Source organism: Janthinobacterium sp. 61, from assembly GCF_002846335.1.
Classification (GTDB): domain Bacteria; phylum Pseudomonadota; class Gammaproteobacteria; order Burkholderiales; family Burkholderiaceae_D; genus Janthinobacterium.
Window position 1 is genome coordinate 281024 of sequence record NZ_PJMQ01000001.1, and the last position, 56849, is coordinate 337872.

Annotated in this window: 52 protein-coding genes and 2 tRNA genes (2 of these 54 running past the window's edge); 35 read left to right on the top strand and 19 right to left on the bottom strand. The window is 61.0% G+C overall.

Features of this window, described 5'->3' with window-relative positions:
- The 4 genes from CLU92_RS01335 to CLU92_RS01350 form a co-directional block, all read left to right on the top strand.
- A protein-coding gene (locus CLU92_RS01335; protein ID WP_101480410.1) for a TetR/AcrR family transcriptional regulator crosses the window boundary here: on the top strand, window positions 1-376 show its 3' portion. The gene continues 296 nt to the left of window position 1, outside the view; 376 of the gene's 672 nt are visible here — the last part of the coding sequence; its start codon lies beyond the left edge, outside the window; its stop codon occupies window positions 374-376.
- A 41-nt stretch (window positions 377-417) separates the two neighbouring features.
- Window positions 418-1191: a hypothetical protein gene (locus CLU92_RS01340; RefSeq protein WP_101480411.1), complete on the top strand. Its 774-nt coding sequence runs from the start codon at window positions 418-420 to the stop codon at window positions 1189-1191.
- A gap of 11 nt (window positions 1192-1202) precedes the next feature.
- Window positions 1203-1748: a TIGR00730 family Rossman fold protein gene (locus CLU92_RS01345; protein ID WP_166674897.1), complete on the top strand. Its 546-nt coding sequence runs from the start codon at window positions 1203-1205 to the stop codon at window positions 1746-1748.
- Between the two features lie 310 nt (window positions 1749-2058).
- Window positions 2059-2652 (top strand): PEP-CTERM sorting domain-containing protein, encoded by a 594-nt coding sequence (locus CLU92_RS01350; protein ID WP_101480413.1) that lies wholly within the window; start codon window positions 2059-2061, stop codon window positions 2650-2652.
- 87 nt (window positions 2653-2739) lie between these two features.
- Here CLU92_RS01350 and CLU92_RS01355 read toward each other — a convergent pair whose 3' ends face one another.
- From CLU92_RS01355 to CLU92_RS01365, 3 genes are all read right to left on the bottom strand, one after another.
- The gene (locus CLU92_RS01355; protein WP_096234633.1) at window positions 2740-3252 is read right to left on the bottom strand and encodes a YgjP-like metallopeptidase domain-containing protein; all 513 of its coding nucleotides are present in this window, start codon (window positions 3250-3252) and stop codon (window positions 2740-2742) included.
- Window positions 3253-3390: 138 nt separating this feature from the next.
- Entirely contained in the window at window positions 3391-3792 is a 402-nt protein-coding gene (locus CLU92_RS01360) for a KGG domain-containing protein (protein ID WP_101480414.1), read from the bottom strand.
- Window positions 3793-3839: 47 nt separating this feature from the next.
- Window positions 3840-4331 carry a phasin family protein gene (locus CLU92_RS01365; protein ID WP_101480415.1) on the bottom strand — a complete coding sequence of 164 codons (492 nt, stop codon included), beginning with the start codon at window positions 4329-4331 and terminating at the stop codon, window positions 3840-3842.
- Between CLU92_RS01365 and CLU92_RS01370 the strand changes: the two genes are divergently transcribed.
- From CLU92_RS01370 to CLU92_RS01380, 3 genes are all read left to right on the top strand, one after another.
- Window positions 4330-4512: a hypothetical protein gene (locus CLU92_RS01370; protein ID WP_101480416.1), complete on the top strand. Its 183-nt coding sequence runs from the start codon at window positions 4330-4332 to the stop codon at window positions 4510-4512. The two genes, CLU92_RS01365 and CLU92_RS01370, sit on opposite strands and share 2 nt — an antisense overlap.
- A gap of 164 nt (window positions 4513-4676) precedes the next feature.
- Window positions 4677-5546, top strand: a complete 870-nt coding sequence (gene purU, locus CLU92_RS01375; protein WP_101480417.1) for a formyltetrahydrofolate deformylase — start codon at window positions 4677-4679, stop codon at window positions 5544-5546.
- A 50-nt stretch (window positions 5547-5596) separates the two neighbouring features.
- Complete coding sequence (locus CLU92_RS01380; RefSeq protein WP_034758748.1) at window positions 5597-6139, top strand: YaeQ family protein; 543 nt, start codon at window positions 5597-5599, stop codon at window positions 6137-6139.
- A 60-nt stretch (window positions 6140-6199) separates the two neighbouring features.
- On the opposite strand, the gene CLU92_RS01385 is transcribed toward CLU92_RS01380, so the two are convergent.
- Complete coding sequence (locus CLU92_RS01385; RefSeq protein WP_101480418.1) at window positions 6200-6988, bottom strand: head GIN domain-containing protein; 789 nt, start codon at window positions 6986-6988, stop codon at window positions 6200-6202.
- 188 nt (window positions 6989-7176) lie between these two features.
- Between CLU92_RS01385 and CLU92_RS01390 the strand changes: the two genes are divergently transcribed.
- Entirely contained in the window at window positions 7177-7812 is a 636-nt protein-coding gene (locus CLU92_RS01390; RefSeq protein WP_046682538.1) for an SAM-dependent methyltransferase, read from the top strand.
- A 53-nt stretch (window positions 7813-7865) separates the two neighbouring features.
- On the opposite strand, the gene CLU92_RS01395 is transcribed toward CLU92_RS01390, so the two are convergent.
- Window positions 7866-9140: a cytochrome c gene (locus CLU92_RS01395; protein ID WP_101480419.1), complete on the bottom strand. Its 1275-nt coding sequence runs from the start codon at window positions 9138-9140 to the stop codon at window positions 7866-7868.
- Window positions 9137-9865, bottom strand: a complete 729-nt coding sequence (locus CLU92_RS01400) for a c-type cytochrome (RefSeq protein WP_101480420.1) — start codon at window positions 9863-9865, stop codon at window positions 9137-9139. Before CLU92_RS01400 ends, CLU92_RS01395 begins: the two co-directional genes overlap by 4 nt.
- Window positions 9866-10015: 150 nt before the next feature.
- Here CLU92_RS01400 and CLU92_RS01405 point away from each other — a divergent pair, with 150 nt between their 5' ends.
- The gene (locus tag CLU92_RS01405) at window positions 10016-11428 is read left to right on the top strand and encodes a PLP-dependent aminotransferase family protein (RefSeq protein ID WP_101480421.1); all 1413 of its coding nucleotides are present in this window, start codon (window positions 10016-10018) and stop codon (window positions 11426-11428) included.
- A gap of 100 nt (window positions 11429-11528) precedes the next feature.
- Window positions 11529-11876, top strand: coding sequence for a DUF4870 domain-containing protein (locus CLU92_RS01410; protein WP_208327750.1), 348 nt, complete (start codon window positions 11529-11531; stop codon window positions 11874-11876).
- 21 nt (window positions 11877-11897) lie between these two features.
- On the opposite strand, the gene CLU92_RS01415 is transcribed toward CLU92_RS01410, so the two are convergent.
- From CLU92_RS01415 to CLU92_RS01425, 3 genes are read right to left on the bottom strand one after another with little or no spacing between them, the layout of a single operon-like run.
- Window positions 11898-12323: an SMI1/KNR4 family protein gene (locus CLU92_RS01415; RefSeq protein WP_101480422.1), complete on the bottom strand. Its 426-nt coding sequence runs from the start codon at window positions 12321-12323 to the stop codon at window positions 11898-11900.
- 21 nt (window positions 12324-12344) lie between these two features.
- Window positions 12345-12986 (bottom strand): 3'-5' exonuclease, encoded by a 642-nt coding sequence (locus CLU92_RS01420; protein ID WP_101480423.1) that lies wholly within the window; start codon window positions 12984-12986, stop codon window positions 12345-12347.
- Between the two features lie 9 nt (window positions 12987-12995).
- On the bottom strand, window positions 12996-13505 hold the full coding sequence (locus CLU92_RS01425; protein ID WP_070224995.1) for a ProQ/FINO family protein: 510 nt from the start codon (window positions 13503-13505) through the stop codon (window positions 12996-12998).
- A gap of 567 nt (window positions 13506-14072) precedes the next feature.
- Here CLU92_RS01425 and rpoD point away from each other — a divergent pair.
- A complete protein-coding gene (gene rpoD, locus CLU92_RS01430; RefSeq protein WP_101480424.1) occupies window positions 14073-16622 on the top strand; it encodes an RNA polymerase sigma factor RpoD in 2550 nt (849 codons plus the stop codon).
- Window positions 16623-16686: 64 nt separating this feature from the next.
- Here the strand turns inward: rpoD and CLU92_RS01435 are convergent, their stop codons facing one another.
- The 3 genes from CLU92_RS01435 to ppc form a co-directional block, all read right to left on the bottom strand.
- The gene (locus CLU92_RS01435) at window positions 16687-17826 is read right to left on the bottom strand and encodes an HAF repeat-containing protein (protein ID WP_101480425.1); all 1140 of its coding nucleotides are present in this window, start codon (window positions 17824-17826) and stop codon (window positions 16687-16689) included.
- 55 nt (window positions 17827-17881) lie between these two features.
- Window positions 17882-19693: a PAS domain S-box protein gene (locus CLU92_RS01440; protein WP_101480426.1), complete on the bottom strand. Its 1812-nt coding sequence runs from the start codon at window positions 19691-19693 to the stop codon at window positions 17882-17884.
- Window positions 19694-19853: 160 nt separating this feature from the next.
- Entirely contained in the window at window positions 19854-22703 is a 2850-nt protein-coding gene (ppc, locus tag CLU92_RS01445; protein WP_101480427.1) for a phosphoenolpyruvate carboxylase, read from the bottom strand.
- A 280-nt stretch (window positions 22704-22983) separates the two neighbouring features.
- Here ppc and hemC point away from each other — a divergent pair, with 280 nt between their 5' ends.
- Genes hemC through CLU92_RS01465 form a run of 4 tightly spaced genes read left to right on the top strand, consistent with a single transcriptional unit; the run spans window position 22984 to window position 27076 of the window.
- On the top strand, window positions 22984-23955 hold the full coding sequence (gene hemC, locus CLU92_RS01450) for a hydroxymethylbilane synthase (RefSeq protein ID WP_373918893.1): 972 nt from the start codon (window positions 22984-22986) through the stop codon (window positions 23953-23955).
- Complete coding sequence (locus tag CLU92_RS01455; RefSeq protein WP_101484438.1) at window positions 23948-24730, top strand: uroporphyrinogen-III synthase; 783 nt, start codon at window positions 23948-23950, stop codon at window positions 24728-24730. The genes hemC and CLU92_RS01455 overlap by 8 nt, the downstream gene beginning before the upstream one ends.
- A complete protein-coding gene (locus CLU92_RS01460) occupies window positions 24727-25875 on the top strand; it encodes a uroporphyrinogen-III C-methyltransferase (protein ID WP_101480428.1) in 1149 nt (382 codons plus the stop codon). Before CLU92_RS01455 ends, CLU92_RS01460 begins: the two co-directional genes overlap by 4 nt.
- Before the next feature lie 4 nt (window positions 25876-25879).
- Window positions 25880-27076 (top strand): heme biosynthesis protein HemY, encoded by a 1197-nt coding sequence (locus CLU92_RS01465; protein ID WP_101480429.1) that lies wholly within the window; start codon window positions 25880-25882, stop codon window positions 27074-27076.
- 97 nt (window positions 27077-27173) lie between these two features.
- Here CLU92_RS01465 and CLU92_RS01470 read toward each other — a convergent pair whose 3' ends face one another.
- Window positions 27174-29600, bottom strand: a complete 2427-nt coding sequence (locus CLU92_RS01470; protein ID WP_257560814.1) for a membrane-bound PQQ-dependent dehydrogenase, glucose/quinate/shikimate family — start codon at window positions 29598-29600, stop codon at window positions 27174-27176.
- 670 nt (window positions 29601-30270) lie between these two features.
- On the opposite strand from CLU92_RS01470, the gene ppa reads away from it, so the two are divergent.
- The gene (gene ppa, locus CLU92_RS01475) at window positions 30271-30813 is read left to right on the top strand and encodes an inorganic diphosphatase (protein WP_101480430.1); all 543 of its coding nucleotides are present in this window, start codon (window positions 30271-30273) and stop codon (window positions 30811-30813) included.
- Between the two features lie 59 nt (window positions 30814-30872).
- On the opposite strand, the gene CLU92_RS01480 is transcribed toward ppa, so the two are convergent.
- Entirely contained in the window at window positions 30873-32006 is a 1134-nt protein-coding gene (locus CLU92_RS01480) for a GNAT family N-acetyltransferase (protein WP_101480431.1), read from the bottom strand.
- A 102-nt stretch (window positions 32007-32108) separates the two neighbouring features.
- On the opposite strand from CLU92_RS01480, the gene CLU92_RS01485 reads away from it, so the two are divergent.
- A complete protein-coding gene (locus CLU92_RS01485; RefSeq protein WP_101480432.1) occupies window positions 32109-33725 on the top strand; it encodes an NAD+ synthase in 1617 nt (538 codons plus the stop codon).
- Window positions 33726-33766: 41 nt separating this feature from the next.
- Window positions 33767-34105, top strand: coding sequence for a P-II family nitrogen regulator (locus CLU92_RS01490; RefSeq protein WP_034758685.1), 339 nt, complete (start codon window positions 33767-33769; stop codon window positions 34103-34105).
- 166 nt (window positions 34106-34271) lie between these two features.
- On the opposite strand, the gene CLU92_RS01495 is transcribed toward CLU92_RS01490, so the two are convergent.
- From CLU92_RS01495 to trxB, 3 genes are all read right to left on the bottom strand, one after another.
- A complete protein-coding gene (locus CLU92_RS01495) occupies window positions 34272-34901 on the bottom strand; it encodes a trimeric intracellular cation channel family protein (RefSeq protein WP_034786156.1) in 630 nt (209 codons plus the stop codon).
- A 134-nt stretch (window positions 34902-35035) separates the two neighbouring features.
- Window positions 35036-35710, bottom strand: coding sequence for a Smr/MutS family protein (locus CLU92_RS01500; RefSeq protein WP_071078510.1), 675 nt, complete (start codon window positions 35708-35710; stop codon window positions 35036-35038).
- 7 nt (window positions 35711-35717) lie between these two features.
- Window positions 35718-36671, bottom strand: a complete 954-nt coding sequence (trxB, locus tag CLU92_RS01505; RefSeq protein ID WP_101480433.1) for a thioredoxin-disulfide reductase — start codon at window positions 36669-36671, stop codon at window positions 35718-35720.
- Between the two features lie 215 nt (window positions 36672-36886).
- Between trxB and CLU92_RS01510 the strand changes: the two genes are divergently transcribed.
- The 5 genes from CLU92_RS01510 to CLU92_RS01530 all read left to right on the top strand — a co-directional run bounded on the left by CLU92_RS01510 (window position 36887) and on the right by CLU92_RS01530 (window position 43025).
- Window positions 36887-39247, top strand: a complete 2361-nt coding sequence (locus tag CLU92_RS01510; RefSeq protein ID WP_101480434.1) for a DNA translocase FtsK — start codon at window positions 36887-36889, stop codon at window positions 39245-39247.
- Between the two features lie 5 nt (window positions 39248-39252).
- Entirely contained in the window at window positions 39253-39909 is a 657-nt protein-coding gene (gene lolA, locus CLU92_RS01515) for an outer membrane lipoprotein chaperone LolA (protein ID WP_101480435.1), read from the top strand.
- 72 nt (window positions 39910-39981) lie between these two features.
- Window positions 39982-41286 (top strand): replication-associated recombination protein A, encoded by a 1305-nt coding sequence (locus tag CLU92_RS01520; protein ID WP_101484440.1) that lies wholly within the window; start codon window positions 39982-39984, stop codon window positions 41284-41286.
- Between the two features lie 212 nt (window positions 41287-41498).
- On the top strand, window positions 41499-42158 hold the full coding sequence (locus CLU92_RS01525; RefSeq protein ID WP_101480436.1) for a PIN domain-containing protein: 660 nt from the start codon (window positions 41499-41501) through the stop codon (window positions 42156-42158).
- An 18-nt stretch (window positions 42159-42176) separates the two neighbouring features.
- Window positions 42177-43025: an abortive infection family protein gene (locus tag CLU92_RS01530; protein ID WP_101480437.1), complete on the top strand. Its 849-nt coding sequence runs from the start codon at window positions 42177-42179 to the stop codon at window positions 43023-43025.
- Window positions 43026-43193: 168 nt separating this feature from the next.
- On the opposite strand, the gene CLU92_RS01535 is transcribed toward CLU92_RS01530, so the two are convergent.
- A complete protein-coding gene (locus CLU92_RS01535; RefSeq protein ID WP_101480438.1) occupies window positions 43194-43937 on the bottom strand; it encodes an NAD(P)-dependent oxidoreductase in 744 nt (247 codons plus the stop codon).
- Window positions 43934-44224: a DUF2917 domain-containing protein gene (locus CLU92_RS01540; RefSeq protein ID WP_180338399.1), complete on the bottom strand. Its 291-nt coding sequence runs from the start codon at window positions 44222-44224 to the stop codon at window positions 43934-43936. The genes CLU92_RS01535 and CLU92_RS01540 overlap by 4 nt, the downstream gene beginning before the upstream one ends.
- A gap of 180 nt (window positions 44225-44404) precedes the next feature.
- Between CLU92_RS01540 and CLU92_RS01545 the strand changes: the two genes are divergently transcribed.
- From CLU92_RS01545 to xsc, 12 genes are all read left to right on the top strand, one after another.
- On the top strand, window positions 44405-45826 hold the full coding sequence (locus CLU92_RS01545) for a PLP-dependent aminotransferase family protein (RefSeq protein ID WP_101484441.1): 1422 nt from the start codon (window positions 44405-44407) through the stop codon (window positions 45824-45826).
- A 149-nt stretch (window positions 45827-45975) separates the two neighbouring features.
- Complete coding sequence (locus CLU92_RS01550; protein WP_101480440.1) at window positions 45976-46179, top strand: hypothetical protein; 204 nt, start codon at window positions 45976-45978, stop codon at window positions 46177-46179.
- A gap of 147 nt (window positions 46180-46326) precedes the next feature.
- Window positions 46327-47616 carry a serine--tRNA ligase gene (gene serS, locus CLU92_RS01555; RefSeq protein WP_101480441.1) on the top strand — a complete coding sequence of 430 codons (1290 nt, stop codon included), beginning with the start codon at window positions 46327-46329 and terminating at the stop codon, window positions 47614-47616.
- A 111-nt stretch (window positions 47617-47727) separates the two neighbouring features.
- A tRNA-Ser gene (locus tag CLU92_RS01560) sits at window positions 47728-47817 on the top strand.
- 320 nt (window positions 47818-48137) lie between these two features.
- Window positions 48138-48227: transfer RNA gene (locus CLU92_RS01565), tRNA-Ser, on the top strand.
- 224 nt (window positions 48228-48451) lie between these two features.
- Window positions 48452-49507 (top strand): histidinol-phosphate transaminase, encoded by a 1056-nt coding sequence (gene hisC / locus CLU92_RS01570; RefSeq protein WP_101480442.1) that lies wholly within the window; start codon window positions 48452-48454, stop codon window positions 49505-49507.
- A 56-nt stretch (window positions 49508-49563) separates the two neighbouring features.
- The gene (locus tag CLU92_RS01575) at window positions 49564-50433 is read left to right on the top strand and encodes an NAD(P)-dependent oxidoreductase (protein WP_101480443.1); all 870 of its coding nucleotides are present in this window, start codon (window positions 49564-49566) and stop codon (window positions 50431-50433) included.
- Window positions 50434-50636: 203 nt separating this feature from the next.
- Entirely contained in the window at window positions 50637-51701 is a 1065-nt protein-coding gene (locus tag CLU92_RS01580) for a YeiH family protein (RefSeq protein ID WP_101480444.1), read from the top strand.
- 16 nt (window positions 51702-51717) lie between these two features.
- Entirely contained in the window at window positions 51718-53067 is a 1350-nt protein-coding gene (locus CLU92_RS01585) for a D-amino acid dehydrogenase (protein WP_101480445.1), read from the top strand.
- A gap of 35 nt (window positions 53068-53102) precedes the next feature.
- Entirely contained in the window at window positions 53103-53918 is an 816-nt protein-coding gene (locus tag CLU92_RS01590; RefSeq protein WP_101480446.1) for a thiazole synthase, read from the top strand.
- 80 nt (window positions 53919-53998) lie between these two features.
- Window positions 53999-55009 carry a porin gene (locus CLU92_RS01595; protein ID WP_101480447.1) on the top strand — a complete coding sequence of 337 codons (1011 nt, stop codon included), beginning with the start codon at window positions 53999-54001 and terminating at the stop codon, window positions 55007-55009.
- Window positions 55010-55235: 226 nt separating this feature from the next.
- Window positions 55236-56849 carry the 5' portion of a sulfoacetaldehyde acetyltransferase gene (xsc, locus tag CLU92_RS01600; protein WP_101480448.1) on the top strand. The gene runs 213 nt beyond the window's last position, so the window shows 1614 of its 1827 coding nt (coding positions 1-1614); its start codon is at window positions 55236-55238; its stop codon lies off the right edge, out of view.

Below are 56849 nucleotides of genomic sequence, written 5' to 3' on the forward strand. Positions count from 1 at the left end.
CTTTTTCTATCGCGACCTCAATGATTTGCTGTCGCGCAACCGCAAGCTGGAACTGCACTTCAAGCTGATCCTGGCGCACAAGATCAAGGTGGCCACGCAGCTGTGCGAAGATTTGCGCAGCGAACAGTCCCTGGAGGCGTCGGACATGGAAGTCGCTGCCATGGCGACGAATATGGTGGTCGTTGCCACCTACTGGCTGTCGTACGAGTATGTGCGCAACCCGCGCAAGTACAGCGAGCAGCAATCGATGTCCGATGCGCTGGCGCGCGGCTGCTACCAGGTGCTGTCCCTGATCGGGCCGTATTTGCGCAATGAAACGCATTTGCTGTTTCGCAAACTGTCGGAAGAGTATGTGACCAAACTCAAGAAAGACTGACACGGTCGCTGGCGGCAAGTGCTTATTTACAGGAGAAATGTATGGCTTGGAAACAATTCCCCTATCCGGGCGAAGCATATGTCTACACGCCGCAAACCCTGGAGGCAGCCTGGGCGCGCCTGCATGCGGGCGACGTGGAACCGTTTCCCACGCACGCGGCGCTGGTGCAGGCCTGGCTGGCCTTCCACGCGGGCGACTTCGAGCGCGCCGTGAAGCTGGGCCTGGCCGTCGGCGTGCCCGGCTATGCGGTGGCGCACAAGGCGACCTGTATTTATGCCACGCACCTGGAGGTGAACGACAGCCAGAAACTCGACATGTACGAAGAAGTGGCCGAGCGCTGCGAGCGCCAGCAGAGCGAGCAGCCGGACAATCCGGCCGGCTACTACTGGCATGCCTACAGCCTGGGCCGCTACGCGCTGGGTACGTCCGTCGTCAAGGCCCTGGCGCAGGGCATGGGGGCGCGCGTGCGCAACAGCCTGGACCGCACGATGACCATGGCGCCCATGCATGCGGAAGCGCATATCGCGTTTGGGATATATCATGCGGAAATTATCGACAAGGTCGGCGCCATGATAGGCGGCCTGACCTACGGCGCCAACAAGGAAGATGGCTATCAGCACTTCAAGACGGCGCTGGCCCTGACGCCGTATTCGGCGCTGGCGCACAGCGAGTACGCGCGGGCCTTGAACATGCTCGACGGAAAGAAAAAGCTGGCGGAAGCGCTGGCCCTGTATGAAAAGGCGGCCGAGTGTGTGGCCCTGGACGCCAAGGAACGCCTCGAGGTCGAGGCGGCGATCGATGAACTGAAAGGGTAGGAAATACTGTGATCAAGGCTTTATGTGTGTACTGTGGCGCTAACGCGGGTGTCTCGCCCGACTATGCGGTGGCGGCGCGCGAACTGGCGCGCGTGCTGGTGGCGGAAAATATCTCACTGGTGTATGGCGGCGGCAAGGTCGGCCTGATGGGCGTGATCGCCGATGAAGTGCTGCGCCTCGGTGGCGAGGTGACGGGCGTGATTCCCACCCAGCTGGTTGAACGCGAAGTGGGCCACACGGGCTTGACGCGTCAGTTCATCGTGAAGGACATGCATGAACGCAAGGCGATGATGGCCAGCCTGTCCGATGCCTTCATCGCCATGCCCGGCGGCTATGGCACCCTGGAAGAGCTGTTCGAGATGCTCACGTGGGCCCAGCTGGGCTTGCATGCCAAGCCCATCGGCCTGCTCAATGTTGACCGTTTCTATGATGGCCTGATTGCTTTCGTGGAAAACGGCAGGGAACAGGGCTTCATCCGCCCGCAGCACGCGGCTTTCCTCAACGCCGATGCCGATCCTGCCGCGCTGGTGCAGCGCCTGAAGGACTGCGCGCCCTAGCGTCGTCGATGCCTTGCGATACAGCCATGCCTTGGAAAGTGCATGGCTTTTTTGTTTCCGCACGGGAAAATTGATCGCGCTCAACATTCCAATTAATAAAAATATATCTAAAATATTTCCTTCGAGGCATGTTTTTTTGAAAATGAAGATGCTTTTTATGCATGGATGTGGTCTACTGGCATGGTTCAAAAGTTAGGAATATCGGACACCGACGAGTGTTGTACGGACTCCCAAAAAAAGGTGCCGATCCGTTTCCAGTTGCCGCAACCATGCTACTTCATCATCTCGAAAGGATGCTATTTTGAAACCAATGACCCTCTTGCGCGCGACTGCTGTCGCTGCCCTTCTCGCCGCTGGCGGCGCCCACGCGCAAACCACTACCATCGGCTTCGATGCGCTGGAACAGGCCGGCATCCTCGGTTCCCTTTTCCCCTCCTACTCGGAAGGCGGCTACGATTTCAACAGCAGCTTCCTGGGTCTGTTGAGTTCTGCGCATCAGAGCAGCTTGGCCTACGCGGGCTCGGCCGGCCTGAGCGCCACGCTGCTGTCGACGACAACCTTGAGCCGTACCGACGGTGCTGCATTCTCGCTCAGCTCGATCAGCCTGGCTGACTTCGTGAGCCTGCCCGGTTCCTACGACGTGACCTTTGTCGGCCATCAGGTGGGCGGCGGCACGGTGACCCAGACCTTCAGTCTCGATGGCAGCCATACTTTCAGCGATTACACGTTCACGGGCTTCGACAATCTGGTGTCGGCATCGTGGAAGGAAGGCGCCTTGCACACCTTCCAGGTCGATAATATCGCCGCCAGTGTGAGCGCCGTGCCCGAACCGGCCACGTATGGCATGCTGCTGGGCGGCCTGGGCCTGCTGGCCTTCCTGCGCCGCCGCAAGAACGCCGCCTGAGCCTGAATTAGCGCCGACCCTGCCGGCGCACACGAAAAAAAGCCGCCTTTTACCAGGCGGCTTTTTCACGCCGGTCGACACCGGCCGTCACGACCACAGGCGCTGGCCCGACAGGTCGAGCTGGGTCAGGTACAGGCGCACGTCGAATTCGTACTGGTGGTACTGCGGTTCCATGTACGCACACAGCTTGTAGAAGGCCTTGTCATGTTGCTTTTCTTTTACATGCGCCAGTTCGTGCACGGCGATCATGCGCAGGAATTCCAGCGGCACTTCCTTGAACATGGTGGCCACGCGGATTTCATGCTTGGCCTTGAGCTTGCCGCCCTGCACGCGCGAGATCGAGGTATGCAAGCCCAGCGCATGCTGGATCACGTGGATCTTGCTGTCGAACGCCACCTTGTTAATGGGCTCGGCGTTGCGCAGGAATTCATTCTTCAAGTCTTGCACGTACTGGTACAACGCCTTGTCGTTGCGCACATCGTGCGCATTCGGGTAGCGTTTTAACAGGACTTCGCCCAGCTTGTCTTGCGCGATCAGTTGCTGCACTTGCGCTTGCGTTTGTTCGGAATAGGCGCTCAGGTATTTCAGGGATGGCTGCATGCGGGGAAGGGCGGGGTGGCGGGGAAGGCGAGAATGTACCATACCGCCGCCCCCCGCGCTGCGCCGGCCCCGGCATGGGGCCGCCAGCGCCGCCCCGTGCCGTCCTCAAGCCGTGCGTGGCAGGTCAGCCAGTCAGCACTAGCCCTGGCCCTTGTCGTCCTCGTCTTTGCTGCCTTGCCGGCTCGCCTTGGCTTGCTGCTCGGCGCTGCCGCTGCCTGCCGTGCTGCTGCTGCGGCTTTCATTGGCGCGCTGGGCCGATTGTCGGCTTTCGCCACCCTTGCGGCCGATTTCCGCCATGTGTACACGGTTGCGGCTGACGGCTTCACCGCCTTTCTGCCCGGCCCGGCGCGCCTCTTCCGAGTCGAATTCATGCGCCGTGCCCTTTTGATGGGCTGCCTGACCGCCCTTGCTGGCAATTTCGCGTTGCTGCTGCTCGTTCATGGCGGCGAAGCCGCGCTTGATCGTTCCTTTGGCGTTGCCCGATTCCTTGGTTTTCTGGCTGCTGCCAGCGCCGTTGCCCTGCTCATTACTGTTAGCCATGTCGCTCTCCTTGCTGTCGGGTGGGGTCTGGTGTTCAATTCAAGTGTTCAATGCACCTGATCGGATTGCCTGCTGGTATCGCCGCTGTGGCCCGCGCCATCGCGGTGCTCCATGTCGCGCTGGCGCTGCGTGGCCTTTTCCGTTTCTGCCGCTGTCTTGCGCGCCACTTCGTCAGCAAAGGCCACGGCTGTGCGGCTCGCTTCGGGCAGGTGATACTGTGCCGTTTGGTTCATCTCGACATTGGCACTGGCGACGAGATTGCCGAGTCGCTGCTGGTATTGGCGCAGCTTGTTGCTGCCCGGCTGGAATTGGGCAGCGGCCAGCGACATGAACTCGCCCGTGTCGCGCGCGCACAGCAGTTGCTGGCTGGCGCTGATCCACTCCTGCAGCAGGTCTTGCGCCAGCCGCAGATGGAGCTCGCTCAGTTGCTGCGCCGTATCGAACAGCTTGCGCGATAGGTCTGTGGCGAAGTTGCACTGGGCCTCCAGATGGGACTTCAGGGCGGGGATGGGACTTGGGGGGAGACTGTTTGTGGACATGTTCTACCTCAATGAAAAGCTGATCCAGGAAACACCCGGCGCACCGGATGCGACGTATGCGGAGACAAGCAAAGAGATAGACGCCGAATGGCGTGCCAGGTTCCACGCCGGATGCCCGTTTAGCCCGAAAATGGCAGCTGGCAGGTGGAAAATCGCGATGACTTTGTGCCAGATCAAATGAACGACAATCGGCTTGCCAGCGCTGGCAGTCATGCTGCTTGTGTGGAAAATGCTGGCTTACAGGCCCTGCCGTGCGACAATAGCCCGCTCGCGGCAGCGCAGCCGATGGCCGGCGCGCGTGGCTGAGCCGAGCATAGACCACCTTTTTTGCCTTATTCCGCGACCATGACGCATCCCGAATACATCCTGACCCTGTCCTGCCTGGACCAGCGCGGCATCGTGCACCGCGTATCCGGCTTCCTGGCCGAACACGGCTGCAACATCATCGATTCCGCCCAGTTCGGCGACCAGGAGTCCCAGCTGTTCTTCATGCGCGTGCATTTCGCGCTCGAAGACGGCGCCGTCAGCGACGCCCAGTTGCGCAGCGACTTCGCCGACCTGTCGCAAGCCATGCAGCTCAATGGCCAATTACACGATGCGCGCGTCAAGCCGCGCGTCATGCTGATGGTGTCGAAGATCGGTCACTGCCTGAACGATTTGCTGTTCCGCTACAAGAGCGGCTTGCTGAACGTGGAAATCCCCGCCATCGTGTCGAACCACATGGAGTTCTACCAGCTGGCGGCCAGCTACAATATTCCCTTCCACCACCTGCCGCTGGCGGCCGGCGCGCCGGAAGCGGCCAAGCTGGCGCAGGAAGCGAAGATCATCGACTTGATGGACACGCACAAGATCGACCTGGTGGTGCTGGCGCGCTACATGCAGATCCTGTCGCCCGGCCTGTGCCAGGCGCTCGACGGCCGCGCCATCAATATTCACCATTCTTTCCTGCCCAGCTTCAAGGGCGCCAAGCCGTATGCGCAGGCGCACTTGCGCGGCGTCAAGCTGATTGGCGCGACGGCCCATTTCGTCACGGGCGACCTGGATGAAGGCCCGATCATCGAGCAGGATGTCGAGCGCGTCGACCATGCGATGGATGCCGAAACGCTGACGGCCATCGGCCGCGACGTCGAGTGCGTGGTGCTGGCGCGTGCCGTGAAATGGTTCGTCGAACACCGCATCCTGAAAAATGGCGACAAGACGGTAGTGTTCCGCTGATGCCGTCGCCCGTACAATATTGACATCCACTTTACCGAGACAGAAACACGATGGCCCTTAAAGCAACAATTTTCAAAGCCGATCTGCAGATCGCCGACATGGACCGTAACTATTACCAGGATCACGCGCTGACCCTGGCACGCCACCCGTCAGAAACGGACGAGCGCATGATGGTGCGCCTGCTGGCGTTCGCCATCCACGCCGACGAGGCGCTGACTTTCACCAAGGGCTTGTTCGATACGGAAGAACCCGACCTGTGGCAGAAAGACCTGACGGGCGCCATCCAGCTGTGGATTGAAGTGGGCCAGCCCGACGAAAAGCGTATCCTGAAGGCGTGCGGGCGTTCGGAACAAGTGATCGTCTACAGCTATGGCGCAACCAGCCATATCTGGTGGAAGCAAATCGCGAACAAACTGGAACGGGCGAAGAACTTGACCGTAATCAACCTGCCATCCGAGGCGGCGCAAGACATGAGCAAGCTGGCGCAGCGCAACATGCAGTTGCAATGCACGATCCAGGATGGCCAGATCTGGCTGACCGACAGCGTCAACACGGTCTTGATCGACCGCGAACCGGTGAAGCCGGCGCGCTGATTCTGACCGTTAGAAACGCCAAAAGCCCGGAGCGATCCGGGCTTTTGTCATTGCAGGCGCTTACTTCGGTGCACTGCCCAGGCGCTTGATGCTGCTGGAGCGTTGCATGCTGCGGCTGATGCGCGGATCGCCGTAGTAGCTCACCTCGCCCGAGCCGCCTATGCTGATGGTCAAGTCATCCTTGGCCCACACTTCCGCCTCGCCCGAGCCGCCGATGCTTACCTGCACCTCACGCGCGGCCAGGCGGCCTGCCTGGATATTGCCCGAGCCGCCGATCGATGCCGTCAGTTGCTCCGTCTTGCCGCTGGCCTTGAAGTTGCCGCTGCCGCCGATGGCCACGGCCACCTGGCGGCTATCGAGATCGCGCGCGTTGATGGAACCGGAGCCGCCCACGTCGAAGCGCAGATTGTCGGCGCGCAAGCCCGTCGCCGTGATGCTGCCCGAGCCGCCCACGCTGATGCGCTCCACCTGGCGCGCCTGGATGACGATGGTCAGGTTGCTCTGGCGGAAAAACGTATTGCGCCTGGCGGGGCGGATGCGCAGGGTGCCGTTTTCCACCACCGTTTCGATCAGCGGCAGGATATTGTCGTCGGCCTCGATGGTGATGCTGTCCGTGTTGCCAATGCGCAATTCGACCGTGCCCTGCACATTCAGCGCCACGCCATGGAAGCTGCCCACTTCGCGCGTCTGTTTTTGCAGCTTGCCGCTGCCCTGGATACCGTTGCTGGAGATCCAGTCGAGCGGCGACGCCAGCGCCGGCGCCGCCGGGATGGCCAGGGCGCAGACGGCCAGCAGCAGGGCGGCGCCAGCGTGGCGGCGGTGGCGCAGGTGGAAAAGTGGCTGTGTCATTCTTGCTCCCTGTTTTGAATTGGACTGCCTGCATGGTATGCCAGCCGGTGGCGCCTGCGTACCGTGCTGCGACAGACTGCGGCAGCGGCGGCACAGAATGCGGGAGGATGCGACAGGATGGCATGAGGTATCATGCGGGTATTGGACATACGACGACCGGCACGCGCCGGCCACACTACTGGAATTACATGCTGATCATCACCATCAAACAGGGCAAGGAAAAGAGCTTGCTGGGCCAATCGTGGATTTACGCGTCCGCGATTGAAAAAGTCGAAGGCAAGCCGCAGGAAAAAATGAAGCCCGGCTCGACGGCCATCGTGCAAAGCTCGGCCAAGCAGTTCATCGCCCGCGCCGCCTACAATTCGAAGTCGCAGATCCGCGCGCGCATCTGGAGCTTCAAGGAAGACGAACCGGTCGACCACGCGCTGATCAAGCGCAGGGTCAAGGCCGCCATCGAGAAAAAGCTGCCGGCCATCAAGAAGGCGGGCGAGAACCAGCTGTTAACCCTGATCAAGGGCGAAGACGAGGGCTTGCCGGGCCTGGTGGTGCAGCTGTTTGGCGGCGTGCAAGGCTATCTGATCTGCGAATTCAATGCCGGTGGCGTCGATGCGTGGAAAGTGGCCATCGTGCAATCGCTGATGGCGTCCACGGGCTGCGTGAACGTGTATGAGCGTTGCGACGACTTGATGCGCAAGGGCGAAGGCTTGCCCCTGATCGACGGCGCCCTGGCCGGCGAAGAGCCGCCCGATGAAGTCATGCTGACGGACAACGGCGTGCGCTATGCGCTGGATTTGAAGACGGGGCACAAGAGCAAGTTTCGCTGAGAATTGCTGTGGTTCATGAAAAAGCCGGCGCGAGCCGGCTTTTTTCATGCCTGCTACTCCAGCGGCACGCTGCGGTATTTATTGACTTCCAGCGCCGACACCGCCGGCGCGTCATTGCCCCAGGAAGCGCGCAGATACGTCACCACGGCTGCCACCTCGGCGTCATCCATGACGGGGCCGAACGGCGGCATGCCGTAGGGGCGCGGGTTGCCGCTTGTCCCCGGCGCAAAACCGCCGTTGAGCACCAGGCGGATGGCGTTGACGGCCGAGGCCGTCGTCAGCGCGCGGTTGCCGGCCAGCGGCGGGTAGCCGGGCGGCAGGCCCTTGCCGTCGGCCTGGTGGCAGCTTGCGCATTGCGCATCATACAGTTTTGCGCCCAGCGCCAGTTGCTGCCTCGCTTGTTCCGATGTCTCGCGCGGCGCCCGTGGCGCCGCCTGCGCCGGGCCGGGCAAGCTTTTCAGGTACACGGCCATCGCCTGCAGGTCGGTGGTGCCCATGTGTTGCAAGCTTTGCCGCACCACCTCGGCCATGGGGCCGAAGACGGTGGCGCGCGGCGAGACGCCCGTTTGCAGCAATTCCACGATATGCGCCGTGTCCCAGTCACCGAGGCCCGCTTCCGCGTCCGACGTCAGCGAAGGTGCGTACCAGCCCAGCACGGGGATCAGGCCGCCCGACAGGCCGTCGTTGCTGCCGCCCAGGGTGGTGCGGCTGCTATGGCAGGCGCTGCAGTGGCCCAGGCCCTGCACCAGGTAGGCGCCGCGGTTCCATTCCATGCTTTGCGTCGTCAGCGGCTGGTACACGCCCGGCTTGAAGTACAGCGCGCGCCAGGCGGCCAGCGCGATTTGCTGGTTGTAGGGGAAGCGCAGCGCGTGCGGCGCGTTTGCCTGCCTGTGCGGCGGCACGCTCTGAAAGTACGCGTACAGGGCGTCGCTATCTTCGCGCCGCACCTTGGTGTAGCTGGTGTAGGGAAAGGCCGGGTACAGCAAACGGCCATCTTTCGACTTGCCGTTGTGGATGGCGCGCCAGAAATCGTCGGCCGTCCAGCTGCCGATGCCCGTTTCCCTGTCGGCCGTGATGTTGGGCGAGAGCACTTTGCCGAACGGCGTCTGCAAGGCCCGTCCGCCAGCGTACGGCACGCCGCCCCGTGTCGTGTGGCATGCCATGCAGTCGCCCGCCTTGGCCAGGTAGGCGCCGCGCGCGACCAGCTGCTGCTGGCTGAGGGTGCTGGCAGCGGCGGGCGGGCCGATGTCGTCATCCGGGTACAGCAGGAATTTGGCGCTGCCGCCAGCGATTAGCACCAGGCCGGCCGCGATCATCCATTTTTTCATGGCGCCACCTGCGCGCCGGAGCCCGGCACGCCGCCGCAGTGCAGGGGCAAGGGCAGGGCAATGCTGCTGGCGGGACGCGCATCGGCGCTGGCCACCTGCGTGCCGAGCCAGGCCGAGACGGCCCCCACGTCCGCGTCCGACAGGCGCTGCGCGACTTGCGCCATGCAGTCGGGCGCATGGGCGCGGCGGATGCCGTTCTTCCAGGCGCCCAGCTGGGCGTTGATGTAGTCGCGCGGCAAGCCCAGCAAGCCGGGAATGGCAGGCGCCACGCCAGCCAGTTGCTGGCCATGGCAGGCGATGCAGGCCGGGATTTTTTTCGCGCTATCACCTAGCAGCACCAGTTGCTTGCCCCGCGCCAGGGCCGTCGTGCCGGCGCTGCTGGGCTGGGCCGGCGGCGGGGCAGGGTGCTGCGCCGCAAAATAGTCGGCGATCTCGCGCAGGTAATCGTCCGGCAAGTGCTCGACCATGTAATTCATCATCGGATACTGGCGCCTTCCCTCGCGGAAATTGAGCAGCTGGTTGTACAGGTAGCCGGCCGGCTTGCCGGCGATGCGGGGGAAAAAGGCGTCATGGCGCTCTTTTTGCGCATGACAGGCCGTGCAGGCCTTGATGCGCTGTTCCAGGCTGTCGTGGCCCGCTGGCAGGGTGGCCGGTGCGGCCTCCGCCATGCGGGGCAAGGTGCTGGCCAGGACCAGCACCAGCACGAGGGGAGAATGCAGTAGCATGGAAAGTCGCATGGGAAAATAAGCTGTCTCGTCGGTCGGTGATATGCCGGTGTTGCTGCCCGGATGTTGTTACCCTAGCATATACCGGGCACTGTCATTGTGACAGGATCAGTTGTGCAATAAAACTACGGATCAGTTTGAGGAGCAGGGTTGAAACGATATGAGGAATTGGCGGAAGAAATTGCCGCCATGATCAGCACGCAGTTGTTGCTGCCAGGTGATAAATTGCCCTCCGTGCGCCAGCAGCATGCGCGCAGGGGCGTGAGCCCGTCGACGGTGTTCCAGGCGTATTATTTGCTCGAAGCGCGCGGCATGATCGTCTCGCGTCCCCGCTCCGGCTATTACGTGGCGCCGCAGCGCGCCGCGCTGGCGCCAGAGCCGGATAGTTCGCGCCCGCTCGACGCCAGCACCACCGTCGATGTCAGCGACCTCGTCTTCGAGGTGCTGGGCGCCGTCGGTGCGCGCGATATCGTGCCCTTCGGCTCGGCCTTTCCCAGCCCCCATCTGTTCCCGATGGAACGGCTGGCGCGGGCCGTTTCGGCCAGCATGCGCCGCCTCGACCCGTGGAGCACGGTTACGGATTTATCCCTGGGCAATGCAGAATTGCGCCGCCAGATCGCCCTGCGCTATCAGCTTGACGGCGTGCTCGTCTCCAGCGACGACATCGTCATCACGAATGGCGCGCTGGAGGCGCTGAACCTGTGCCTGCAAGCCGTCACGCGGCCCGGCGACACGGTGCTGATCGAGTCACCCAGCTTTTATGCCTGCCTGCAGGCGCTGGAGCGGCTGGAACTCAAGGCCGTCGAGATCGCCACCAGCCCGCGTGACGGCGTCGATCTGGCGGCGCTGGAAGAGTTGTTGCAGCGCCACCAGCCCAAGGCGTGCTGGCTGATGACGAGTTTCCAGAATCCCCTGGGCAGCCTGATGCCGCCGGAAAAGAAGCGCGCGCTGGTGGACCTGCTGGCGCGCCATGGCGTGCCGCTGATCGAAGATGATGTGTATGGCGAGTTGTATTTTGGCAAGCAGCGCCCGGGCCTGACGAAAAGCCATGACAGCGCTGGCCTCGTCATGCATTGCAGTTCGTTCTCCAAGACCCTGGCGCCCGGCTTCCGCCTGGGTTGGGCCGTGGCGGGCCGCTACGCGCGCCAGGTCGAGCGCTTGAAACTGACCACCAGCCTGTCGGCGCCGATCCCGCTACAGATGGCACTGGCCGATTACCTGGCGCAAGGTGGCTACGACCGCCATTTGCGCCAGCTCCGGCTGACGTTGGCGGCACAGCAAAACACCATGCTGCAAGCCATCGCCGTGCATTTTCCGCGCGGCACGCGGGTCACGCGGCCGCAGGGCGGTTATTTTGTCTGGGTGGAAATGCCTGCCGGCGTCGATGCGCTGGCCTTGCACCGCAGCGCGCTGGCGGCAGGCATCAGCATCGCGCCCGGCCCCATTTTTTCCGCCACGCGCGCGTTTCGCCACTGTATCCGCCTCAATTACGGCCACCCGTGGAGTCCGCAGCTGGAAGAGGCCATCGCTACCCTTGGGCGGCTGGCGCTGGCGGCGGCATAGGGGCGCGTGAAAAAAAGTCCCTTGCGCCAGCAAGTGTTTCATTTCAAAAAGAAATATTACTGTTATATTGGTGTATCTATAACTAATGATGGGAATAATAATGGATAACATGCAGCCGGAAGTGGCTCGTACGCAAGATACGACGCTGGCCATCCTGTCCCACGTTGGCGGCCTGTTCACCAGTTGGGTGGCGCCGCTGATCATTTATTTGATCAAGAAAGATGATGCGGATAAATTCTCGGCCGAGAACGCCCGCGAAGCGCTGAATTTCCAGATCACCCTGATCATCTGGTATTTCGCCTGCTTCATCCTGTCGTTCGTGCTGATTGGCCTGTTCCTGTTCTGGGTAGTGGCGCTGGCCAACCTGGTGTGCTCGATCGTCGCGGCAGTCAAAGCCAGCAATGGCATCACTTACCGTTATCCATTGACCTTGCGCCTCGTCAAATAAGGTTGTGCTGGCTGCCGGGTTTCAGCCCGGGCGGCCGGGCAGTGCCAGGAATGCGGCAAAGTCGGGCGCCACCGAGCTGGTGGCGCCTGTTTCGTGCGACCACAGCACGACCACTGCTTCACCGCTCGGCCCCGTTTGCGCATAGTCAAAGCAGTAATAGTCGCCGGTGCCGAACTGGGCAAAGGGCAGCAGCTCACCCGCATCGTTGCCGCCATCCACATTCTCCAGCCATTCCTGCCAGCTTGTGTTGTAGTGGCGTGTTATCGATTCCCAGGTCTTGCGCGCACAGTTCGCGTCGTAGACGGGAAACACGTTCAAGGCGCCCAGCGCGCGGCCATTGTTTTCCAGTAACCATTGCACGTAGGACGCGGGCAGTAGGCGTCCCAGCGTCTGTTCGGCAGCGGTGATCGCTGCCAGGCTGGTGCCGATGGATTTGTTCTTGCTCATGCTGCAGGGCGGCGCGCCGGCTCAGGCGGTAATAGGCGGCGTGGCCGGTGGCGTGCTGGCACGCGGCGCTTTTTGTGGCGCTACCTTGCCACCGTCGGCGATCCAGCGGCGGTACACGCGCAGGGCCACTTGCGCATCGTCGGCGGCATACAGGATCTGCTTTTCCGTCAGGCGCGACGTAGCCCAGTTGGTGGTGGAGATCTTTTTCGACTTCTGCAGGTGCAGGCCGAAGAATTTGGCCACGGCCGTCTTGGCGCCCAGATCGTTGCGCTGGCCGCCGCGCAGGGCGACAGACAGGTCCAGCACTTGCGCTGGAACAATGCCCAGCTTGTTGCGCAGGCGCTTGACGTCGTCGGACAGGCCAAAGCCCACCTTCAGGGTGGTGGTCGATTCGAGGATGGCTTTCAGTTCGGCCAGGGGCGGCGTGGCGCCCACCTGGAACAGGTAGGCAATCTCGTCGGTGGCCAGCTGGATCAGGTGTGGCCCCGTGGAGGACTCGCCCTTGACGAACGTCGGCTTCGATTCCGTATCGAAGCCGATGGCGTCCGCTGCCAGCAGGGCGGCCATGGCTGCCCTGGCGTCGTCACTGGTGCGTACCAGCTTGACATGGTCGAGTGCAATGCCTTGATAGGGGGGCAATGGCGGTGCGGCAGCTGTATCCATGAAACCGGATCAACCTTTGCGCGAGAATTTCGCGGTCAGCTGATTCAGTTTTTCCAGGCGCAAACGGTTCGCTTCTTCGGCGGCAGCCGCGTCGCGCTCGGCTTTCTTGCGCTCGGCTTCCTTCTTGAAGCGCTGCTGCAGTACTTGCGTGGCGTGGTCGCGGTGGGTTTGCGTCACTTCCGCGCCGGCGGTGCCGTCGAGGTCGTAGCGGATCTTGGCTTTTTCCATCACGCGCAGGTAGCGCAGCGAACCCGTGTGGATGCCCAGCGCCGTGCGCATCAGCTTGCGGTCCAGATCTGGCAGGCGCGCCAGGATCTGCTTGTCGATACCGATCGACAAGGGCAGGCAATCGCGGAATGGCGGGAATTGCTCCTGGAACTGCTTCAGCAGGGCGCGCGCGGTCAGGCCGGCAGGTGCCGGCGTGGTTGCTGCGGCCGGTGCCGCCGCTGGGGCTGCATCGACTGGCGTGTCAGGAGTGGTGGCTTGCTGGTCTGGCGTGGAGCTGGTCATCGACATCATTGGTTGGGCTATAAAAGGGGAGCATAGCACGCGCCACAGGCAAGTGCATTGTCTTTTTTGGCAACTTGCACAGAGATAAGCGGGCCCGGACTACAGTGTGCGCAGCGCGAAATGCGGGAAATGTGTATAATGTCGGCTTGCGCTGATGACTGGACCCCGTATTTGACGGTCTGGCTCAGGTGTGCAGGGGATAGGAGCAGTGCGGTGCAGGGCCATCATTATTGATATTTTTGATATCAGATATTTTGCTTATCAATTATCCAGATAACTGGCCTTCGTGCATAATCTTGCTCTCCGCTGTGTCTTCACTGAACAACAATAGATTCAAGCCCGTTCTGGTACGGGCTTTTTTTCATTCCGCAATGTACATCGCTTATTTATCTGATCCGGCTTCGGCCCCGCCGCTCTCGTTGCGGGATGCGCGGGCTTTGAGCGCCCCGATAGACAGGCGCCGCTGCCTTTGACGGCAGCCGCAACAACACGCTCCATCGAGTCCGGTTTCGCAGGCTTAGGTGGAATCATTCACTTCGCGCCGACACCATCTGGTCTCGCATTAAGAGATATCTCATGAAGAATACGCCAAAAACTTTAACGTTGTCCGCCAAGGCGCCACGCCCAGCTGCGGCGCCACTTGCCGTACCCAAAACGACTTTATCTTACTTCATCGATAATGCGCAAGCGAATCCGGAAGCCACCGTCACGACGGCGCCCACCGTCGTCACCGTGGTCAAGAAAAGCCGTTCGCGCCTCGCTGCCGTGCCACCGGCCGAGTTGGCTGCGGAAGCCTCCGTTGCCGTACCGGCCGCCGAGGCCGTTGCCGAGGTCGCCGAAGCCGCAGCAGTCAAAACGCCGAGCGTCAAAGTGGCCCCAGGCGCCAAGGTGGCGCCTGCGCCACGCAAGGTCAGCGAAAGCGCCGCCACGAATAAAGTGGTGACGGCAGCCCGTTCGAAAGTCGTGCGCGCCAAGCCCGAAGCGGCGCCCGTGACCATCATTACCGGCGCGCAAGTGGTCAGCAAGACGACGGACGCCGATGCCCTGGCTGCCATCGATACCTCGAATTACTTCTTGCCGACCGTCAAGGTGCCGGGCCGCCGTGGCCGCAAACCAAGCGAATTCACGCCGGAAAACGATGAAGTGGCAGCACTGAACGCCGTCGAGCGCGCCGAACTGAAGGCCGTGTCGAAAGCGCGCGACCGCAAGGCCAAGGGCGGCCTGGCGGACGCGCTCGGTGATCCGGAAGCCTCGGCAGCGGACCTGGAACGCCGCCGCAAGCAGATCACGGGCTTGATCAATATGGGCAAGGAACGCGGTTTCCTTACCTATGCCGAGATCAATGACCAATTGCCGGAAAACATCATCGATCCGGAAGCGATCGAAGGCATCATCGCCACTTTCAACGACATGGGCATCGCCGTCTACGAGCGCGCCCCTGACGCGGAAAGCTTGTTGTTGACCGACAACGTCGCCACTGTCACCAGCGACGATGAAGTGGAAGCGGCTGCCGCTACCGCCCTGTCGACGGTCGACTCCGACTTCGGCCGCACCACCGACCCCGTGCGCATGTACATGCGTGAAATGGGCGCCGTGGCGCTGCTGACGCGCGAAGGCGAGATCGAGATCGCCAAGCGCATCGAAGGCGGCCTGAAAGACATGATCCAGGCGATTTCCGCCTGCCCCACGACCATCGGCGAAATCGTTGCGCTGTCGCAAAAAATCGCGCGCGACGAAATCAAGGTCGATGAAGTGGTCGATGGCTTCGTGGATTTGAACGAAAGCAATGCCCCGGCGCCTGCCGTTGCCGCCGCACCTGCTGCCGCCAGCGGTGACGACGAGGAAGAGGAAGAAGAAGCCGAGGAAGAAGATGGCGACGCCAATGGCGGCGCGGCCGGTTTCTCCAGCGAACAGTTGGCGCAGCTGAAAAAGAATGCCTTGGAGAAATTCAACGTCATTTCGACGCAGTACGACAAGATGCGCAAGGCGCCCGAGGGTTACAACTCGAAAGCCTACATCAAGGCGCAGGAAGCCATTTCTCAGGAATTGCTGGGCATTCGCTTCACGGCCAAGGTCGTGGAAAAGCTGTGCGACACGCTGCGCGGCCAGATGGAAGAAGTGCGCCACATCGAGCGCGCCGTGCTGGAGCTGTGCGTGAACAAATGCGGCATGCCGCGCGCCCACTTCATCAAGGTATTCCCGGGCAATGAATGCGACCTGGAATGGGTCGACCGCGAAGTCGATTGCAAGTATCCGTACAGCGCCATCCTCAGCCGCAACGTGCCTGCCGTCAAGGAACTGCAAAAGAAGATGATCGACCTGCAAGCGCGCGTGGCCCTGCCATTGGCTGACTTGCGCAAGATCAACAAGCAGATGGCTGCAGGCGAAAAGCGCGCCCGTCACGCGAAACGCGAAATGACGGTCGCCAACTTGCGTCTGGTCATCTCGATCGCCAAGAAATACATCAACCGCGGCTTGCAATTCCTCGATCTGATCCAGGAAGGCAACATCGGTCTGCTGAAGGCGGTCGATAAATTCGAATACCGCCGCGGCTACAAGTTCTCGACCTACGCCACCTGGTGGATCCGCCAGGCCATCACGCGTTCGATCGCCGACATGGCCCGCACCATCCGTGTGCCGGTGCACATGATCGAAACGATCAACAAGATGAACCGCATCTCGCGCCAGATCATGCAGGAAACGGGCAGCGAGCCGGACCTGGCGACCCTGGCCGTCAAGATGGAAATGCCGGAAAACAAGGTGCGCGAGATCATGAAGATCGCCAAGGAGCCAATTTCCATGGAAACGCCGATGGGCGAAGATGGCGATTCGCAACTGGGCGACTTCATCGAAGACAATACCACCCTGGCACCGCTGGACGCCGCGTTGCATGCGTCGATGCGCAACGTGATCAAGGAAGTGCTCGATTCGCTGACGCCGCGCGAAGCGAAAGTGCTGCGCATGCGTTACGGCGTGGAAATGTCGAACGACCATACGCTGGAAGAAGTGGGCAAGCAGTTCGACGTGACGCGCGAGCGTATCCGCCAGATCGAAGCGAAAGCCATGAGCAAGCTGCGCCAGCCTTCGCGTTCGGACAAGCTGAAGACTTTCCTGACGCAAAATTAAGCGTAGGGCAAGCACACAAAAAAGAGGCGCAAGCCTCTTTTTTTACGCCTGTAGCATGCCTTGTCTACATAAAACGCGTGCGCTCTCCCAGCAGGCCCATGCGATAGTTGTGCTGCAATTTGTACAGCACCACGCCGCTGGCGGAGATGAGGATGGTGATGACCAGCCAGTCCAATGGGTTGCTGCGGTGTGGTGCGGGAGCCGCTTGCGATGGCACGGCGAAGGCCTGGAATTTATGCCCCGTATAGATGGCGCCCACCACCAGGCCGGCGTCCGTGATCTTGTTGGTCAGGTACAGGCCATCGTCGCGGCGGCGCACCGTCATCACGCCTTCCTTGTAGACAAAGGTCATCGGTTCAAAGCCGTTGATGTTGACGCTGCCGACGATCTGTCCGGCCGCGTTGACTGCCGTGGCGTAGCTATCGCCCTGGCCGATCATGGCGCCCAGGTCGAGCATGCGCTTGCCATCCCAGGCAAATGCGTGCCAGCGGCGTTTTTCCGTTTCCGAGGCGCCCACGACCAGGCCCGCGTCATTGATGGCGGTGGCCGAGCTGATGCGTCCGCCGGGCAGGGTGCCGATTTCCTGCATGCCCGCGCCGGGACGGTAGACGAAGGCGCGGCGGTAGCCATCGCCCCGCTGCGCCGTGCCCACCACCACGCCATGCCGGTTCAGACCGCTGGCATAGCTGCTGGCACCGCCCAGGGTGCCCAGGTCCTGCAGGCTGTGGTCGGCTTTCGTGACAAAGGCGTGGAAATCGCCGTCGCTGGTATCGGCATAGCCGGCCACCTGGCCGTCGCGCGTGATGGCCGTGGCATAGCTGCTGGTGCCGCCCAAGGTGCCCAGGTCGCGCATGCCGCCCGCTTCTTCAAAGCGGAATGCATGCCAGGCGCCACTGGGCGTTTGTGCCGAGCCCACCACCACGCCATGGGTATTGATGGCCTTGGTGAAACCTTCATTGCCGCCCAGGGTGCCCAGCTCGCGGATGCGGCCATGCTGATACGTCACGGCGCGGCGTCGTCCTTCTGCTTCCATGATGATGCCGGCCACCAGGCCGGCCGGGTTCAGGTCGGACGCGATGCTGCCATTGCCATCTTTTTCACCAAAGCCGTGTTCGGCATAGATGGTGGCGCTGGCAGCGGGGACGGTGGCCAGAAGGAACAGGCCGAGCAGTGTGGCAGGGAGGCAGGGGAACCGTAGCAGCATGATAGTTTCCTCATAGAAAAAACTTACTATACTTTTTTATGCTGCAAATGCATACTTAATTTGCTACTATTTTTACTAATTTTTGTTTATTGCTATCGGCATGCCCTTTACTTGCCCGCTGCGGCAGATGGATGGCCAGCGCCGTCCCCTGGCCTGCCTGGCTGTCGATGTGCAATTCACCACCCAGCGCGTGGACACGTTCGCGTATGCTTTTCAGGCCGAAGGCGGCCCGCTTGCCGTGGTCGCCCGGCTGCATGCCGATGCCGTTGTCGCTGATGCGCAGCACGATGGCATCCGCATCTTGCGCCAGCGCGACTTCCACTTCGCTGGCCTGGGCGTGGCGCACGATGTTCGACAGCGATTCCTGCAGCACGCGGAAGATGGCCAACGTCTGGCGCTGGTCCAGGCCCAGGTCGGGCGCCTCGCTGTCGAGCGTGAGCCAGTAGCGGATGGCGCTGCGGCTTTCCATCTGGCGTATCAGCCACTCGGCCGCCGGGCCCAGTCCCAGCTCCAGGGTGCTGGGATGCAAGTCATTGATGATGGTGCGCACGGAGCGGATGGTGGTGTCGATGGTGTCGAGCACGCGCTGCGCATGGTGGTGCAGGCGCGGGTGGGTGGTGGCCGTGCGCGCGTGCAACAGCGACACATCGATGCGCAGCACCATCAGATTCTGCCCCAGGTCGTCATGAATATCGAGCGCGATGCGGCGTCTTTCCTGTTCCTTGATGGTTTGCTGGTGGTCGGTCAGTTCGCGCAGCTGGGCCAGGGTGCGCTGCAGGTTTTCCTCGTTGCGCTTGCTGTCGGTGACGTCGACGGCCATGGCGATGATCATCTGCGGCCGGCCGTCGGCGTCAAACACGGGTTTCTTGTGCGTCTGCACGAGGCGATTTTCCTGCAACTGCGCGTTCCATACCAGTTCTTCGCGTATCACCACCTGACGGCTGGCAAACGCCTGCTGGTCGGCAGCGAGGAAGCCCGCGTTCTGTTCCTCGGGGAAGTGCTGCAAGTCGCGCCCTTCGGCGACGTCCTGCTGGCGCACGCCCCATTGCTGCTCGCAGGCCTGGTTCATCAGCACGATGCGCGAATCGGCATCTTTCAGGAATAGCGACAGGGGCATCATGGAAATGATGTCCTGCAGCCGCTCCTCGCTGCGCGCCAGGGCCGCTTCCGTTTGCGCGCGCATGGCGATTTCCGCGGATAGCTGGATGTTTACGTCGAGCAACTGGGCCGTGCGCAGGGCCACGCGGCTTTCCAGTTCCGCATGGGCCAGGCTCAACGCGTGTTCGGCCCGCTTGTGTTCCGTGATGTCGCTGGCCATGACCAGCGCGCCCGTCAAGGCGCCGTGCTGGTCGTACAGGCGGCGGCCGCTGAGCATGGCCCAGCGCTGCGTGCCGTCGCCATGCTGGTAATGCAGTTCGCCCATGCAGCTATCGCTCGCCGTCTGGCGTAGCGGACACAGACGCAGCAAGGTGGCCTCGTCGTGGAATTCGTCCATGGCGTGGTCCAGCAACTGTTCGGCGGGGATGCCCAGCATGTCGCACAGTCGCTGGTTGACGTACAGAATGCGGCCGTCCGCATCTGTTTGCCACATGCCGTCCTGCGCCGTTTCGCTCAGGTGCTGGTAGCGCATGAGGCTGGCATCCAGCTGGGAGCGCGTGCTGGCGAGGTGGGCGCGCAGCCTGTGCATCAGCCACATGGCCGTTCCGGCGGCGGCGGCCAGCAGCAGGGTCAGCCAGACATGCTCCCAGAAGTCGAGCGCCGGCCAGGCCGCGCCCGCCAGCCAGCCCAGCATGATCAGGATAAGGGCGGCGCATGCCGCACTCGGCGTTTCAATCGACCATTTGCTCATCCGCGTCCCTGGCGTCATGGTTGGCCGTTGCTGTGCGCATGGGGCCGGAGTGTGGGGAAGTATCCGACGCTAGTGTAATACCAATTGTTGTTTTATTGAGAATATTTTGCTAACGAGCAAGCAAAAGGGCCGGCCCTTGCGGTGCCGGCCCCTGCCTGGCAAAAGCAGCCTGACGCGATCAGCCCGTGTTGCGCAGGCCGGCCGCGACGCCGTTGATCGACAGCTGGATGCCGCGGTGGACCCTTTCGTCGATCTTGCTTTCCGTCGACAGGGCGCGGTTGCGCTTGATCAATTCCACTTGCAAGTGGTTCAGCGGGTCGAGATAGGCGAAGCGGTTCTGGATCGAGCGGGCCAGCAGCGGATTGCCCGCCAGGCGCTCGGTGTTGCCGGTGATCAGCTCCAGGCAGCGCAGGGTGTTGCCATGCTCATCCGTGATGCGCTTGTAGATGCGTTCGCGCAAGTCCTGGTCGGCCACCAGTTCCGCATAGCGCGAGGCAATTGCCAGGTCCGTCTTGGCCAGCACCATGTCCATGTTCGACAGCAGGGTGGCAAAGAAGGGCCATTCGGCGTACATGGCGCGCAGAGTGGCGATCTTTTCCTCTTTCGCGGCACCCGCAGCATCGTTGATCCACGCCTCGATGGCGCTGCCGAAGCCGAACCAGCCCGGCAGCAGCAAGCGGCACTGGCCCCAGGAAAAGCCCCAGGGAATGGCGCGCAAGTCTTCGATGCGCTGGTTGGCCTTGCGCGAGGCCGGGCGCGAGCCGAGGTTCAGCTCGGCGATTTCCGCAATCGGCGTGGCCGAGAAGAAATACTCCGTAAACCCCGGCGTTTCATACACGAGGTGTCGGTAGGCGTGGTAGGCCAGTTTTGACAGGTCCGCCATCACGGCTTCGAACTGCGCCAGCTGGCTCGCGTGCGTGGGATTGGCAGCCTGCGGTGCCAGGCTCGCTTCCAGGGTGGCGGCGACCAGCAATTCCAGATTGCGCCGGCCGATTTCCGCGTTGGAAAACTTTGAGGCGATGATTTCGCCCTGTTCCGTCAGGCGGATCTGGCCGTTGACGGTGCCCGGCGGCTGGGCCAGGATGGCTTCATAGCTGGGCCCGCCGCCACGGCCCACCGTGCCGCCGCGGCCATGGAACAGACGCAGCTTGACGCCTGCCTTCTGGAAGTCGGCGACCAGTGCCAGTTCCGCCTTGTACAGTTCCCAGTTCGAGGTGAGAAAACCGCCATCTTTGTTTGAATCGGAATAGCCGAGCATGACTTCCTGTAACTGCCCTTGCTTGGCGATCAATTGCTTGACCAACGGCAAGGCCATCACCTCGCTCATGATGCCGGCCGCGCGCTGCAGGTCGGGTATCGTCTCGAACAGGGGGATGACCATCAGCTCGCACGTGCTGTCGCCGCCGGCCCCGGCCTTCCAGTCGGTGCGCAGCAAGCCCGTTTCCTTTTGCAACAGCAACACTTCCAGCAAGTCGGACACGGTTTCCGTGTGCGAAATGATGTAGTTGCGGATGGCCCGCGCGCCGTAGCGCTGGCGGATGTCGCGCGCCGCGCGCAGGATCGCCAGCTCGGAATCCGTTTCCGTGGCGTAGGCGATGTAGGGCGAGTACAGCAGACGCGGCTGGGCCAGTTCGCTCAGCAGCAGCGCCTGCTTGTCTTCCTCGCTCAGGGATGGGTAGTCGGCGGCCACGCCGCTTTTCGCGAACAGGTCGGCCAGCACGCGCTCGTGCACATCGGAAGTCTGGCGCATGTCCAGCGATGCCAGGTGGAAACCGAAGATGTCTGCCGCACGGGCCAAGGTGGCCAGGCGGGGGCGCACGAGGGCTGCGCCGTGGTGCGATTCGAGCGAGGCGACGATGGTGCGCAAGTCGGCGACAAACGCGGCCGCGTCGGGATACGCGGCGGCCGGCCCCACTTCCTTGCGCAGGATGTTGGTGGCGCCCAGGGCGCGGGCCGTGGCGGCCAGGCGCGCATAGATGCCGATCAGGGCGCGGCGGTACGGTTCGTCGCTGCGGTGCGGCGAGGCGTCCGGCGACTGGTCGGCCAGCGCCTGCAGTTCGGCGCTCACGCCCACCATCAGGGTAGAGACGGATAATTCCGCGCCCAGGGTGTGCACTTCGTCGAGGTAAAAGTCGAGGATGGTGGTGGCGTGGCGCGCCAGCGCATGCTGCATGGTGCCCGCATTCACGTTCGGGTTGCCGTCGCGGTCGCCGCCGATCCAGCTGCCCATCTGCACGTAGGCGGCGTTGATGGGTTCGATGGTACCGTCGCCGTTCGGGTATTCGGCGGCGATATCTTCCTCGATATCGTCATACAGGCCCGGCAGTTCGCGCAAAAAGGTGATGCGGTAGTAGGACAGGGCGTTTTCGATCTCGTCGGCTACTGTCAGCTTCGAGTAGCGCAGCATGCGCGTCTGCCACAGGGTGGAGACGCGCGAGCGCAGCAGTTGCATATTGGCTTGCCGCTCTTTCGGCGTCTGCGGCAGGTCGCGCTCGGCCAGCAGGCGGGCGATGTCGTGCTCGGCGTCGAGGATGCTCTTGCGCTGCACTTCCGTCGGGTGGGCCGTCAGCACGGGGGCGATCAGGGCGTCCTGGAAGAAGGTGTCGACGGTTTTGCGCGGCACGCCGGCGGCGCGCAGTTTTTTCAGCGCGAAGCTGACGCTGCCCTTTTGCGCAGGCGAGCCGGCCAGCAGGTGGGCGCGGCGGCGGCGGATGTGGTGCTGGTCTTCCGCGATGTTGGCCAGGTGCGAAAAATAGGAAAAGGCGCGCACCACGGAAATCGTCTGTTCGCGGCTCAGTTCCTTGAGCATGGCGTCGAGTTCCAGCGCGGCGCCCGCGTCCGCTTCGCGGCGGAAGCGTACGGACGTCTGGCGTATGGTTTCCACCACATTGTAGACGGCGTCGCCTTCCTGTTCGCGCAGCACGTCGCCCAACAGGCGGCCCAGCAGGCGGATATCTTCTTTCAGTGGCGCGTCCTTGTCGGAGCCGGCCGCTGGAACTATTTCTGGTGCTACTGCGTCATTGAGCATAATAAAGAACCAAAGTAAGTGTAAAAGCAAGGGAATGTGGATCGCACCGGGCGTTTGGCCGCAGAGGGGAGGGGGCGCATGATAAAATTTATGGTCTTCAACATGGACGCTAGCCTGACTTGGCCTTCTAGGCTAAGGGATACCGATTATAGCGACGCCGGGCGCCACCCGATACAACTGATATCGGACGGGCGAAATGGCAACGATAATGACAACGACAGTCACAGCGAAAGAACTTGTTTTGAAAGCATCCGAATTGACCCCGAACGAATTGAAGCCGATGATTCCCGCCCGCCTGGTGATCGCCTCGCGCGAGAGCCGTCTTGCCATGTGGCAAGCTGAACATGTGCGCGCGCGCCTGGCCGCCCTGTATCCGCAGTGTAGCGTTGAAATTCTCGGCATGACCACACGCGGCGACCAGATTCTCGACCGCGCCCTGTCCAAGGTAGGCGGCAAGGGCCTGTTCGTCAAGGAACTGGAAGTGGCGATGGAGGATGGCCGTGCCGACCTGGCCGTGCATTGCCTCAAGGATTTACCGATGGACTTGCCGGAAGGGTACACCCTAGCCGCCATCATGGAGCGCGAAGATCCGCGCGACGCCTTTGTGTCGAACGACTATGCCAGCCTGGCCGAGTTGCCGCATGGCGCCGTCGTCGGCACCAGCAGCCTGCGCCGCCAGGCCCTGATCGCCGCGCACTATCCGCACCTGACGATTTTGCCCCTGCGCGGCAACCTCGATACGCGTTTGGGCAAGCTGGACCGTGGCGATTACGCCGCCATCATCCTGGCTGCCGCCGGCCTGAAACGCCTGGGCCTGGCGTCGCGCATCCGCGCGCTGTTGTCGCCGGAACTGAGCCTGCCAGCTGCCGGCCAGGGCACGCTGGCCATTGAAATCATGGGCCAGCGCGCCGATGGCATCGACCTGCAGCGCCTGCTGGCGCCCCTGAACGACGTCGAGGCCACGCAAGTGTCGCTGGCCGAGCGCAAGGTGTCGCGCATCTTTGGCGGCAGTTGCCAGATTCCATTGGCGGCCTACGCCACCATTGACGGCGACACCATGCGTTTGCGCGCCATGGTCGCCACGCCGGACGGCGCACGCATGGCCAGCGCCGACGTCAGTGGCCCGGCTGCTGCGCCGGAACTGCTGGGCGAACAGGTGGCCGAATTGCTGCGCGGCCAGGACGCCGCCGGCATCCTCGCCTCGTGCGCCGTCACCCCCGACAACCATGAAGGCCTGGCGCCGCATGCCTGACACCGTGGTGATCACGCGGCCCGCAGCGCAAGCGGGGCCGCTGGCCGCCAGAATCGCGGCGCTGGGCTTGCCCGTGACCTTGCTGCCGCTGCTGGAAATTCATGCGCTTGACGGCGAGGACGAATGCGCGCAGCTGCAAGCCGTGCTGGCGCGCCTGGCCGAGTACGACCTGGTGGCGTTTGTCTCGCCGAACGCCATCGATTGCGTCTTTGCGCATTTGCCGGACTGGCCGCCTGGTGTGCCCTTGGCAGTGGTGGGCGAGGGCAGCCGTATGGCATTGGGGGCGCACGGCGTCACGGATGCCAATGCGACCATCACCAGCCCGCTCGATACGGCGCGCAGCGATTCCGAACATTTGTTACTGGCGCTGGACTTGCCGGCCCTGCGCGGCAAGCGCGTGCTGATCGTGCGCGGCGATGGCGGACGCGATTACCTGGCCGACGGCTTGCGCGCAGCGGGCGCCGAAGTCGAGTTCGTCACGGCCTACCGCCGCAAGGTGCCGCTGCTGACGCCAGCCTTGCGGGCGACCCTGGAGAACCTGTTGCAGCATAATAATGACTGGGTCATCACCAGCTCGGAAGCGCTGCGCGGTTTGCTGGCGCTGCTCGAAGAATTGGATGGTAAAAAGACGGCTGTTGCGAAAATGCAACAGCAGCATCTGATCGTGCCGCACGCCCGCATTGCACAAACGGCGGCGGCCCTGGGTTTTGCCCGTGTCACCTTGACAGGATCAGGCGACGCAGGAGTGCTCGCCGCGTTACAATCACGACCATGAACGAAATGCCTACACTCTCCGAACCGAATGCAACGCCTGGCAGCGCCGTGAAGACGGCGCCGCAGGCGGCCGACCAACCCGCTGGCCGCGCGCCGACCCTGCTCGAACAGCTGCAAAAGCCCATGAGCATTGCCGTCATCGTGCTGGCCGTGCTGCTCGCTGCGCAAAGCTGGTCGACCAGCAAGCAGATCCGCAACCTGCGCGAAGAAGTGGCCAAGCGCCTGCAAAAGGGCGATGTCAGCAATGCCGAAACGGGCGTGCTGGCGCGCAACGTGCAAGAAGGCACGAAAGAGCTGCAAATCAAGGTGGGCGCGCTGGAAAACCGCCAGAGCGAAACGCAAAGCCAGCAGCTGGCCCTGGAACAACTGTATAACGACTTGTCGAAGAACCGCGACGAGTGGGCGCTGACGGAAATCGAGCAAGTGCTGTCGACGGCCAGCCAGCAGCTGCAACTGGCCGGCAACGTGCCCGGTGCGCTGATCGCGCTGCAAAACGCCGACCGCAGCCTGTCGCGTTCCGACAAGCCGCAATTCATCACCATCCGCCGCGCCATCGGGCGCGACATGGAAAAACTCAAGGCCCTGCCCAGCGTCGATTCGACGGGCGTGGCCTTGCGCCTCGATGCCGTGATCGCCCAGGTCGACTCCCTGCCGATGCTGTCGGATGAAACGCCCGCTTTGCCGGCCGCACCGGAAAAACCGGGCAAGGCCAAGCCCGTGCGCGATGCCAGCGGCAAGCTGGTAGGGCCGCCCGCGCCGGAACCGCTGCTGCAAAAAGTGCGCGACGGCTGGAATACCTGGAGCGGCGACATGTGGGCCGACGTGCGCCAATTGATACGCATCCGCCGCGTCGATACGCCGGAAGCGCTGATGCTGTCGCCGACGCAATCGTATTTCTTGCGCGAAAACGTCAAGCTGCGCCTGCTCAATGCCCGCATGGCATTGTTGTCGCGCAACGAAACTGCTTTCAGGAATGATCTGATCGCCGCGCAGGATGCGCTGGCCAAGTATTTCGATACCCGCGCCAAGAGCACGCAGACGGCGCAAGCCTTGCTGCGCCAGGTGCAGGGCAGCAACCTGGCCATCGAAATGCCAACCTTGTCCGACAGCCTGACGGCTGTGCGCAACTACAAAGCGAAGTCCTGAGCCCATGCGTCTATTTCTCTGGTTACTCGCCCTGATGGCCGCGGCGATCGGTATCGCCGTGACGGCCCGTTTCAATCCCGGCAACGTGGTGCTGTTCTATCCGCCTTACCGCATCGATTTGTCGCTGAACTTCTTCCTGTTGCTGCAGGTCGTGCTGTTCGTGCTGCTGTACCTGTTGGTGCGCGCCGTGCGCGCCACCGTGCGCATGCCGGCGCAAGTGGCAGCCTACCGCCAGCGCAAGCGTGAGCGCGATGGCAACAAGGGCTTGCGCGAAGCCTTGAAAGCCCTGTTCGAAGGGCGTTTCGGCCATGCGGAAAAAGCCGCCCTGCGCGCCGCAGAACTCGATGAGAACGCCGGCCTGGCCGCGCTGATCGGCGCGCGTGCCGCGCACCGCATGCGCCAGTCCGAGCGCCGCGACAGCTGGCTGGCCAGAGTCGAAGGCGATGCCAGCCTGAAGACGGCCCGTTTGATGACGGTGACGGAATTGCTGGTCGACGACCACCAGCCGGAAGCGGCCCTGGCGGCGGTACGCGAACTCAATGCCAGCGGCACGCGCCACATCCACGCGCTGCAATGGTCGCTCAAGGCCGAGCAGCAGGCGAAGAACTGGCCGGAAGTGCTGCGCCTCGTGCGTTCGCTCGACAAGCACCGCGCCCTGCATCCGGCCCTGTCGTCGCGCTTGCGCGAGCTGGCCTATGACCATCTGCTGTCCGATCCATCGCATGACGCCGAATCCCTGATGCGCGTGTGGTCCACCGTGCCAAGCGCGGATCGCGTCAAGCCGTATATTGCCTGCCGCGCTGCCACGGCCCTGAATGCGCGTGGCCTGCACGATGAAGCGCGCCTCGTGTGCGAAGAGTCGCTGGCCGCCGATTGGGACGAGCGCGTCGTGCGCGCCTACCGCGAAGCGGCGGCACCAGCCGGCACGCCGGCCCTGCTGCTGCAGATCGAGCATTGCGAACAATGGATGAAACAGCGTCCGCTGGATGCGGAACTGGCGCTGACCCTGGGCACCTTGTGCCTCAAGCAAAAACTGTGGGGCAAGGCCCAGCGTCACTTGGAGCAGGCTTTGTCGGACGCGAACGAGCCGCAAATGGTGCGCGACGCCCACTTGAAGCTGGCGCAGATGCACGATGCCTTGCAGCAAACGGAGCAGGCCGCGGCCCATTACCGGCAGTGTGCCTTGGCCACCATGCTGTAAGCCTTGTAGACCTTTTCGCCAGACGTAAAAAAGCCGTTCAGTGCAGACTGAACGGCTTTTTTTACGTGCGCACTGCATGGCGCAATGCGCTGCTACCTTACTTCTTCGGTACGGCAGTGCTTTCCGGCAAGGCATACGCGATCAGGGTGTCGCTCATCTTCGTGCCCAGCGAACCGTGGCCACCGGCCATGACGACGACGAACTGGCGTCCCGACTTGTTCGAGACATAGCTCATCGGCGTAGCCTGACCGCCGGCGGGCAAGCGGGCTTTCCAGATGACTTTACCGTTGCTGACATCGTAGCCGCGGATATAGTAGTCGAGCGTGCTGCTGAGGAAGGTCACGCCGCCACCCGTGGTGACCATGCCGCCCAGGCTGGGCACGCCCAGCGGCAGTGGAATCGGCACGGGACCGCTGTCGCGCGTGGTGCCGTTCTTGTGCATCCACACTTTTTTCATGGTGCGCAGGTCGACGGCGGCCACATAGCCCCAAGGCGGTGCCTGGCATGGGAAGCCCAGCGGCGACAAAAAGGCCTTGATTTCCACGGCGAACGGTACGCCCGTCTGTGGCTGCAAGCCCATTTCGCCGCCCGTGCCGCCCTTGGCCGTCGTTTCGGCGCGTGGCACGAGTTTTTCCAGGAAGCCCATGTAGTCAGGGTTGACGATCAACAACTGGCGCACGGGGTCGATGGCTGCGCCGCCCCATTCGAAGATGCCCAGCGGGCCCGGGGAGATGACGGCACCCTTGCCGGCTGTTTGCGGCGTGAACGGGCCTTCATAGCGGCGTTCCTTGAAGATGATGCGGCAAGCAAGCTGGTCGAACGGCGTCGTGCCCCACATGTCTGCTTCGCTGATGTTGCGCTCAGGTAAGAAGGTCAGGGCCGAGAAAGGCTGCGTGGGTGACAGGGTGTCGCCAGCGGCAGGATTGCTCGTTGGCACGGGTTTTTCCGGCGCCGGCACGACCAGGCTGCCATCGCGGCGGTCGATCACATAGATATCGCCCCGCTTTGTCGTGGCAACCACGGACGGGACCTTGCCTTTTGGCGTATCGATGTCGACCAGCGAAGGTTGTCCGCCGATATCCATGTCCCAGATATCGTGGTGTACGGTCTGGTACACCCAGCGTACTTTGCCCGTCGCCAGGTCCAGCGCGACGATGGCACTGTTGAATTTCTCGCCATTCTTGTTGCGATTGCCGCCCCAGGTGTCGGGGGTTTCATTACCCATTGGAATGTAGACCATGCCCAGCTTTTCATCGATGCTGGCCACGCCCCACGAGTTGGGCGAGTTGTTGGTGTAGTTCTTGCCTTCAGGGAAGGGCTTGGTATCTTCCGGCGTGGCGGGGTCCCAGTTCCACAGCAGCTTGCCCGTGACAGGGTCATAGCCGCGGATAACGCCCGACGGTTCTTCCGTCGAATGATTGTCCGTCACGCTGGCGGCGATCACGGCCACGTTTTGCGCTACGGCCGGCGGGGAAGTGGGCATCAGGAAACCGCGCTTGATCATGGCCATGTTTTTATACAGGTTGACGACGCCGTTGTTGCCAAAGCTCTTGCACGACTCGCCCGTATCGGCATTGACGGCGATCATGGTGCCATCCATGGTCGGCGCCAGGATGCGGCGCGGACATTCCATGCTGGCAGCTTCGGGGGCAGGATTGTTCCTGGCGCGGCCCGCATTGACGTCCCAGTAGGCGACGCCACGGCAGATCATGTGCTGGTAACTGGCCGCGTCGCGGTTGATCTTCGGGTCGTGGCGCCAGATTTCCTTGCCTGTGTCCGGATTCAGGGCGATGACGATATTGTGCGGCGTGCACAGGTACAGCATGTCATTGACCTTCAGCGGCGTGACTTCGTTGGCGATCTCGCCCGGGTCGTTCGGTCCCTTGAAGTCGCCCGTGTGATAGGTCCAGGCTTCTTTCAGTCCGGAAATATTGGCCGGCGTGATCTGCGCAGCCGGGGCATAGCGGTCGCCATAGCCGGAGCGGCCATACGCGGACCAGTCGTTGTGCTCGACGCCGGGCGCCAGGTCGCCAGTGGCGGTAGCCGCCATGTTGTCGGCTGGTACGTCGCCATGCAAGTCATGGTAGTCCTGGAACAGGGCGATGACGCCGGCGATGACGGTCAGGGCCACGGCGGCGCTGAGGGCCGTCTTTCCCCCTTGCGGCTGTTTCGCTGCGGCGGGTGGCGCCAGGCGGCGGCTGACGAAGGGCAGCAGCAGCCAGACGGCGGCGGCAAACCAGATGTCGAGGCGCGGCAGCAATTGCCACCAGTCGAATTTCACTTCAATGACGGACCAGATGAGGGTGGCGATCAGCAGCAGCGCCATGAACGGTTGCGCACTGCGCTTGCCCTGGAACACCAGCACGCCGGCAACGAGTATGCCTATGCCTGCCAGCAAGTAGTACCAGGAGCCGCCGAGACTGGCCAGCCAGATGCCGCCGCCCAGCAGGGCGAGGCCAAACAGAATGAAAATAACACCGGTGACCTTTAATAAAGGACCGGGTCGGAAAGAGGGAATCATCATATTCCTTTTTGCAAGGATTTATCGGTGGCGCGTTGAGAACGCCATATTGAATTCAGGGAAGGCGTCGATTGCAGAATATACAAAGTTTGGAATCACCAGAATGTTATAGTTTATCAGAATTGATGATTGTCTTCTGGTTGCGCCATTTTTTGGCGGGGTCGCCATTTGAATCAATTGAAGGCTTCAAATAAGAACAAATATTATGCTCGATGGTGGGTTTGCCGGGCTGGAAGGTTCCCTGCCGGGCGATGATCGACGGGTCTTGACATGGCGGCGCAATAACAGGGATTTATTGGGTATAGATTAATCGGCAAAACCGTTGCCATAAGTGGCTGTAAAAATTGCAATTCCACATATAATAACCATATTATCGGCATGGTGATATTGAAGTGAAAATATGCAGATGCTTCCTGTATTAATTCAGGGTTCCCGTAGTATTACTTAAGTGTTTTCACTTATTATGTTCGGCGGCCGCTTTATTCTCTCGTTGGCCGGCTGCGGCGGACAGTAAAGCCGGGCGGGCGGCAGGCTGCGCGGGCGAGGGGGCCGTGCATGCCACTGTTGTTGGCGTGATGCGCAATACGCCGGCGGGCCGCTGCTGCATCGCACAAGCCGCCTGTACTTCGCTATAATTGCGCGGTTAAAACACAATCCGCTAATGAGGAACCCCATGAGTTTGAATAACGTCTCTTCCGGCCGCGACCTGCCGAACGATTTCAACGTCGTCATCGAAATCCCGATGAATGCCGATCCGATCAAGTACGAAGTTGACAAGGAAAGCGGCGCGATCTTCGTCGATCGCTTCATGGGTACCGCCATGCATTACCCGTGCAACTACGGCTATGTGCCGAACACCCTGTCGCCGGACGGCGACCCGGTTGACGTGCTGGTCATCACCCCATTCCCGCTGATCCCGGGCGTTGTCGTGCGCTGCCGTCCTATCGGCGTGCTGAAAATGACCGACGAGTCGGGCGAAGACGCGAAAGTACTGGCCGTGCCAGTCGACAAGGTCCTGTCGATCTACAGCCACTGGCAAAAGCCGGAAGACTTGAACGAACTGCGCCTGCGCCAGATCCAGCATTTCTTCGAGCACTACAAAGACCTGGAAAAAGGCAAATGGGTCAAGATCGACGGCTGGTATGGTCCAGACGTGGCCAAGGAAGAAATCCTGAACGGCGTCGCCGCCTTCAAGAAAGATGCTGAAAAAGCATAACAGCACCTGGTAAAAAAAACGCTCCCCGCCAGCGATGGCCGGGAGCGTTTTTTATTTTTCTAGCCGCGAAACGGGCTGTGGTCGTTCAATTCGTCGAGGTAGGCATCGATGCCGCCCCGTTCGCGCTCGAGGAAGCGCTGCACGGCGTCGGCGAAAGCCGGATGCGCCAGCCAGTGGGCGGACCAGGTCTTCTGCGGCAGGAAGCCCCGCGCCATCTTGTGCTCCCCCTGGGCGCCCCCTTCGAAGGTGGTGATGCCGTTAGCGATGCAAAATTCCAGCGGCTGGTAATACGCCGTCTCGAAATGCAAGCAGGGCACGTGCTCGAGCGCGCCCCAGTAGCGGCCATACAGGGTGTCAGTCGTGTGGATCACCAGCGAGGCGGCAATGGCCCGGCCTTCGCGCTCGGCGATCACCAGTAAAATGTTCTGCGGCATGCTGGCACCGATGCGCCGGAAGAAGTCCAACGACAAGTAAGGCGAGGAGCGGTGTTCCGCATAGGTATTGCTGTAGCAGCGATGGAACAGTGTCCAGTCGGCGTCAAGGGCGTTCACCCCGCGCACCTGGCGCATGGTCACACCCGCTTCCTGTACCTTGCGCCGCTCGGCGCGGATATTCTTGCGCTTCTTGTTTTCCAGAGTGGAGAGGAATTGCTCGAAATCCGTGTAGCCGGGATTGATCCAGTGAAATTGCACGCCACTACGCATCAGGTAGCCGGCTTGCGCCAGCAGGCGCGCCTCGTTTTCCGGCGGGAACAGGATGTGGCAGGACGAGACGGCGCTGGCTTGCTGCTGGGCCTGCAGGAAGGCCAGCAGGGCGGCGCGTGCCTGGCCATCGCGGGCCAGCAAGCGCGCGCCGCTGACGGGCGTGAAGGGTATCGCGGACAATAGTTTCGGGTAATATTCAAGGCCATGCTGCTGATACGCGTCGGCCCAGGCCCAGTCGAACACATATTCGCCATACGAGTGCATCTTCAGGTACAGGGGCAGGGCGGCAGCCAGGGTCTCGCCTTGCCACAACGCCAGGTAATTCGGCTGCCAGCCCGTCTCTGCGCTGGCGCAGCCGGACTCATGCAGCGCGTGCAGAAAGGCGTAGGAGAGGAAGGGAGTGGCGTCCGCCTGGCTGGCCAGCAGTTCAGTCCAGGCCGCTTCGCCAATTTCAGCCAGAGTGGAGACGATAGCCGTGCGATAATTCATTGTTGTAGTGTGCATTCTTCACTCTCGGGGCGCCACCATCGGCCTGCGCGCCCCTGTCTTGTTCTTGTTTAATAAAATTAATAAAACGAAATTTCCACCATCATGACAGTCAAAGTCGCAATTGCTCAAATGAATAGTACGGTCGGCGATCTGGCCGGCAACCGTGCCAAGATCTTCGACCTTTCCCGCCGCGCCTTTGAGGCGGGCGCCGATATCGTGCTCACGCCGGAACTGTCGCTGGTCGGCTATCCACCCGAGGACCTGTTGCTGCGCAATGCATTCTACGCAAAAACGCAGGAAGTGTTTGCGGGGCTGGCCTTGGAGCTGGCCCAGTTCAAGGATTTGCACGTGGTGGTGGGCTTGCCCCTGCAAGATGAGAAGGGCGTGCGCCACAATGCCGCCTCCGTGCTGCTGAACGGCGAAGTGCTGGGCACCTACCGCAAGCACGACTTGCCGAACACGACCGTTTTCGATGAAAAGCGTTACTTTACGTCGTCGGACCAGGCCTTTGTGTTTGGCGTGAAAGGCGTGCGTTTCGGCATCAATATCTGCGAAGACACGTGGTTCCAGCACGCGCCCATGCGTGCCCGCGCGGCTGGCGCGCAAGTGCTGCTGGTACCGAACGGCTCGCCGTATCACATGAACAAGCAGCATCTGCGCTATGAAACCATGCGCAAGAACGTCAGCGCGCAAGGCATGGCCCTGGTCTACGCCAACCTGGTCGGTGGCCAGGATGAGCTGATTTTCGATGGCGACTCGTTTGTCATGGATGCGGCCGGCACGATTTGCGCCCAGCTGCGCCATTTCGAGGAAGATTTGCAGCTGGTCGAGTTCGACGGCGCCACGCCCGTGCCGCAAGCCCTGGCCGCTCCGTTGACGATCGAGGCGCAGGTGTACCAGGCGCTGGTGCTGGGCGTACGCGACTATATCGGCAAGAATGGCTTCCCTGGCGTGCTGATCGGCATGTCGGGCGGCGTCGATTCCGCCCTGACCCTGGCCATCGCCGTCGATGCACTGGGCGCCGACAAGGTGCGCGCCGTGATGATGCCATCGCAGTTTACGGCCGATATCTCGTGGATCGATTCGCGCGACATGGTAAAACGCCTCAATGTGCGCTACGATGAAATTCCGATCAAGCAAACCTTCGATGCCTTCCGCGCCACCCTGGCAGGGGAATTCGCGGGACTGGCGGAAGACGCGACGGAAGAAAACATCCAGGCGCGCATCCGCGGCACCTTGCTGATGGCCCTGTCGAACAAGCATGGCAGCATCGTGCTGACGACGGGCAACAAGAGCGAGATGGCCGTCGGTTATTGCACGCTGTACGGCGACATGGCGGGCGGCTTTGCCGTCATCAAGGATATCGCCAAGACGCTGGTGTACCGCCTGTGTGCCTGGCGTAACAGCGTGTCGGACGTGATACCCGAGCGTATCCTGACGCGCGGACCGTCGGCCGAGCTGCGCGCCGACCAGCTGGACCAGGATTCCTTGCCGCCGTATGAGGTACTCGACGGCATCATGCAGCTGTACATGGAAGAAAACCGTCCGATCGCCGAGATTATCGAGGCTGGCTACCCGCCGGCCGATGTGGCCCGGGTCACGCGCCTGATCAAGATCAACGAATACAAGCGGCGCCAGTCGCCGGTGGGCATCCGCGTCACGCACCGTGGCTTCGGCCGCGACTGGCGCTATCCGATTACCTCCAAGTTCTACGAGTAAGCAGCCATCTGTCCACAATCCAACAATGTTAAGGAGTAGCCATGAAACAGATTACCGCCATCATCAAACCATTCAAGCTCGACGAAGTACGCGAGGCCCTGGCCGATGTGAACGTGACGGGCTTGACCGTGACGGAAGTGAAGGGCTTTGGCCGCCAGAAGGGGCATACCGAGCTGTACCGTGGCGCCGAGTACGTGGTCGACTTCTTGCCGAAAGTTAAAGTCGAAGTGGTGGTGGACGACAGCGTATCCGAACTGGTGGTCGACGCCATCATCAAGGCTGCTCGCACGGGCAAGATCGGCGATGGCAAGATCTTCGTGCGCGACGTGGAGCAAGTGATCCGCATCCGCACAGGTGAAACGGGTCCGGACGCCGTCTAAGTTTTTGCTGGTGGGTGCGCCAGCGATGTTGTCGGATTGCGGCTCTTCGAGCCTCATCCGACCTACGTATAGCAATGTGTGTCATGCCGTAGGTCGGGTTAGCGCGCCAGCGCGTTAGCCGACGCTGCTGAGCCACCAAAGCTGCCCGATTGCGCAGCAGCGCGCTTCACCGCCCCAGCCGCATGTCGAATTTCCAGCATATCAGGCGCAAGATTGTGATGCCGCTGGCGCTGGTCCACAGCGCGAAGTCGTGCTCGGCGCCGAAGTGCATCTGCAGCAGGTAGGCCCAGCAGCCGAAAAACGCGCAAATGGCGTACGGTTTGCCGTCGCGAAATACCATCGGTACTTCATTGCAGACGATGTCGCGCATCACGCCGCCAAAAATCCCCGTAATTACCCCCATCATTGAGGCGATGAAGATCGGCATGCCGGCGCGCATGGCTTCGGCCACGCCCGCGATGGCGAACATGCCCAGGCCGATGGCGTCGGCAATGACGATCAGGCGTTCCGAGACGATCTGGCGCAAATGCTGGATCAATGGCGCGGCCGTCAGGGCCAGCACGAAGATGAGAATGGCGTATTCCTGGTGCGAGACCCAGAACAAGGGCCGCTTGTCGAGCAGGATATCGCGCAAGGTGCCGCCGCCAAACGCCGTAATGAATGCCACGACGAACACGCCGACCAGGTCCATGCGCTTGCGGCGCGCTTCGATGAAGCCGGAAAACGCGCCCACCAGGATGGCGATGACCTCAATGATCTTGATCAGCGAGCCAGGCGGCAATTGGGGTGGCATCATGGGTGGAGCGCTTGAGCTGGAAATAATTGTCACAGGTTAACATGACACGGCCCCGAATGGTGACAAACGGGGCCGTGTGCATGGGACTTAATTGGGCTAACCTGTTACTGAATTGTGTTTTCTTGCTGGCAAGCTCAGCGAATGGGCTGAAGAGCGGAAGAAAGCAATACCACCAGCGCGCCATCGCCCCCTTCGGAGCGGCGTGCCTGGCAAAAGGCGATGACTTCATCCTTTTGCACGAGCCAGCTGTGCACCATCGATTTCAAGACCGGTTCCTGGCCTTTCGAGCCAAAACCCTTGCCGTGGATCACGCGCACGCAGCGCAGCTTGCGCCGCGTGGCCTGGTTCAAAAAGGCACCGATGCCGTCGCGCGCCTCGTCGCGGCGCAAGCCATGCAAGTCCAGCTCATCCTGGATGGGCCAGTGGCCCTTGCGCATCTTCTTCACCACGTCCGGTCCCACGCCGGGGCGGGCGTAATTCAGGGCCGGATCGTTTTCCAGGTAATGGTCGACCTCGAACAAGTCCGACAGCGACTCGCGCAGCACGGCCGCATGATCCTCTTCGGGCGTCAGCTTGCGCGCTGGCTGCTGGGCCGCCATGGCGCCCGCCTTGGGCAGGCTGGGCACGTAGCGATCCGACTCGGGCAGGCGCTTGACGCCGCCGATGCTCGCCTTGAACAGATTGCTTTCCACGGCCTGCACCTTGACCTGCTGGGCGCGTTCAGCCGCAGCTTGCGCGCGCGCGTCCGCCTGCTCCTTGAGCTGCTTGCTGACCGCTTTCAGGTCGGCAAAGTCTTTCATCGACGCCATGCGACGCTTACTCCTGGCCTTCCAGGTAGCGCTGGGCATCCAGTGCTGCCATGCAACCCGTGCCGGCGCTGGTGATGGCCTGGCGGTAAATATGGTCTTGCACGTCGCCTGCGGCAAACACGCCCGGCGCGCTGGTGGCGGTGGCCATGCCTTCCAGGCCCGTCTTGGTCTTGATGTAGCCGTTGTGCATCTCCAGCTGGCCTTCGAAGATGCCCGTGTTCGGCTTGTGGCCGATGGCGATGAATACGCCGTGCACGCTCAACGCTTCGACCTTGCCATCGATGGTCGATTTGATGTTCAGGCCCGTTACGCCGCCTTCGTTGCCCGTCACTTCGTCCAGAGTGTGGTTATATTTCAACACAATCTTGCCTTCGGCAACCTTGGCGTTCAGGCGGTCGATCAAAATCGCTTCCGCGCGGAACTTGTCACGGCGGTGGATCAGGGTGACTTTATTGGCGATATTCGACAGGTACAGCGCTTCTTCGACGGCCGTGTTGCCGCCGCCGACGACAGCCACTTCCTGGTTGCGGTAGAAGAAACCATCGCAGGTGGCGCAGGCGGACACGCCCTTGCCCATGAATTGCGCTTCCGATGGCAGGCCCAGGTATTGCGCGGACGCGCCCGTGGCGATGATCAGTGTGTCGCACGTGTATTCGTGGCTGTCGCCCTTCAGGCGGATCGGCTTTTCGTTGAGGAAGGTGGTGTGGATGTGGTCAAACACGATTTCCGTATTGAAACGCTCGGCATGCTGCAGCAAGCGCTGCATCAGGTCCGGGCCTTGCACGCCCATCGGGTCGCCTGGCCAGTTTTCCACGTCCGTGGTGGTCATCAACTGGCCGCCCTGTTCCACACCGGTGACCAGCATTGGGTTCAGGTTGGCGCGGGCGGCGTAGACGGCAGCGCTGTAGCCGGCTGGGCCGGAGCCGAGGATCAAAACGCGGGCGTGTTTGGTAGTGGTCATGGGAAGCTTCTCTATGAGTGGGGTCTATCCGAATTGGGGGCATACGCGCGAAGAACAAGGGCGTATTGCGCTTGCGCAAGCAATCCACGATTATAGACCAAGCCGCCTGTAGCGACGAATCGTGGGGCCGTCCGGGGCATATATGGCTTAGAATACTTCCTTATTATGGGAAATTCCCTTTCAGAAACATTTATCACCTTGCAGCGCTTCCCAGAATGACTAAACCAGCCCAGGCCAATCAAAATAGCTACACCCGTAAACCGGTCGAACGCCGGCCTCTGCCGAACCGGCTGGTACGGCTGCTGTCCGAGGCGCGCTGGTTCGCGCTGGCCGCGTTTGCCCTGTACTTTGTGCTGATACTGGCCAGCTTCCACAAGCTTGACCCGGGCTGGTCGCATGCGACCTCCGTCGACAAGGTGGCCAACCTGGGCGGCAAGCTGGGTGCGACCTTCTCCGATCTGTTGCTGTATATCTTCGGCTTTTCCGCCTGGTGGTGGTGCGTGTGGCTGCTGCGCACGGTGTGGAATGGCTATCGCCGCCTGAGCAAGCGCTTCCTGCTGGAAGAGGAAGAGGTGGAGCGCGAGCACCATGTCGAGATGCTGATCCGCATCGTCGGCTTCTCCATCATGCTGATCGGCAGCATGGGCCTGGAATACCTGCGCATGGCGAAGAGCCTGCACGTGCAGCTGCCGCGCGAGCCGGGCGGCGTGCTGGGCCAGCTGGTGGGCCACTCGGCCCACGTGGCGTTTGGTTTCACGGGCGCCACCTTGTTGCTGCTGCTGCTGTTTGGCCTGGGGTTCAGCCTGTTCTTCCATGTGTCCTGGTTGCAAGTAGCCGAGCGCATCGGCGGCACCATCGAAGACGCCTTCAACTGGTTCGTGCTGCGCTACCAGGACCGCGAAGACCGCCGCCAGGGCGAAGTGGCTGCCGTGCGCCGCGACGAAGTGGTGGTCATCGAGCGGGCCAAGCACGTGGAAAAGCACGTGGCCGCGCCGCCCGTGAAGATCGAGCCGCAAGTCGTTACCGTGGTGAAATCGGAGCGCGTGGAAAAAGAGCGCCAGGCGCATCTGTTTGAAACCCCCGGCGATGGCAAGCTGCCGCCGCTGTCCCTGCTTGACGAGGCGCCGCCCGTGGTGGAAACGGTGTCCGTGGAAACGCTGGAATTTACGAGCCGCCTGATTGAAAAGAAATTGTCGGACTTTGGCGTGGATGCCAAGGTAGTGGCCGCTTACCCCGGCCCCGTGGTGACGCGCTATGAAATCGAGCCGGCCACTGGCGTGAAGGGTAGCCAGATCGTGGGCCTGGCGCGCGACCTCGCCCGTTCGCTGTCGCTGACCTCGATCCGCGTTGTGGAAACCATTCCCGGCAAGAATTACATGGCGTTGGAATTGCCGAACAGCAAGCGCCAGATCGTGCGCCTGACGGAAATCCTCGGCTCCAAGGTCTACAACGATGGCGTGTCCAGCCTGACGATTGCGCTGGGCAAGGATATCGCCGGCAAGCCCGTCGTGGCGGACCTGGCCAAGATGCCCCACTTGCTGGTGGCCGGCACGACCGGTTCCGGTAAATCCGTGGGCATCAATGCGACGATCCTGTCGCTGCTGTATAAATCCGACCCGCTCGACGTGCGCCTGATCCTGATCGATCCGAAGATGCTGGAAATGTCCGTCTACGAAGGCATCCCGCATTTGCTGGCGCCCGTGGTCACCGACATGCGCCAGGCCGGCCACGCGCTGAACTGGGCCGTGAACGAGATGGAACGCCGCTACAAGCTGATGAGCAAGATGGGCGTGCGTAACCTGGCCGGCTACAACGCGAAGATTGCCGATGCGAAAAAGCGCGAAGAACATATCCCCAATCCGTTCAGCCTGACGCCGGATTCGCCGGAACCGCTGGATAAACTGCCAACCATCGTCATCATCATCGACGAGTTGGCCGATTTGATGATGGTGGTGGGCAAAAAAGTCGAGGAATTGATCGCGCGTATCGCGCAAAAGGCGCGTGCCGCCGGCTTGCACTTGATTCTGGCCACGCAGCGCCCATCTGTAGACGTGATCACGGGCTTGATCAAGGCCAACATTCCTACGCGTATCGCCTTCCAGGTATCGTCGAAGATCGACTCGCGCACCATTCTCGACCAGATGGGCGCGGAAACCCTGCTGGGCATGGGCGACATGCTGTACATGCCGCCCGGCACCGGTTTGCCGATGCGCGTGCACGGTGCGTTTGTGTCTGATGAAGAAGTGCACAGGGTCGTCAGCCATTTGAAGCTGCAGGGCGAACCGAATTACATCGAGGGCATCCTCGAAGGCGGCACCCTGGAAGGCGATGGCGCCGAAGGCGGCGCGCCGGGCGAGGGCGGCGGCGAGGCCGATGCCCTGTACGACCAGGCGGTGGCGGTGGTGCTGAAAAACCGCCGCGCGTCGATTTCGCTGGTGCAGCGTCATTTGCGCATCGGCTACAACCGCGCCGCCCGTCTGCTCGAGCAGATGGAGCAGAGCGGGGTAGTATCAACCATGCAATCCAATGGCAACCGGGAAATCCTGGTGCCGGCGGCAAGTAGCGAACAAGGGTAAATAGAATGAAAAGCAATACTTTCGCAACAAAAATGATGATAGGCGCGGCCAGCGTCGCCTGCAGCCTGCTGTTCGCGGCCAGCGCCTCGGCCAGTGCATTGGAACAGTTCAAAAGCTTTGCCGCCGGCACCAAGTCGGCCAAGGGCGAGTTCGTGCAGCGCCAGGTCAAGAAGGCGGACGCCAGCGGCAAGGCGAAAGTGTCGACCCCGGCCAGCGGCACATTCGAGTTTGCCCGTCCAGGCAAGTTCATCTGGACCTATCTGAAACCGTACGAGCAGCTGCTGCAAGCCGATGGCGACAAGTTGTATATCTACGACAAGGATTTGAGCCAGGTGACGGTCAAGAAACTGGGCGACGCGCTCGGTTCCTCTCCGGCGGCCATCTTGTTTGGCAGCAACGACCTGGAAAAGAATTTCACCCTGGCCGAAGCGGGTACGCGCGACGGCCTGGAATGGCTGAAAGCGACGCCGAAGGCCAAGGATACGACGTTTGATGAAATCACCATCGGCCTGCGCAATGGCGTGCCCGAAGCGATGGAATTGCGTGACTCGTTCGGCCAGACCTCGGTGCTGGCGTTCAAGAATTTCCAGAAGAATCCAGCGCTATCTGTCAATCACTTTAAATTTGTCATGCCCAAGGGTGCGGATGTGATTAATAATTAACGTCATTCGCGCTTCATTATCGACCGGCCTCGCAGCGATGCGGGGCTTTTGCTTTTCTTACTGGACATTGTCATGGCGGATCTGTTTTCGCAAAAGCCCGTGGCGCCGCTCGCAGAAGCGTTGCGCCCCAAGACCCTCGATGAGGTTGTTGGCCAGTCACATTTGCTGGGGGAAGGCAAGCCTTTAAGGCTTGCCTTCCAGTCGGGCCAGCCGCACTCCATGATTTTTTGGGGACCTCCGGGTGTTGGTAAAACCACTCTGGCGCGCCTGACTGCGTCGGCCTTCAAGTGCGAGTTCATTGCCCTCTCTGCCGTCTTCTCTGGCGTAAAGGATATTCGTGCCTCAATGGAGCAGGCTGAGCAGAATTTGGCTCTGGGTAAGCACACGATCTTGTTTGTGGACGAAATTCACAGGTTCAACAAGTCTCAACAGGATGCTCTTCTACCCTATGCGGAAAGCGGCTTGGTGACCTTCATTGGAGCTACAACCGAGAACCCTTCTTTTGAGGTGAATTCCGCCTTGTTGTCACGTGCTCAGGTCTATGTCCTGAAATCGCTGACAGAGGAAGAACTCAAGCTGTTATTGACACGTGTTCAAGAGGAAGGCGTTCTTGGCGCTCTCAAGTTTGAAGACCAGGCTGTCGATACTATTATTGGCTATGCAGACGGTGACGCCCGGAGATTCTTGAATCTTCTGGAGCAGGCCAATACAGCGGCCAAGACCTCTGGTATCACGCTTATCACCGCTGACTTTCTTCAAAACGCGCTGACCTTGAATAGTCGGCGGTTTGACAAAGGCGGGGATAATTTCTATGACCAGATTTCGGCCCTGCACAAATCTGTTCGCGGCTCCAATCCTGATGCGGCCCTTTACTGGCTAACGAGAATGTTGGACGGTGGTGCTGATCCTCGTTATTTGTCCCGGCGCATTGTTCGCATGGCATGGGAAGATATTGGTCTTGCCGATCCAAGGGCCATGCAGATTGCCAACGATGCAGCGTTGACGTATGAGCGCCTTGGCAGTCCGGAGGGTGAATTGGCCTTAGGCCAAGCGGTAATCTATCTGGCTGTTGCTGCTAAAAGCAATGCGGGCTACAACGCATATAACCAGGCCAGGGCATTTGTGAAGAAAGACAAAAGCCGTGAAGTACCCGTTCATTTGCGTAATGCTCCGACCAAGCTCATGAAAGAACTTGGCTATGGGCATGAATACCGATATGCTCATGATGAACCCAATGCTTATGCTGCTGGTGAAACCTATCTTCCTGACGGTATTGGTGATCCAGGGTGGTACCAACCCGTACCAAGGGGGTTAGAGATCAAAATTGGTGAAAAGCTTGCTGTGCTCAGGAAGTGGGATAAAGAAGCGAGCAAGTAGGGATTTTCCAAGCACGAAACTGGTCATTGTTACCATTACATGATAGCGTTTGATAACAATGAAGTAGATGGTGCATATACGAGGAGTGAGTTGCTGAGGCTAATCAAAAAACTTTAATTTCCATGCTGTTAATTAGATAATTGTAAAATTACATATCGGGGAAAAGTTACTTTTGGCAATATTATCATTAACTCCCTTTTAGCTAATTGAACATGAAAAAGCTCTTACTTGTTGATCTGGAAAACAAGCACAAGGTTGATTTGTCTACCCTCGATGAGAGCTTCCGAGCCATCATCTTCGTCGGCGCCAATCAGAACCCTCCAAAAGCTGCCAGGAAGCCAGCAACGGCTCACAGGTTCAGCCGTGTGGACTTCCTGAAAATATCAGGTAGCGGCAAGAATGCCTTGGACTTCCATATAGCTTTTGAATTAGGTAGGACGTTTGAAACAGCTCCTGATACCCAATGCTTCGTACTCAGTGGCGATAAGGGTTTTGATCCGCTTCTGAACCACTTGAACATCAACGGCATGAGTTGCAAACGGGTGGAGAGCATTGCAGAGCTCGTGAGCACCAACATGGCGCCGGCCACGGTGCATGACCAAGTTGTCTGTCCTCATTGCAAGAAGGCCAGTACGATTGAGCACCACGGTGGTCATTGGTGTAGCAACTGCGGCAGGTTTGCTACACCACCCGATCCGAAGCTGTTGCCGTCTCATCAGGCGGGCTACACAGAGCCGAAACGATTTAAGTATGAAGATACCCATGCTTCCCATGAGTGTGGCTGGTGCAACCAGCATACCGATATGACTGGAGGGATTTATGACGATGGCGAATGGATGTGTGGGAACTGTATAGCTCGTTATGCGACATAAATTACAGTTTGGTGATAAATGAAATTGTCGGATTTTTCAGCCCAAAGGATTGCTGAGTTCATTGCCGGTGATCTCAGCGGCTGGCCCTACAGAAGTGGGCCGAAGCTCGTTGCCTTTTTCAATAAAATGGGCTTCAGAGATGTCTATCAGCAAGGGTTTCCTAGTAGATCTGCTTTTTCCAAAGAAAAAGTAGCTGAACTTAATGGGAAACCTAAACTGAAGGACGTCATAAGAGAGATGCTTGATCCGAGACTGTGGATTGAGCTTGCTGCGAACGGACATGTTGTTGAAGCATGTGCGATCCAGCTAAACGAGATATTACGCTATGACGGCTATGAAGCTATCCGTGATGGAAATTTCTATAAGGTTCGTGAATTAGCTGGTGGGATCATTGAAGTAGAAAATCGCTTTGAAGAGTCGCAAGAACTCGGTGAGCTCCTAATTGAAGAGCAGATTCAAAAGTGTCGAGAAAAAATTGATGTGGGTGATTATTCAGGTGCAATCACCAATGCTAGAAGCTTGATAGAGGCAGTATACGTCAAAATTGAGGCTGAGCTCGATCCCTCACAATCGGTAGGAAACGACGGTGATTTAGTGAAAATGTTCAACCGAACTCGTAAGCTACTTCAGTTAGATCCCAGTAGGCAAGACATTTCCGACTCACTCAAGCAGGTTTTAACTGGGCTAAGTAATATCATCAATGGTTTGGCGGCAATGCGAAATAAAATGTCCGATGCTCATGGCGTTACCTATAAGCCTAGTCGACATCATGCCAAACTTGCGGTTAATTCGGCCAAAACATTAGCTGATTTCCTCTTCGATTCTATGAGCTATCAAATCGGAAAAGGAAGCCTAACAAAGAAATAAAGAGCACCTTCGGGTGCTTTTTTGTACCCGGCACTTCAGCACCGCAAGTGCTTTTCCTATATGGATAAAAATTTTGAGGAAGTACATGAAGCTCAACATCGATCTTAGCACATGCCTTTATGAATCATAAAACATCAGCAATTGCTTTTGGCGGGGCAAGGGCTGAGGCTACAAACCCAGCAATGTAAAACCGTCATCCTGCGGCGCGTAGCCCACCAGCTGGCGCGTCGCCGTAATCGACAACCGTTTATAGCGGTTCTCCGATACCCCATGCACGACGTGGTAGCCGGCCGGCACCTGTGCACTCACGCAGCGGGCCAGCAGCTGTACTACGTCGCGTTCGCTGATAAAGGCGGCGATGTCGCGCGCGCTGTGCTGTTGACCTGGCGCAAAGTGGGCCACGTTGGCGATGCGCACGGCTATCGTCGTCATGCCATGCTGTTGCGCGAACGCGCAAGCCACGCCTTCGCCGAAGGCCTTGCTGGCGCCATACATGTTGGCTGGCCGGGCCGGCATGTTTTCCTGCACCTGCATATCCAGCGGATAGCCTTCCACGGCTTGCGCGCTGCTGGCAAACACCACTCTTTTCACTCCCTGCGCCTGTGCCGCGCGGAAGATGTTGTGCGTGCCGATGATGTTCGGCTGCAGCAATTGCGCATCGAAGTCGGCGCTGGCGTGCGGCACGCCGGCCAAGTGCAGTACCACGTCGACGTCCGCGCAGGCAGCCAGGCAGGCGGCGTAGTCGGCCACATCGAGCCGAGTGGAGGGGCAGGGCGCTTCAGCCAATCCCTCAGGGTGCAGGTCGGCCAGGCGCAGGGAGAATTCCCCGTGCCGGCGCTTCCAGAAAGCGGTGCCGATGATGCCGGCCGCGCCCGTGACGAGGACGCGTAATGGTGTGGCTGCTAGAGTCATGTATTCCTTGTATTCAGTGTGTGAGGCAGTGCCAGGTTCAGCCAGCGCAGCAGGGCGGGACGGGGTGCGGCTGTCCCATGCACGCGGATGTGGCCGCTACCCACGGCTTCGACCAGCACCAGGCCGTCATTCGGTATCGTGTAGCGTTCGCCGCTTCGCAGCACACAATCCTCGAACTGGGCATAGGCCGTAATCCAGGCCGTGCCGGACAGGCATTCGATGACCTTGGTGCGCGCTTTTTCCAGGCGTAAAGGTCGTTCGCTGCGTAATTCGTGGTCGGTATGCATGGCATCGCTCCTGTTGTGCTGACAGGAACAGCTTAGGCGCTTGCCTTGAACCATGACAGATGCAGGAAAACGAAATTGTAATGATCACAGTGACCTTTGCCGTACACTGTGCTTGTCAAAAAATTGGGCAACTGTATCTGTGCGGGCCGCGCGCGGCAGCCGCATACTGAAGGGATGAACATGAGCGCGCATTTGAATCTGTACGAGCACCTGGCCAACGAGCTGGGCGCCCTGATCGACTCGCGCGTGTTCGCGCCCGGCGACCGGCTGCCGTCGATCCGCCACCTGGCGCAGCAAAAGCGCATCTCCGTGAGCACGGTGATGCAAGCCTTGCGCCTGATGGAAGACCGGGGGCAAGTCGATGCGCGGCCCCAGTCCGGCTATTTCGTGCGCCACCGCGCGCCGCGCCGGCCCTGCAGCGCGGACGCCCAGCACTTGAAGGAACCGGCCTTTGTCGGCATCAATAATCTCTTGATGCGCGTGCTGAAGGACAACGAAACGGCGAATATCGTGCAGCTGGGCACGGCCTGGCCGCCCGACGAAATCCTGCCCGTCAAGCGCATGCAGCGCACCATCAGCGCGGTGGCTCGGCGCGAACCCGCTTTATTGAGCAAGGTTAGTTGCTACGACGTCAGCGAAGGCAATTTCTTGCGCCAGGTCACGCGCCGGGCGCTGGACTGGGGCAAGCTGGACCCGCACGAGATCGTCGTGACGAATTCCTGCACGGAAGCGATCAGCCTGTGCCTGCGCGCCGTGGCCAAACCGGGCGACACCATCGCCATCGAGTCTGCCACGTATTTCGTGCTGCTGCAGATGATAGAAAGCCTGGGCATGAAGGCGCTGGAAATTCCCACCGACCCGAAGACAGGACCGTCGCTCGATGCGCTGGAGCTGGCCTTGCGCGCCGGCCTCGTGCAAGCCTGCCTGTTCGTGCCGAATGCGAATAACCCCCTCGGTTGCGTCATGCCGGAAGCAAACAAGAAGCGCCTGGCCAGTCTGCTGTCGGAGTTCAATATTCCGCTGGTGGAAGACGATGTGTATGGCGACCTGTGCTTTGCGCCGCAGCGTCCGTGGCCCGTGAAAGCCTATGATACGAGCGGCAACGTCTTATTGTGCTCCTCGTTTTCCAAGGCCATCACGCCCGCCTCGCGCGTGGGCTACGTGCTGGCAGGGCGCTTCGCGCAGGAAGTGGCCCTGCTGAAAACCGTGTCGAGCGGCGCCACCAGCCATTTCTTCCAGGCCGTGCTGGCCGATTTTTTGGAGGGCAGCAGCTACGACCAGCAGCTGCGCAAGATGCGGCGCACCCTGGTGCAGCGCATCGCCTGCATGTCCGACGCCGTGGCGGCCCACTTTCCGGCGGACTGCATGCTGTCCGAGCCGCAGGGCGGCTTCGTGCTGTGGGTGCAGATGCCGCCGCAAGTCGATGCGCTGGCCCTGCATGGCCAGGCCATCGCGGACGGCGTGGCGTATATGCCGGGCCAGTTGTTCTCGGCTTCGGGCAAGTTCAGTAATTACCTGCGCCTCAATTGCGGCAATGCCTGGACGCCGCGCATCGAGCAGGCGATCGGCCGTTTGGGCCGCCTCGTCAAGGACGCCTTGTAACTATTCTTTGCGCTTCAGTCCCCGTTTTTCACCGTTCGCTCCCTGTTTTTTGCTGCTGGTCGCAAGCCGGTGGCGTTGTTTGTCGCGGTTGGCTAAAGTACCACCATACCAGCAGCAGTCAACGACGCAAACTAACCAGGAGTCACATCATGCACGCACTGAAAAACATGGAAATCACCTTTGTCGCCGCCGCCATCATCGCCATCGGCGCCAGCTTCGCCACCGCCGGTGCGAATACCGTGGAAGTGAGCGCCAATAACACCGTGATCGCCCAGGCTGCCGACAGCACGATGCCCGTCGTCACCGTCAGCGCCCGCCGCCTCACCGCTGCCGAAAAAGCCGCCTTTATTTGAGCCGCAACCTGAGCACCAGCCGTAAAGCGGGCGCGAGTGCCCAGCCATGCCGCCATGACGATGGTTGGCCATGTGCAAAACTCATAAAGAACTGAACGGGTCTTGGTACAATGAGTGCTTTCGATACATCGGCACCGCCATCCACCCATGATAGATATCCAACTTCTCCGTAAAGACATCGCCACCGTCGCAGAACGCCTGGCGACGCGCAAATTCCAGCTCGACGTGGCAGGTTTCAATGCCCTCGAAGCCGAACGCAAGGCGATCCAGACGCGCACCGAAGAGCTGCAGGGCAAGCGCAACGCGCTGTCCAAGCAAATCGGCATGTTGAAAGGCAAGGGGGAAGATACCTCGGCCGTGATGGCGCAAGTGGCCGGCCTGGGCGATGAGCTGAAAGCCGATGAGGCGGCCCTGACCCTGGTGCAAGCCAAGCTGAGCGATTTCATCATGGCCGTGCCGAATTTGCCGCACGAATCGTCGCCAGTCGGTACGGACGAGTCGGGCAACGTGGAAGTGCGCAAGGTCGGCACGCCACGCGCCTTCGATTTTGAAGTCAAGGATCACGTCGACGTGGGTGCCCCCCTGGGTCTGGATTTCGAAGTGGCGACCAAGCTGACCGGTTCGCGTTTCTCCGTCATGAAGGGCGGCATCGCCCGTTTGCACCGCGCGCTGGCGCAATTCATGCTCAACACGCACGTGGACGAGCATGGCTACACGGAATGCTATACCCCGTACATGGTCAACGCCGATTCGCTGCGCGGCACGGGCCAGTTGCCGAAATTCGAAGCCGATCTGTTCTCGGTGAAAAAGGGCGGCGCGGAAGGCGAGGGCGAGACCTTCTACCTGATCCCCACGTCGGAAGTGTCGCTTACCAACATCGCGCGTGATGAAATCCTGGCGCTCGATCAATTGCCCCTGAAAATGACGGCCCACACGCCATGCTTCCGTTCGGAAGCGGGCAGCTATGGCCGCGACACGCGCGGCATGATCCGCCAGCATCAGTTCGACAAGGTGGAAATGGTGCAAGTGGTGCACCCGGACACGTCGTACCAGGTGCTCGATGAAATGGTCGGCCATGCGGAAGCGATTTTGCAACGCCTGGGCCTGCCATACCGCGTGATGTCGCTGTGCACGGGCGACATGGGCTTTGGCGCCACCAAGACCTTCGACCTGGAAGTGTGGCTGCCGGCGCAAAACACCTACCGCGAGATTTCGTCCCTGTCGAACTGCGAAGCCTTCCAGGCCCGCCGCATGCAGGCGCGTTTCCGCAACGCTGCCGGCAAGCCGGAACTGGCGCACACCCTGAACGGCTCCGGCCTGGCAGTGGGCCGCACCCTGGTCGCCGTGCTGGAAAATTACCAGCAGGCGGACGGCAGTGTCGAGATCCCAGCAGTGCTGCGCCCGTACATGGGCGGCCTGACGCATCTGAAGGCGTAAAAGGTTTGCGCAGACTGTGCAATGGAAGGCTGAAAATAGTCCTTCCATTTTTTCAAGCGGCTGCTATAATCTTGCCTTCCCGCAGCAATGCGGGAAAAGACCGCAGTAAATGGAGAGGTGGCAGAGTGGTCGAATGTACTTGACTCGAAATCAAGCGTACGTTAAATCGTACCGTGGGTTCGAATCCCACCCTCTCCGCCAGAACAAATAAAAAGAGCTCCCGTAAGGGAGCTTTTTTTATTTGTTCTGGCGGAGAGGAGTACGCCCCCTGCGGGGCGTACGCGTGGGATTCGAAGCTCCGCGCATATGTGCGCGGAGCTCTCCGAATCGTCCAATTGGTTTTTGCCTTGGCGTATGCGGGCGCGGAGCTCCCCGAATCGCCCATATGGGTTTTGGTTTTAATTACCAGCCCTCAGTTGCAATTCACCAATAAAACCCCTACCCAAGCCAACAATGCCCATGCTAAAATAGCGCCTCGTTCAAACCGGCATGCCAGTTTGAATGAATAGACCGCAGTAAACGGAGAGGTGGCAGAGTGGTCGAATGTACTTGACTCGAAATCAAGCGTACGTTAAATCGTACCGTGGGTTCGAATCCCACCCTCTCCGCCAGAATACATAAGAGAAGCTCCCGCAAGGGAGCTTTTTTTATGCCCGCCACAGATGCCAACCGACCTGCGAGGTATCAAAGCAGGTTGAAAAACCGCCCAAAGCGCGCAGCGCAAGGCGTTTTTTCCTCCATTCAAGCGCTAATGGCCAGCGCCCCGCCACCTTGATCTATCCCAGCCATGGTAATCTACCCGATCACCATCCTGCCCCCATACCAAAGCAAAGCAATGAGCCGATTCTGGAGCAACATCGTCAGCGAGCTGACCCCCTACATCCCCGGTGAGCAACCCAAACTGCCCGACCTGGTCAAACTCAACACCAACGAAAACCCCTATGGTCCGTCGCCGCAGGTGCTGGCCGCGCTGCGCGAAGCCGCCAACGACAGCCTGCGCCTGTACCCGGACCCGTCCGCCAGCGAATTGAAGCAAACCCTGGCCGCCTACCACGGCTTGACCAGCGCGCAAGTGTTCGTCGGCAACGGTTCCGACGAAGTGCTGGCACTGGCCTTCATGGCCTTGCTCAAGCACGATGCGCCGCTGTTGTTCCCCGACATCAGCTATAGCTTCTATCCCGTGTACTGCAAGCTGTACGGCATCGATTACCGCACCGTGCCCCTCGACGACGCCATGCGCATACGCCCGGAAGACTATCAGGGCCCATGCGGCGCCATCATCTTCCCCAATCCCAACGCGCCCACGGGCGTGGACTTGCCTTTGGCCGGCGTGGAAACCTTGCTGCGCGAGCATCCCGATGCCGTGGTGGTGGTCGATGAAGCATATGTGGATTTCGGCGGCGAGAGCGCCGTGGCCTTGGTCGACCGTTATCCTAACTTGCTGGTGGTACAGACGTTCTCGAAATCGCGCTCGCTGGCCGGCTTGCGCGTGGGCTGTGCCTTCGGGCATGCGGACCTGATCGAGGCGCTCGAACGGGTCAAGAACAGTTTCAACTCGTATCCGCTGGACCGGCTGGCGCTGGCCGGCGCCGTCGCTTCGCTGCACGACGAAGCGTATTTCCAGCAGACGCGCCAGGCCGTCATCGCCAGCCGCGAACAGCTGACGGCGGACTTGGCGGCGCTGGGCTTCGAGGTGCTGCCTTCGGTGGCCAATTTTGTCTTTGCCCGCCACCCGCAGCATGACGCGGCGCAGCTGGCGGCCGGCTTGCGCGCCCGCTCCGTCATCGTGCGCCATTTCAATGCACCGCGCATCAGCCAGTATTTGCGCATCAGCATCGGTAACCCGGCCGAGTGTGCAGCCTTGATGATCGCATTTCGCGAAGTGCTTTGATCTTGTGCAAGGTAATGCAACAATAATCGGATTCATTCATCGACAGGACGGACAATATGGCAAAAGTGGCATTCATCGGTTTGGGCGTCATGGGTTTCCCCATGGCAGGTCACCTGGCGGCGGGCGGACATGACGTCACCGTGTACAACCGCAACCCGGCCCGCGCGGCCGCCTGGCTGGAGCAGCACAAGGGCAGCAGCGCCGCCACGCCGGCCGCGGCCGCTGCGGGCGCCGAGTTTGTCTTCACCTGCATCGGCAACGATAACGATCTGTATCAAGTCATCCTGGAAGAGGGCGGCCTGCTGTCGGCCATGGCGCCGGGCAGCATACTGATCGACCACACGACGGCCTCGGCCGAAGCGGCGCGCACCATCCACGCGGCGGCGAAAGAGAAGGGCGTGTTCTTCCTTGACGCGCCCGTGTCCGGCGGCCAGGCGGGCGCGGAAAACGGCAAGCTGACGGTGATGGTAGGCGGCGACGCGCAAGCCTATGCGCGCGCCGAACCCGTCATCGCCTTGTTTTCGCGCGCAGTCACCTACATGGGCGCGTCCGGTTCCGGCCAGTTGACGAAGATGGTCAACCAGATCTGCATCGCCGGCCTGGTGCAGGCGCTGAGCGAAGGCATCGCCTTTGCGGAAAACGCGGGCTTGGACGCGGCGCTGGTGGTGGACGTCATTTCCAAGGGCGCGGCGCAGTCGTGGCAGCTGGAAAACCGGGGCAAGACCATGATCGAACGCAAGTTCGACTTCGGTTTTGCCGTCGACCTGATGCGCAAGGACCTGGGCATCTGCCTCGCCGAAGCCAGGCGCAACGGCAGCGACTTGCCCGTGACGACCTTGACGGACCAGTTCTATGGCGAAGTGCAGCAGGCGGGCGGCAACCGCTATGACACGTCCAGCCTGATCACCCGCCTCAGCAAGAAATAGATCGTCACAACGTCAATGAGCGGCGCGTCCCTGCAAAGGGCCGCGCCGCTTGTCGTTTACGCCAGTATCAACATCAAAACGTCAGTTTCCGGAACATCCGGTTTCGATTTTCATGGAAAAGCATGGACTTCGCTAGCTCATCGTGTATTATTAAAAAACGAGATGAAATGTCCCAATTTTTAAAACATTATGAGCGGACCCGCATGAAAACCAACTCCTCAGCGATAACACGCGTTGTCGACAAAAACATTCCCTACCTGTCTTCCGCCGTTGCCATCTGGCGCCCACGCGCTGTGCTGCGCAGCTGGCCCGGCGTCGCCATCGCGCTGGTGATCGCCCTGTCGGCCACCTTTATTTCCAGCAATTACGGCGGCCCCCAACTGCTGTATGCGCTGTTCTTCGGCCTGGCCTTCCACTTCCTCGCCTCCGATCCCACCTGCAAGCCCGGCATCGAGTTTTGCAGCAAGGTGCTGCTGCGCACGGGCGTGGCCCTGCTGGGCGCGCGCATCACCTTCAATCAGATCGCTTCCGTGGGCGTGACGCCCCTGCTGATCGTCGTCGGCGGCCTGATTGCCACCCTGGGTTTCGGTTATTTGCTGGCCAAGTGGCTGAAACGCCCCATCACGGAAGGTATTTTGTCGGGCGGTTCCGTGGCCATCTGCGGCGCCTCGGCCGCGCTGGCCATCTCGGCCGTGCTGCCGCAAACCAAGGAAAATGAAAAATTCACCCTGCTGACGGTGGTGGGCGTGACGTCGCTGTCGACCCTGGCCATGATCGTCTACCCGCTGCTGGTCAAACTGCTGGGCTTTGACCCCACGGAAGCGGGCGTGTTCATCGGCGGCACCATCCATGACGTGGCGCAAGTGGTGGGCGCCGGCTATCTGGTGAGCAACCATACGGGCGACGTGGCCACCTTCGTCAAATTGACGCGCGTGGCTTGCCTCGTGCCCGTCGTGCTGGGCCTGTCGATCATGTTCAAGCGCAAGGATGGCAAGAGCGAAGTCGATGCGCCGCCGCTGGTGCCTTTCTTCCTGATCGGCTTTGTCTGGCTGGTGATTACCAACAGCCTGGGCCTGATCCCGCAGGAAGTGAATGGCTGGATCAACAATGCCTCGCGCGCCTGCCTCGTCATCGCCATCGCCGCGCTGGGCGTGAAAACGTCGTTCCAGTCGCTGGCCTCGCTGGGCTGGCGTCCCGTGATCATGCTGGTAATGGAAACGGTGTGGATCGCCGCCTTCGTCGCCATCGCCGTGCTGCTGACGCGCTAAGCGAGTCGAGCCCGCCATGAAGATCCTTGTCCTCGGCGCCGGCGTGGTCGGCACTGCATCGGCCTGGTACTTGCGCCAGGCGGGCCACGATGTGCGCGTGCTTGAGCGCCAGGCGGGCGCCGCGCAGGAAACCAGTTTTGGCAATGGCGGGCAGATTTCCGTCTCGCACGCAGAACCGTGGGCCAACCCCGCCACCTTGCGCAAGGTGCTCACGTGGCTGGGCAAGGATGATGCGCCGCTGCTGTTTCGTCCACGCCTTGATGTGCTGCAATGGCAGTGGGTGCTGCATTACCTGCGCGAATGCCTGCCGTCGCGCGTGTCGCGCAATATGCGCCAGATCGTCGCCCTGGCCGAGTACAGCCGCCAGAGCCTGCAAGCGTTGCGCCGCGAGACGGGCATACCCTATGACCACCTGGAGCGGGGCATCTTGCATTTCTATACAGACCAGCAGGAATTTGACAAATCGCAAGCAGGTGCCGCGCTCTTGCGCGCACTGGGCTGCCCGCGCAACACCGTCAGCGCCAATGAAGTGATACGGCTGGAACCTGCCCTGCGCCACGTGCGCAGCCGCATCGTCGGCGGCGACTTTACTGCCAGCGACGAGTCGGGCGACGTGCATTTGTTTACCACGGCCCTGGCCGCGCGCGCCGTTACGGCGGGCGTGGATTTCCGGTACGGCACGACGGTGACGCGCTTGCTGGCAGATGGCGAGCGCATCATTGGAGTGGAATGCATCGATGCGCAAGGGCGTCATCGCCTCGAGCATGCGGATGCCGTGGTGGTGGCCATGGGCAGCTTTTCCGCGCCCCTGCTGCAGCCGCTGGGCATCCGCTTGATGCTGTATCCGGGCAAGGGATACTCTGCCACCTATCCGATTGTCGACCCCGTCAGCGCACCTTCCGTCTCGCTGACGGACGACGGCCACAAACTGGTGTTTTCGCGCCTGGGCGAGCGCCTGCGCGTGGCGGGAACGTGCGAGTTGAACGGCTACACGCGCGAACTTAATTCCGTGCGCTGTGCCGCCATCACGCGCCGCGTGCAAGCGCTGTTTCCCCACGCCTGCGATTACAGCGACCCCGTCTACTGGGCCGGCCTGCGTCCCCTGACGCCCTCGAACGTGCCGTACATCGGCGCCACGCGCTACCGCCAGCTCTTCCTCAACACGGGCCACGGCACCCTGGGCTGGACCATGGGCTGCGGCGCGGGCAGGGCGATTGCCGATCTCGTGTCAGGACGGCGGCCCGAAGTCGATTTTGCGTTTTGCGGGGAGCGCTTGGCGCCGCCGTCTGCAGCAGAGGAATTCCGGGGTCAGACCCGCTGGGGGAATGTGCCTCAGTGGGGCATATTCCGATCCCGAAGGGACTGACCCCAGCTTCGGTTAAGTCAACAAAGGAGATCGAGATGAGAGACGACGCCACCCCCAGCCAAGCACCTACCGGCCTGACCCTGGCCGGCACCACTTACCAGTCGCGCCTGCTGGTGGGTACAGGAAAATACAAGGATTTCGAGGAAACGCGCCTCGCCATCGAAGAGAGCGGCGCCGAGATCGTCACCGTCACGATTCGCAGGGTCAACATTGGCCAGGAAAAGGGCGAGCCGAATTTGCTGGACTTCATTCCGCCGTCGAAATATACGATTTTGCCCAACACGGGCGGCTGCTACAACGCCCGCGACGCCGTCTACACCTTGCAACTGGCACGCGAACTGCTGGGCGGCCACCCGCTGTGCAAGCTGGAAGTGCTCGGTGATGAAAAGACCCTGTTCCCGAACATGCCGGAAACGTTAAAAGCGGCCGGGGAGCTGGTGCGCGACGGCTTCCAGGTGATGGTGTATTGCAGCGACGATCCCATCCAGGCGCTCATGCTGGAAGACCTCGGCTGCATCGCCGTCATGCCGCTGGCGTCACTGATCGGCTCGGGCATGGGCATTTTGAATCCGTGGAATCTGTCGCTGATCATCGAGCAAGCCACGGTACCCGTGCTGGTCGATGCCGGCGTCGGCACGGCGTCGGATGCGGCCATCGCCATGGAGCTCGGTTGCGACGGCATCCTGATGAATACCGCCATCGCGGCGGCGCGCGAACCGATACGCATGGCGCGCGCCATGAAACTGGCAGTGCAGGGCGGACGCGAGGCTTATCTGGCCGGACGCATGCCCCGGAGAGCGGGCGCCATGAGCGCCTCGCCCTCGTCGCCGATGGCCGGGCTGATCGCCTGAGCCGTCGCATTACCGCATTTGCAGCACCGTTGTTGATTCCTGTTTGAAGCACGATAAAAACCACAATACCTGGAGATGACATGAAACACACACTCGTAGCGGCGGCCGTCCTGGCCACACTCTTCGCTGGCAGCGCCAGCGCCCAATCGTCCGTCACCGTGTACGGCTTGCTCGACGCGGGCCTGACGTCCGAACACGGCGGCGCGGACGGTTCCGTCACCAAGCTGGCCACCGGCGTGCAGTCGGGCAGCCGCATCGGCTTCAAGGGTACGGAAGACCTGGGCAATAACTTAAAAGCCAACTTCTTGCTGGAAAATGGCCTCGACCTCGATACGGGCGCTTACCGCCAGGGCGCCTTGTTCGGACGCAAGGCCTACGTGGGCCTGTCGGGTGACTTCGGCGCCGTGAATATCGGCTTGCAGCACAATCCGCTGTTCACCGCGCTGGACAATATCGACCCCTTCGAGACGGGCCTGACGGGCGCCTCGATCAACCTGATGAGCGTGGCCAGCCTGCGCACGAAAAACTCCATCATGTACGAAACGCCGAAGGTGAACGGCTTGTCGGCCGCCATCATGCTTGGCCTCGGCGAAAAGCCGGACAGCAACACCCTGGGCCGCACTATCGACTTTTCCATCGATTACGCCAACGGCCCGCTGGTGCTGACCCTGGCGCACGACAACCGCAAGGACACGCCGCTGAACACGGCGAAAGTCACCTTGCTGGGCGGTACCTACGACTTCGGCCCCGCCAAGCTGCACGCCGCGTATGAAACGGACAAGGATGATGCGGGCACGGATTTCCGCGATGTCATGCTGGGCGTGTCGGCCCCCGTGGGCGTGGCTGGCAGCGTGATGGCGTCTTACATCAAGAAGGATGACCGCACGAATGCGCGCCGCGGCGGGCGCCAGCTGGCCATCGGCTATACCTATGCCTTGTCCAAGCGCACCAATCTGTACACCTCGTACGGACGTATCAGCAACGATGGCGCGGGCACCAACTTCGTTGGCGACGCATCGAGCGGCGGCAGCGTGCCCTTGCCGGGCCATAACTCGAGCGCCTTCACGGCCGGCATGCGCCTGAAGTTCTAGGACGCAGCGCACGAGGTATCGATGGCGGGCTGTCTTTTGCGGATAGCCCGCCATTGTTGTTTCAGGAGTGGGTCAAAGCCACGGATTCCGGATTCAGGAATGAAACAGTCCGATTTTTCATGAATTTTCATTGACAGCGCATTTCGCAACCGTTAAATTGAACACGTATTTCAAATATCGGAACAAAATATACCGATTTTTTATAAAACCGTAAGGAGACTGTGCCATGACCGATTTGTCCGACCAAAAAGCCGCCGCCGCTGCCACTACCGCAGCAACCCCGGTGGGCCCGCAAAAGATGACGCCTTCCGAAGCGTTCGTGGAAACCCTGGCCGCCAATGGCGTGACCGACATGTTCGGCATCATGGGATCGGCCTTCATGGACCCGATGGATATCTTTGCTCCCGCCGGCATCCGATTGATTCCCGTCGTGCACGAGCAGGGCGCCGGCCACATGGCCGACGGTTACGCCCGCGTCTCGGGCCGCCATGGCGTGGTCATCGGCCAGAACGGCCCTGGCATCAGCAATTGCGTCACAGCCATCGCCGCCGCCTACTGGGCGCACACCCCGGTCGTCATCATTACCCCTGAGACGGGCACCATGAGCATGGGCCTGGGCGGCTTCCAGGAAGCGAACCAGCTGCCGATGTTCGAGGAATTCACGAAATATCAAGGCCACGTGACCAATCCTGCCCGCATGGCCGAATTCACGGGCCGCTGCTTTGACCGCGCCATGTCGGAAATGGGCCCGACCCAGCTGAACATCCCGCGCGACTATTTCTATGGCGAAATCAAGGCCGAGATTCCAAAACCGAACCGCCTGGACCGTGGCGCCGGCGGCGAGCAAAGCCTCAACGATGCGGCCGAACTGCTGGCGAAAGCCAAGTTCCCCGTGATCATCTCGGGCGGCGGCGTCGTCATGGGCGAAGCGATCGAAGAATGCAAGGCACTGGCCGAACGCCTCGGTGCCCCCGTCGTCAACAGCTATCTGCACAACGACTCGTTTCCCGCCAGCCACCCGCTGTGGTGCGGTCCGCTCGGTTACCAAGGGTCCAAGGCGGCCATGAAACTGATCGCCAAGGCCGACGTCGTCGTCGCCCTCGGTTCGCGCCTGGGCCCGTTCGGCACCTTGCCGCAGCACGGCATGGATTACTGGCCGAAGAACGCCAAGATCATCCAGATCGATGCGGACAACAAGATGCTGGGCCTGGTGAAAAAGATTTCGGTGGGCATCTGCGGCGACGCCAAGGCGGCCGCGAAAGCCATCCTGGCCCGCCTGGATGGAAAGAGCCTCGACTGTGACGCGACGCGCGACGAGCGCTATGCCACCGTGCAGGCGGAAAAGGCCGCGTGGGAAGAGGAATTGACGAACTGGACGCATGAAAAAGATGCGTACAGCCTGGACATGATCGAAGAGCAAAAGAAGGAGCCGGGCAATTACCTGCACCCGCGCCAGGTCTTGCGCGAGCTGGAAAAAGCCATGCCGGAAGACGTGATGGTGTCGACCGACATCGGCAACATCAACTCGGTGGCGAACAGTTATTTGCGCTTCGAAAAGCCGCGCAGTTTCTTTGCAGCGATGAGCTTTGGCAACTGCGGCTATGCGTTTCCGACCATCATCGGTGCGAAAGTGGCCGCACCGCACCGTCCGGCCGTGTCGTATGCGGGCGACGGCGCCTGGGGCATGAGCTTGATGGAAACGATGACCTGCGTGCGCCACAACATTCCCGTGACGGCCGTGGTGTTCCACAACCGCCAGTGGGGCGCGGAAAAGAAAAACCAGGTCGATTTCTACAATCGCCGCTTCGTGGCCGGTGAACTCGACAACCAGAGCTTCGCG

Coding starts and splice junctions, on each gene's coding strand:
- trxB (WP_101480433.1), bottom strand. CDS start 36,671: ATGACCACTACCAAACACGCCCGCGTTTTGATCCTCGGCTCCGGCCCA.
- CLU92_RS01410 (WP_208327750.1), top strand. CDS start 11,529: ATGGATAACATGCAGCCGGAAGTGGCTCGTACGCAAGATACGACGCTG.
- CLU92_RS01465 (WP_101480429.1), top strand. CDS start 25,880: ATGCGTCTATTTCTCTGGTTACTCGCCCTGATGGCCGCGGCGATCGGT.
- CLU92_RS01510 (WP_101480434.1), top strand. CDS start 36,887: ATGACTAAACCAGCCCAGGCCAATCAAAATAGCTACACCCGTAAACCG.
- ppa (WP_101480430.1), top strand. CDS start 30,271: ATGAGTTTGAATAACGTCTCTTCCGGCCGCGACCTGCCGAACGATTTC.
- CLU92_RS01470 (WP_257560814.1), bottom strand. CDS start 29,600: ATGATGATTCCCTCTTTCCGACCCGGTCCTTTATTAAAGGTCACCGGT.
- CLU92_RS01360 (WP_101480414.1), bottom strand. CDS start 3,792: ATGGCTAACAGTAATGAGCAGGGCAACGGCGCTGGCAGCAGCCAGAAA.
- hemC (WP_373918893.1), top strand. CDS start 22,984: ATGATTCCCGCCCGCCTGGTGATCGCCTCGCGCGAGAGCCGTCTTGCC.
- CLU92_RS01350 (WP_101480413.1), top strand. CDS start 2,059: ATGACCCTCTTGCGCGCGACTGCTGTCGCTGCCCTTCTCGCCGCTGGC.
- CLU92_RS01545 (WP_101484441.1), top strand. CDS start 44,405: ATGAGCGCGCATTTGAATCTGTACGAGCACCTGGCCAACGAGCTGGGC.
- CLU92_RS01340 (WP_101480411.1), top strand. CDS start 418: ATGGCTTGGAAACAATTCCCCTATCCGGGCGAAGCATATGTCTACACG.
- CLU92_RS01520 (WP_101484440.1), top strand. CDS start 39,982: ATGGCGGATCTGTTTTCGCAAAAGCCCGTGGCGCCGCTCGCAGAAGCG.
- ppc (WP_101480427.1), bottom strand. CDS start 22,703: ATGCTCAATGACGCAGTAGCACCAGAAATAGTTCCAGCGGCCGGCTCC.
- CLU92_RS01500 (WP_071078510.1), bottom strand. CDS start 35,710: ATGGCGTCGATGAAAGACTTTGCCGACCTGAAAGCGGTCAGCAAGCAG.
- CLU92_RS01370 (WP_101480416.1), top strand. CDS start 4,330: ATGTTCTACCTCAATGAAAAGCTGATCCAGGAAACACCCGGCGCACCG.
- CLU92_RS01550 (WP_101480440.1), top strand. CDS start 45,976: ATGCACGCACTGAAAAACATGGAAATCACCTTTGTCGCCGCCGCCATC.
- CLU92_RS01365 (WP_101480415.1), bottom strand. CDS start 4,331: ATGTCCACAAACAGTCTCCCCCCAAGTCCCATCCCCGCCCTGAAGTCC.
- CLU92_RS01355 (WP_096234633.1), bottom strand. CDS start 3,252: ATGCAGCCATCCCTGAAATACCTGAGCGCCTATTCCGAACAAACGCAA.
- CLU92_RS01390 (WP_046682538.1), top strand. CDS start 7,177: ATGCTGATCATCACCATCAAACAGGGCAAGGAAAAGAGCTTGCTGGGC.
- serS (WP_101480441.1), top strand. CDS start 46,327: ATGATAGATATCCAACTTCTCCGTAAAGACATCGCCACCGTCGCAGAA.
- CLU92_RS01495 (WP_034786156.1), bottom strand. CDS start 34,901: ATGATGCCACCCCAATTGCCGCCTGGCTCGCTGATCAAGATCATTGAG.
- CLU92_RS01380 (WP_034758748.1), top strand. CDS start 5,597: ATGGCCCTTAAAGCAACAATTTTCAAAGCCGATCTGCAGATCGCCGAC.
- CLU92_RS01385 (WP_101480418.1), bottom strand. CDS start 6,988: ATGACACAGCCACTTTTCCACCTGCGCCACCGCCGCCACGCTGGCGCC.
- CLU92_RS01460 (WP_101480428.1), top strand. CDS start 24,727: ATGAACGAAATGCCTACACTCTCCGAACCGAATGCAACGCCTGGCAGC.
- CLU92_RS01480 (WP_101480431.1), bottom strand. CDS start 32,006: ATGAATTATCGCACGGCTATCGTCTCCACTCTGGCTGAAATTGGCGAA.
- lolA (WP_101480435.1), top strand. CDS start 39,253: ATGAAAAGCAATACTTTCGCAACAAAAATGATGATAGGCGCGGCCAGC.
- CLU92_RS01595 (WP_101480447.1), top strand. CDS start 53,999: ATGAAACACACACTCGTAGCGGCGGCCGTCCTGGCCACACTCTTCGCT.
- CLU92_RS01435 (WP_101480425.1), bottom strand. CDS start 17,826: ATGCTGCTACGGTTCCCCTGCCTCCCTGCCACACTGCTCGGCCTGTTC.
- CLU92_RS01585 (WP_101480445.1), top strand. CDS start 51,718: ATGAAGATCCTTGTCCTCGGCGCCGGCGTGGTCGGCACTGCATCGGCC.
- CLU92_RS01525 (WP_101480436.1), top strand. CDS start 41,499: ATGAAAAAGCTCTTACTTGTTGATCTGGAAAACAAGCACAAGGTTGAT.
- CLU92_RS01575 (WP_101480443.1), top strand. CDS start 49,564: ATGGCAAAAGTGGCATTCATCGGTTTGGGCGTCATGGGTTTCCCCATG.
- CLU92_RS01485 (WP_101480432.1), top strand. CDS start 32,109: ATGACAGTCAAAGTCGCAATTGCTCAAATGAATAGTACGGTCGGCGAT.
- CLU92_RS01400 (WP_101480420.1), bottom strand. CDS start 9,865: ATGCTACTGCATTCTCCCCTCGTGCTGGTGCTGGTCCTGGCCAGCACC.
- CLU92_RS01490 (WP_034758685.1), top strand. CDS start 33,767: ATGAAACAGATTACCGCCATCATCAAACCATTCAAGCTCGACGAAGTA.
- CLU92_RS01590 (WP_101480446.1), top strand. CDS start 53,103: ATGAGAGACGACGCCACCCCCAGCCAAGCACCTACCGGCCTGACCCTG.
- hisC (WP_101480442.1), top strand. CDS start 48,452: ATGAGCCGATTCTGGAGCAACATCGTCAGCGAGCTGACCCCCTACATC.
- CLU92_RS01395 (WP_101480419.1), bottom strand. CDS start 9,140: ATGAAAAAATGGATGATCGCGGCCGGCCTGGTGCTAATCGCTGGCGGC.
- CLU92_RS01420 (WP_101480423.1), bottom strand. CDS start 12,986: ATGGATACAGCTGCCGCACCGCCATTGCCCCCCTATCAAGGCATTGCA.
- CLU92_RS01540 (WP_180338399.1), bottom strand. CDS start 44,224: ATGCATACCGACCACGAATTACGCAGCGAACGACCTTTACGCCTGGAA.
- CLU92_RS01415 (WP_101480422.1), bottom strand. CDS start 12,323: ATGAGCAAGAACAAATCCATCGGCACCAGCCTGGCAGCGATCACCGCT.
- CLU92_RS01535 (WP_101480438.1), bottom strand. CDS start 43,937: ATGACTCTAGCAGCCACACCATTACGCGTCCTCGTCACGGGCGCGGCC.
- rpoD (WP_101480424.1), top strand. CDS start 14,073: ATGAAGAATACGCCAAAAACTTTAACGTTGTCCGCCAAGGCGCCACGC.
- CLU92_RS01440 (WP_101480426.1), bottom strand. CDS start 19,693: ATGACGCCAGGGACGCGGATGAGCAAATGGTCGATTGAAACGCCGAGT.
- CLU92_RS01580 (WP_101480444.1), top strand. CDS start 50,637: ATGAAAACCAACTCCTCAGCGATAACACGCGTTGTCGACAAAAACATT.
- CLU92_RS01530 (WP_101480437.1), top strand. CDS start 42,177: ATGAAATTGTCGGATTTTTCAGCCCAAAGGATTGCTGAGTTCATTGCC.
- CLU92_RS01455 (WP_101484438.1), top strand. CDS start 23,948: ATGCCTGACACCGTGGTGATCACGCGGCCCGCAGCGCAAGCGGGGCCG.
- purU (WP_101480417.1), top strand. CDS start 4,677: ATGACGCATCCCGAATACATCCTGACCCTGTCCTGCCTGGACCAGCGC.
- CLU92_RS01425 (WP_070224995.1), bottom strand. CDS start 13,505: ATGATGTCGATGACCAGCTCCACGCCAGACCAGCAAGCCACCACTCCT.